This window comes from Aeromicrobium wangtongii (assembly GCF_024584515.1).
GTDB classification, from domain to species: domain Bacteria; phylum Actinomycetota; class Actinomycetes; order Propionibacteriales; family Nocardioidaceae; genus Aeromicrobium; species Aeromicrobium wangtongii.
The window spans coordinates 1628853-1685370 of record NZ_CP102173.1; the positions used below are offsets into that span (position 1 = coordinate 1628853).

At 67.4% G+C, this 56518-nt stretch carries 54 protein-coding genes (2 of these 54 only partly in view); 38 read left to right on the forward strand and 16 right to left on the reverse strand.

Translation table 11 applies throughout. The annotated features are described in order from the left end of the window. From NQV15_RS08090 to NQV15_RS08145, 12 genes are all read left to right on the forward strand, one after another. On the forward strand, positions 1–965 hold the 3' portion of the coding sequence (locus NQV15_RS08090) for a Glu/Leu/Phe/Val family dehydrogenase (protein ID WP_232399312.1). The gene continues 187 nt to the left of window position 1, outside the view; 965 of the gene's 1152 nt are visible here — the last part of the coding sequence; the start codon falls outside the window, past its left edge; it ends in the stop codon at positions 963–965. Further along, positions 962–2371: a 2-oxoadipate dioxygenase/decarboxylase gene (gene hglS / locus NQV15_RS08095; protein WP_232399313.1), complete on the forward strand. Its 1410-nt coding sequence runs from the start codon at positions 962–964 to the stop codon at positions 2369–2371. Before NQV15_RS08090 ends, hglS begins: the two co-directional genes overlap by 4 nt. An 89-nt stretch (positions 2372–2460) precedes the next feature. Continuing rightward, entirely contained in the window at positions 2461–3045 is a 585-nt protein-coding gene (locus tag NQV15_RS08100) for a helix-turn-helix domain-containing protein (protein WP_232399314.1), read from the forward strand. Positions 3046–3369: 324 nt separating this feature from the next. Continuing rightward, the gene (locus tag NQV15_RS08105) at positions 3370–4350 is read left to right on the forward strand and encodes an extracellular solute-binding protein (RefSeq protein WP_232399315.1); all 981 of its coding nucleotides are present in this window, start codon (positions 3370–3372) and stop codon (positions 4348–4350) included. A gap of 116 nt (positions 4351–4466) precedes the next feature. Further along, positions 4467–6158: an ABC transporter permease gene (locus tag NQV15_RS08110; RefSeq protein WP_232399316.1), complete on the forward strand. Its 1692-nt coding sequence runs from the start codon at positions 4467–4469 to the stop codon at positions 6156–6158. Then, positions 6145–7233: an ABC transporter ATP-binding protein gene (locus NQV15_RS08115; RefSeq protein WP_232399317.1), complete on the forward strand. Its 1089-nt coding sequence runs from the start codon at positions 6145–6147 to the stop codon at positions 7231–7233. The genes NQV15_RS08110 and NQV15_RS08115 overlap by 14 nt, the downstream gene beginning before the upstream one ends. 80 nt (positions 7234–7313) lie before the next feature. After that, positions 7314–8405, forward strand: a complete 1092-nt coding sequence (locus NQV15_RS18205; RefSeq protein ID WP_404801329.1) for a M20 family metallopeptidase — start codon at positions 7314–7316, stop codon at positions 8403–8405. 82 nt (positions 8406–8487) lie between these two features. Continuing rightward, on the forward strand, positions 8488–9384 hold the full coding sequence (pdxS, locus tag NQV15_RS08125; RefSeq protein ID WP_232399319.1) for a pyridoxal 5'-phosphate synthase lyase subunit PdxS: 897 nt from the start codon (positions 8488–8490) through the stop codon (positions 9382–9384). 122 nt (positions 9385–9506) lie between these two features. Continuing rightward, positions 9507–10814: an aspartate aminotransferase family protein gene (locus NQV15_RS08130; protein ID WP_232399320.1), complete on the forward strand. Its 1308-nt coding sequence runs from the start codon at positions 9507–9509 to the stop codon at positions 10812–10814. Continuing rightward, positions 10814–11872 carry an aminotransferase class V-fold PLP-dependent enzyme gene (locus NQV15_RS08135; protein WP_232399321.1) on the forward strand — a complete coding sequence of 353 codons (1059 nt, stop codon included), beginning with the start codon at positions 10814–10816 and terminating at the stop codon, positions 11870–11872. Before NQV15_RS08130 ends, NQV15_RS08135 begins: the two co-directional genes overlap by 1 nt. Continuing rightward, positions 11869–13491 carry an N-acyl-D-amino-acid deacylase family protein gene (locus NQV15_RS08140; protein ID WP_232399322.1) on the forward strand — a complete coding sequence of 541 codons (1623 nt, stop codon included), beginning with the start codon at positions 11869–11871 and terminating at the stop codon, positions 13489–13491. The genes NQV15_RS08135 and NQV15_RS08140 overlap by 4 nt, the downstream gene beginning before the upstream one ends. A 28-nt stretch (positions 13492–13519) precedes the next feature. Then, positions 13520–15061 carry an AMP-binding protein gene (locus tag NQV15_RS08145; protein WP_232399323.1) on the forward strand — a complete coding sequence of 514 codons (1542 nt, stop codon included), beginning with the start codon at positions 13520–13522 and terminating at the stop codon, positions 15059–15061. A 205-nt stretch (positions 15062–15266) separates the two neighbouring features. Here NQV15_RS08145 and NQV15_RS08150 read toward each other — a convergent pair whose 3' ends face one another. After that, positions 15267–15548, reverse strand: a complete 282-nt coding sequence (locus NQV15_RS08150; RefSeq protein WP_232399324.1) for a hypothetical protein — start codon at positions 15546–15548, stop codon at positions 15267–15269. A gap of 10 nt (positions 15549–15558) precedes the next feature. On the opposite strand from NQV15_RS08150, the gene NQV15_RS08155 reads away from it, so the two are divergent. Beyond that, entirely contained in the window at positions 15559–17706 is a 2148-nt protein-coding gene (locus tag NQV15_RS08155; RefSeq protein ID WP_232399325.1) for an MMPL family transporter, read from the forward strand. A gap of 159 nt (positions 17707–17865) precedes the next feature. After that, positions 17866–18189: a bactofilin family protein gene (locus NQV15_RS08160; protein WP_232399326.1), complete on the forward strand. Its 324-nt coding sequence runs from the start codon at positions 17866–17868 to the stop codon at positions 18187–18189. 81 nt (positions 18190–18270) lie between these two features. Here the strand turns inward: NQV15_RS08160 and NQV15_RS08165 are convergent, their stop codons facing one another. Both NQV15_RS08165 and NQV15_RS08170 read right to left on the reverse strand, forming a co-directional pair. Continuing rightward, positions 18271–18669 (reverse strand): VOC family protein, encoded by a 399-nt coding sequence (locus NQV15_RS08165; RefSeq protein WP_232399327.1) that lies wholly within the window; start codon positions 18667–18669, stop codon positions 18271–18273. Between the two features lie 119 nt (positions 18670–18788). Beyond that, positions 18789–19478: a hypothetical protein gene (locus NQV15_RS08170; protein ID WP_232399328.1), complete on the reverse strand. Its 690-nt coding sequence runs from the start codon at positions 19476–19478 to the stop codon at positions 18789–18791. A gap of 377 nt (positions 19479–19855) precedes the next feature. Here NQV15_RS08170 and NQV15_RS08175 point away from each other — a divergent pair, with 377 nt between their 5' ends. From NQV15_RS08175 to NQV15_RS08195, 5 genes are all read left to right on the forward strand, one after another. Then, positions 19856–20347, forward strand: a complete 492-nt coding sequence (locus tag NQV15_RS08175; RefSeq protein ID WP_232399329.1) for a hypothetical protein — start codon at positions 19856–19858, stop codon at positions 20345–20347. A 100-nt stretch (positions 20348–20447) separates the two neighbouring features. Further along, a complete protein-coding gene (locus tag NQV15_RS08180) occupies positions 20448–21362 on the forward strand; it encodes a DUF480 domain-containing protein (protein ID WP_232399330.1) in 915 nt (304 codons plus the stop codon). Positions 21363–21488: 126 nt separating this feature from the next. Beyond that, positions 21489–21890 (forward strand): VOC family protein, encoded by a 402-nt coding sequence (locus NQV15_RS08185; protein ID WP_232399331.1) that lies wholly within the window; start codon positions 21489–21491, stop codon positions 21888–21890. 134 nt (positions 21891–22024) lie between these two features. Further along, positions 22025–22408, forward strand: a complete 384-nt coding sequence (locus NQV15_RS08190) for an Imm51 family immunity protein (RefSeq protein ID WP_232399332.1) — start codon at positions 22025–22027, stop codon at positions 22406–22408. Between the two features lie 209 nt (positions 22409–22617). Next, positions 22618–22992 carry a PaaI family thioesterase gene (locus tag NQV15_RS08195; protein ID WP_232399333.1) on the forward strand — a complete coding sequence of 125 codons (375 nt, stop codon included), beginning with the start codon at positions 22618–22620 and terminating at the stop codon, positions 22990–22992. 170 nt (positions 22993–23162) lie between these two features. Here NQV15_RS08195 and NQV15_RS08200 read toward each other — a convergent pair whose 3' ends face one another. Together NQV15_RS08200 and NQV15_RS08205 are read right to left on the reverse strand one after the other, a co-directional pair. Then, complete coding sequence (locus tag NQV15_RS08200; protein WP_232399334.1) at positions 23163–23405, reverse strand: DUF2283 domain-containing protein; 243 nt, start codon at positions 23403–23405, stop codon at positions 23163–23165. A gap of 386 nt (positions 23406–23791) precedes the next feature. After that, positions 23792–24217 carry a hypothetical protein gene (locus NQV15_RS08205; RefSeq protein WP_232399335.1) on the reverse strand — a complete coding sequence of 142 codons (426 nt, stop codon included), beginning with the start codon at positions 24215–24217 and terminating at the stop codon, positions 23792–23794. 241 nt (positions 24218–24458) lie between these two features. On the opposite strand from NQV15_RS08205, the gene NQV15_RS08210 reads away from it, so the two are divergent. After that, positions 24459–25082 carry a hypothetical protein gene (locus tag NQV15_RS08210; protein ID WP_232399336.1) on the forward strand — a complete coding sequence of 208 codons (624 nt, stop codon included), beginning with the start codon at positions 24459–24461 and terminating at the stop codon, positions 25080–25082. Positions 25083–25189: 107 nt separating this feature from the next. Beyond that, positions 25190–25666 carry a hypothetical protein gene (locus NQV15_RS08215; protein WP_232399337.1) on the forward strand — a complete coding sequence of 159 codons (477 nt, stop codon included), beginning with the start codon at positions 25190–25192 and terminating at the stop codon, positions 25664–25666. Between the two features lie 173 nt (positions 25667–25839). On the opposite strand, the gene NQV15_RS08220 is transcribed toward NQV15_RS08215, so the two are convergent. Next, entirely contained in the window at positions 25840–26541 is a 702-nt protein-coding gene (locus tag NQV15_RS08220) for a toll/interleukin-1 receptor domain-containing protein (protein ID WP_232399338.1), read from the reverse strand. Between the two features lie 249 nt (positions 26542–26790). Here NQV15_RS08220 and NQV15_RS08225 point away from each other — a divergent pair, with 249 nt between their 5' ends. After that, positions 26791–28794, forward strand: coding sequence for a hypothetical protein (locus NQV15_RS08225; RefSeq protein WP_232399339.1), 2004 nt, complete (start codon positions 26791–26793; stop codon positions 28792–28794). A gap of 187 nt (positions 28795–28981) precedes the next feature. Here NQV15_RS08225 and NQV15_RS08230 read toward each other — a convergent pair whose 3' ends face one another. From NQV15_RS08230 to NQV15_RS08240, 3 genes are read right to left on the reverse strand one after another with little or no spacing between them, the layout of a single operon-like run. Further along, on the reverse strand, positions 28982–29677 hold the full coding sequence (locus NQV15_RS08230; protein ID WP_232399806.1) for a putative bifunctional diguanylate cyclase/phosphodiesterase: 696 nt from the start codon (positions 29675–29677) through the stop codon (positions 28982–28984). Then, positions 29560–30714: a GGDEF domain-containing protein gene (locus NQV15_RS08235; RefSeq protein ID WP_232399340.1), complete on the reverse strand. Its 1155-nt coding sequence runs from the start codon at positions 30712–30714 to the stop codon at positions 29560–29562. The genes NQV15_RS08230 and NQV15_RS08235 overlap by 118 nt, the downstream gene beginning before the upstream one ends. Positions 30715–30716: 2 nt before the next feature. After that, positions 30717–31559, reverse strand: a complete 843-nt coding sequence (locus NQV15_RS08240; RefSeq protein ID WP_232399341.1) for an alpha/beta fold hydrolase — start codon at positions 31557–31559, stop codon at positions 30717–30719. A gap of 233 nt (positions 31560–31792) precedes the next feature. On the opposite strand from NQV15_RS08240, the gene NQV15_RS08245 reads away from it, so the two are divergent. After that, the gene (locus NQV15_RS08245) at positions 31793–33124 is read left to right on the forward strand and encodes an Ig-like domain repeat protein (protein ID WP_232399342.1); all 1332 of its coding nucleotides are present in this window, start codon (positions 31793–31795) and stop codon (positions 33122–33124) included. Positions 33125–33146: 22 nt separating this feature from the next. Here NQV15_RS08245 and NQV15_RS08250 read toward each other — a convergent pair whose 3' ends face one another. From NQV15_RS08250 to xylB, 3 genes are read right to left on the reverse strand one after another with little or no spacing between them, the layout of a single operon-like run. Continuing rightward, positions 33147–34337, reverse strand: a complete 1191-nt coding sequence (locus NQV15_RS08250; protein WP_232399343.1) for an ROK family transcriptional regulator — start codon at positions 34335–34337, stop codon at positions 33147–33149. Positions 34338–34339: 2 nt separating this feature from the next. Beyond that, entirely contained in the window at positions 34340–35500 is a 1161-nt protein-coding gene (gene xylA, locus NQV15_RS08255) for a xylose isomerase (protein ID WP_232399344.1), read from the reverse strand. Positions 35501–35524: 24 nt separating this feature from the next. After that, positions 35525–36910, reverse strand: coding sequence for a xylulokinase (gene xylB, locus NQV15_RS08260; protein ID WP_232399345.1), 1386 nt, complete (start codon positions 36908–36910; stop codon positions 35525–35527). Positions 36911–36974: 64 nt separating this feature from the next. Between xylB and NQV15_RS08265 the strand changes: the two genes are divergently transcribed. The 5 genes from NQV15_RS08265 to NQV15_RS08285 are packed head-to-tail and all read left to right on the forward strand — an operon-like array spanning position 36975 to position 42275. Then, positions 36975–37493 carry a flavin reductase family protein gene (locus NQV15_RS08265; RefSeq protein ID WP_232399346.1) on the forward strand — a complete coding sequence of 173 codons (519 nt, stop codon included), beginning with the start codon at positions 36975–36977 and terminating at the stop codon, positions 37491–37493. Between the two features lie 9 nt (positions 37494–37502). Continuing rightward, entirely contained in the window at positions 37503–38516 is a 1014-nt protein-coding gene (locus NQV15_RS08270) for an SMP-30/gluconolactonase/LRE family protein (protein ID WP_232399347.1), read from the forward strand. Positions 38517–38526: 10 nt separating this feature from the next. Continuing rightward, the gene (gene dxs / locus NQV15_RS08275; RefSeq protein ID WP_232399348.1) at positions 38527–40431 is read left to right on the forward strand and encodes a 1-deoxy-D-xylulose-5-phosphate synthase; all 1905 of its coding nucleotides are present in this window, start codon (positions 38527–38529) and stop codon (positions 40429–40431) included. An 18-nt stretch (positions 40432–40449) separates the two neighbouring features. Continuing rightward, complete coding sequence (locus NQV15_RS08280; protein WP_232399349.1) at positions 40450–41349, forward strand: PAC2 family protein; 900 nt, start codon at positions 40450–40452, stop codon at positions 41347–41349. A gap of 59 nt (positions 41350–41408) precedes the next feature. Beyond that, a complete protein-coding gene (locus tag NQV15_RS08285) occupies positions 41409–42275 on the forward strand; it encodes an acyl-CoA thioesterase (protein WP_232399350.1) in 867 nt (288 codons plus the stop codon). On the opposite strand, the gene NQV15_RS08290 is transcribed toward NQV15_RS08285, so the two are convergent. Further along, positions 42265–43200: a MaoC family dehydratase gene (locus NQV15_RS08290; RefSeq protein ID WP_232399351.1), complete on the reverse strand. Its 936-nt coding sequence runs from the start codon at positions 43198–43200 to the stop codon at positions 42265–42267. The genes NQV15_RS08285 and NQV15_RS08290 overlap by 11 nt on opposite strands. 1 nt (position 43201) lies before the next feature. Then, entirely contained in the window at positions 43202–44551 is a 1350-nt protein-coding gene (locus tag NQV15_RS08295) for a 3-oxoacyl-ACP reductase (protein ID WP_232399352.1), read from the reverse strand. A 148-nt stretch (positions 44552–44699) separates the two neighbouring features. On the opposite strand from NQV15_RS08295, the gene NQV15_RS08300 reads away from it, so the two are divergent. Together NQV15_RS08300 and NQV15_RS08305 are read left to right on the forward strand one after the other, a co-directional pair. Next, entirely contained in the window at positions 44700–46028 is a 1329-nt protein-coding gene (locus NQV15_RS08300) for an acetyl-CoA C-acetyltransferase (protein ID WP_232399353.1), read from the forward strand. Positions 46029–46189: 161 nt separating this feature from the next. After that, positions 46190–46411 (forward strand): PLDc N-terminal domain-containing protein, encoded by a 222-nt coding sequence (locus NQV15_RS08305; protein ID WP_232399354.1) that lies wholly within the window; start codon positions 46190–46192, stop codon positions 46409–46411. Positions 46412–46426: 15 nt separating this feature from the next. On the opposite strand, the gene NQV15_RS08310 is transcribed toward NQV15_RS08305, so the two are convergent. Continuing rightward, positions 46427–47092: a TetR/AcrR family transcriptional regulator gene (locus NQV15_RS08310; protein ID WP_232399355.1), complete on the reverse strand. Its 666-nt coding sequence runs from the start codon at positions 47090–47092 to the stop codon at positions 46427–46429. Positions 47093–47141: 49 nt separating this feature from the next. On the opposite strand from NQV15_RS08310, the gene uvrB reads away from it, so the two are divergent. The 4 genes from uvrB to NQV15_RS08330 all read left to right on the forward strand — a co-directional run bounded on the left by uvrB (position 47142) and on the right by NQV15_RS08330 (position 51916). Then, a complete protein-coding gene (uvrB, locus tag NQV15_RS08315; RefSeq protein ID WP_232399356.1) occupies positions 47142–49226 on the forward strand; it encodes an excinuclease ABC subunit UvrB in 2085 nt (694 codons plus the stop codon). Then, the gene (locus NQV15_RS08320; RefSeq protein ID WP_232399357.1) at positions 49223–50017 is read left to right on the forward strand and encodes an aldose 1-epimerase; all 795 of its coding nucleotides are present in this window, start codon (positions 49223–49225) and stop codon (positions 50015–50017) included. Before uvrB ends, NQV15_RS08320 begins: the two co-directional genes overlap by 4 nt. Before the next feature lie 9 nt (positions 50018–50026). After that, positions 50027–50656: a hypothetical protein gene (locus NQV15_RS08325; RefSeq protein ID WP_232399358.1), complete on the forward strand. Its 630-nt coding sequence runs from the start codon at positions 50027–50029 to the stop codon at positions 50654–50656. A gap of 219 nt (positions 50657–50875) precedes the next feature. Then, positions 50876–51916: a TerC family protein gene (locus NQV15_RS08330; protein WP_232399359.1), complete on the forward strand. Its 1041-nt coding sequence runs from the start codon at positions 50876–50878 to the stop codon at positions 51914–51916. Positions 51917–51942: 26 nt separating this feature from the next. On the opposite strand, the gene NQV15_RS08335 is transcribed toward NQV15_RS08330, so the two are convergent. Continuing rightward, on the reverse strand, positions 51943–53379 hold the full coding sequence (locus tag NQV15_RS08335) for an APC family permease (protein WP_232399360.1): 1437 nt from the start codon (positions 53377–53379) through the stop codon (positions 51943–51945). Positions 53380–53514: 135 nt separating this feature from the next. Here NQV15_RS08335 and NQV15_RS08340 point away from each other — a divergent pair, with 135 nt between their 5' ends. From NQV15_RS08340 to NQV15_RS08355, 4 genes are all read left to right on the forward strand, one after another. Next, positions 53515–54753: a cytochrome P450 gene (locus NQV15_RS08340; protein ID WP_232399361.1), complete on the forward strand. Its 1239-nt coding sequence runs from the start codon at positions 53515–53517 to the stop codon at positions 54751–54753. A 3-nt stretch (positions 54754–54756) separates the two neighbouring features. Next, on the forward strand, positions 54757–55311 hold the full coding sequence (locus NQV15_RS08345; RefSeq protein WP_232399362.1) for a hypothetical protein: 555 nt from the start codon (positions 54757–54759) through the stop codon (positions 55309–55311). A 166-nt stretch (positions 55312–55477) separates the two neighbouring features. After that, entirely contained in the window at positions 55478–56470 is a 993-nt protein-coding gene (locus NQV15_RS08350) for a hypothetical protein (protein WP_232399363.1), read from the forward strand. A 46-nt stretch (positions 56471–56516) separates the two neighbouring features. Further along, positions 56517–56518, forward strand: partial view of a hypothetical protein gene (locus tag NQV15_RS08355; RefSeq protein WP_232399364.1) — a 2-nt sliver only. Its footprint extends 304 nt past the window's final position; just 2 of its 306 coding nucleotides fall inside the window; only part of the start codon is in view: it crosses the right edge, with 2 bases visible at positions 56517–56518; its stop codon lies beyond the right edge, outside the window.

Consider the following 56518-nt stretch of genomic DNA (forward strand, 5'->3'; position numbering starts at 1 on the left):
CGTGGAAGTGGGCCGCTTGTGATCTCTTCCACGGCGGAGCCAAGGCCGGCATCCAAGGCGATCCCAACGGCCCCGGCAAGGAGCGCATCCTGCGCGCTTTCGCACGTGCCCTGAGTAACGAGGTTCCCACCGAGTACGTGTTCGGACTCGACATGGGCCTCTCCGAACGTGACGCAGCGATCTTCGCCGACGAGCTTGGAGATCGGGGCGCTGCGGTCGGTCTGCCCCGCGAACTGGGCGGCCTGCCGTACGACGAGCTCGGGGTGACTGGCTTCGGTGTCGCTGAAGCCACCGACGCCGCGGCGCAGAACATTGGCCTGGACCTCGCGGGAGCGACGGTCTCGATTCAGGGATTCGGTGCTGTGGGACAGGCGGCTGCGGAACGTCTGATCGAGCTTGGCGCGGTCGTGATCGCGGTCTCGACGTCCGAGGGAGCCGTGGTCGACTACGACGGTCTCGACGTCGCTCGACTCGTGCGCCTGCGTGCTGCGCACGGCGATCGCAGCGTCCTGGAGTACGGCGGCGCCGTCGACGCGCGCGCGGCGTTGGAGGCGAAGTCCGACATCCTGATCCCCGCTGCCCGCGAGGATGCCGTTGGCGAGGACGTGGCCCGCTCAACCACGGCACGCCTGGTGGTCGAGGGCGCCAACATGCCGACCACCCCTGAGGCCAAGAACGTCTTGCGAGAGCGTGGTATTGCCATCGTTCCGGACTTCATCGCTAATGCCGGCGGCATCATCGCCGCCGCCCACTCGATGGATATGCGCCGTTCGCCGTTCGTCGTCGACCCCGAGGCGGTGTTCGGCATGATCACCGACAAGATGCGCTCCAACACCACCACCGTGCTGACCGAGAGTGCCCGGCGCGCACTGCCGTCGCACGACACTGCCCGTCTGATCGCCCAAGAGCGCGTCGCTGAGGCGATGCGTCTGAGGGGCGTCCATGCCTGGGAGGAGACCCAGTGACCATCGTTGACACCACCGAGCTCCGCGTGCGCTTCGCGGCGACCCTGAGCGACCTGTACGGCCGGGAGGTCCCGGCCTACCAGACCCTCGTCGAGGTCTCCGCGGAGGTCAACCAGCGGTACCTGGAGAAGAACGGCGCCGATGCGCAGCGACTCGGCTCTCTCGCCCGGGTAACGGCCGAGCGCCACGGCGCCATCCGCGTCGGCTCGCCGAATGAGCTGCGCCAGGCAGCCGTGGTGTTCGAGGCGTTCGGCATGTACCCGGTCGGCTTCTACGACCTGCGGGACGCCGCGCCCCGACCGATTCCGGTGGTCTCCACCGCGTTCCGTCCCGTGGACGCGGCCGAGCTGGCGGCGAATCCTTTCCGGGTGTTCACTTCGATGCTCGTGCCGGAGGACCGTCGCTTCTTCGACGCCAACCTCGAGGCCCGGCTCCAGGCGTTCATTGGCGCGCGGACTCTGTTCTCGGTGGAGCTGCTCGAGCTGGCCGAGATCGCAATCGCGGACGGTGGGCTCCCGGTGCCCGAGGCTGATCGCCTGTTGGAACTCGCAACGGCAGCGTTCGCGCTCTCGACGGAGCCCATCGACGAGGCCTGGTACCGCGAGCTCGACGCGATCTCGGCGGTCGCCGCTGACATCGGCGGCGTGGCCTCTACGCACATCAACCACCTCACCCCCCGCGTCCTGGACATCGATGATCTCTACGAGTCGATGCAGGCTCGGGGGATCGAGATGATTGACGACATCCAAGGTCCACCGGACTGGGACGGCCCCGACGTCTTGCTGCGCCAGACATCATTCCGCGCCCTGGCCGAGCCGCGCCTGTTCCGCCGTGCTGACGGGACAGTTGGCGAGGGTGACCTGCGCGTGCGCTTCGGCGAGGTGGAGGCGCGAGGCGTCGCGCTGACGAGCGCCGGTCGCGACCTCTACGACGAACTGCTCGCCGAGGTCGACCGTCGCCGGACCGTTGACCCGGTGCGGGCTCGTCGTGAGGTCGCGCGAGAGGTGTGGGCCGAGCGGATGCCGCATACCGAGCGGGAGCTCGAGAAACGCAACTTGGCGTTCTTCACCTACTCGGTCGCGGCCGACGCCCCAAGGGGTGGGGACCTGCCGTCCGACCTGACGGCGTTGATCGACGGCGGCTGGGTCGTCGCCGAGCCAATCGTGTACGAGGACTTCCTCCCGCGCTCGGCCGCAGGAATTTTCGCCTCGAACTTGACCGCTGCCGGCACGGTCAACGAGGAGAGTGACGGGACACCGCGGGACATGGAGTGGCTGGAGATGGCGATCGGCAAGCCGATCCTTCTCCCGGAGGAGGTCTACGAGGCCCAGCGCCAGGCTTCGCTGACCGTCGTCGCCGAAGGGCTCGGCCTTGACGGGATCGATGCCCAGCATTTGAAAGAGTGACGCGGTCCCGCTGACAACGTGTCCAGTGGGGATTTACACTAAGCGGACCCCTGGTAGCCGCCCGGGGTCCGCTTTGACCAGGAGTGAACGTGTCGCGGATTCTCGAAGAGCCGATGGACCCACTGGATGAAATCGGCACTCGGATCAGAGCTGCCCGGGTCGCGGCCAAGCTCTCGCTGCGGGAGGTCGGGCGCCGTGCCGACGTCACAGCCAGCTTCCTCAGCCAGGTCGAGCGGAACCTGGTTCAGCCGTCGATTCTCAGTCTGCGTCGGATTTGTGACGTGCTCGGCATGTCGATGCTCGATGCGCTCGGTCCGGGCGAGCTCCGAACCGATGGCGGTGTCGTCGTCACGCGCGCTGACCAGCGCGCCCAGATGATTCCGCCGACCCGTGACGTGGCAGTCGACATGTTGGTGTCGACGCCCGGTAGACCGTTCGAGCTGCTGTGGGTCAAGCTCGCTCCAGGTATGTCCACCGCGCCCGACCTGGTCGCTCACCACGCAAAGGAAGCGATGGTCGTGATCTCCGGTCACGCTCGGTTCGAGTCCGAGTCGCACTCGACTGATCTAGGTCCCGGAGACACCGTGTATCTCAACGCTGATTATGGGCACCGCATGGTCAATGTCGGAAGCGAAGAACTCGTGTTCATCGACTTCGTCGTTGGCGATGTGTGACGTCAGCGCAACAGTTCACCTGGAGTTAACAATTCTGTGTTCGGTATCCATTGACGCGGTGTTCAGTCCTCGTTAACGTATGACCCGCGCGAACGTGATCTACGTCGCGTGCGCAGGGTGCATCGGCGCCCTGCGGGTCTCCTGACCTCATGGTCACGACGCGTTAAGGAACTCGACGTGCATCACACCCCTCGAAAGGGCGTTCGCCGTGTGCGACGTCTTTCCGCCGCGGTAGCTGCGGTATCCATGCTCGTTTTGTCTGCCTGTGGTGCTGGCGACAGCGCGGATGCTGCCAAGCCGGCGGAGATCGACACCGTTCTGGAGATGCCTGATCTGAAGGGTCAGACCATCACGATCAACACCTATGGCGGTTCGATGGCCGAGGCCTTCGACGAGTATGTCGTCAAGCCCTTCGAGTCCGCGACGGGTGCCAAGGTCAAGCTGGTCACGACCTGCTGCACCAACTTCCAGTCCACGGTGGAGAAGGACCAGTACGCCGGCGACATCGTCTTGGGCAACGACTACGGTCCCATGGCCGAGTGGTCCAAGGCAGGGCTGCTGAAGTCCGACGACCGCCTGACCCAGATCGCCACGGCGCGCGGAATCGAGAAGGGCTACTTCCAGGACGACCTTCTGGCGGTGGACTTCTACGCCTACGTCCTGGCGTGGAACTCCAAGCGTGTGTCCAACCCGCCGGCCACTTGGGCCGACTTCTTCGACACCGGGAAGTTCGAGGGCAAACGCGGTGTGTTCACGCAGCCCGGTGCCATGTATGAGGCTGCGCTGCTCGCCGAGGGCGTCGCCCGTGACGAGATGTACCCTCTCGACGAGGACAAAGCCCTCGCAGCCTTCCGCAAGCTGAAGCAAGCCGGGAAGCTCGCTACGTGGACCGACGGCGCCGACCTGACGAACAAGCTGGGCACCGGCGAGTTCGACTATGCGATCGGTTTCAGCAACCGCCTCATGCAAGCCAAGGACAGCGGTGTTCCGGTCGACTTCACCTTCGACGGTGCGATCCGGGTCGCCAGTGCTGCGGCGATTCCTGTCAACGCCCGGAACGTCGATGGTGCCGTGGCGTTCCTCGACTTCTACATGCAGCCTGAAATCCAGGCCCAGTACGCCCAGCCGAGTGCATTCGCTCCGGCGTACTCCTCGGCCAACGAGCTCCTCGACCCCGAGGTGGCTGCCCAGCTGGTCACCGCCGAGGAGAACATCACGAAGTCCGTCAAGTACGACGACCCGTACTGGTCGGCGAACTTCGAGGCTCACCTGAAGAACTACACCGCGTTCCTCAACGGCAACTGAATCGCGCCGTAGGACGAGCCAGAGAGGCCCCCGTGACCACTAACACAGCAACACCAAATGTGCTCGACGAACGATCCAGGCCCAGAGCCTCGACCCTCGGACGCAGGGCGTTCGTCGTGCTCTTCACTGTGGTGGCTCTCGGGGGCCTCCTGGTCCCCATTGTCAGCGTCCTGCTGGAGAGCCGGTCGACGCCGACCTTTCAGGCGTACGCCGACGAGCTGACGTCACCGGTCTTCCTTGAGGCCCTCGCGCGCAGCCTCATCTACTCGGTGGTCGTCACTCTGGTGACGCTCGCCATCGGATTTCCCGCGGCATACATGCTCACGCTGTGCAGTCGCAGAGTTTTCATCGCGCTGCTGATCACCTTCGCGGTGCCGCAGGTCACCTCGCTGCTGGTCCGGACGTACTCCTGGATCGCGGTACTCGGAGTTGACGGCCCTGTGGTGAAGGCTCTGAACTCCGTGGGCTTCAACACTCAGAGCCTGGTCGGCACCGATGCGGGTGTCGTGATCGTGCTCGTCCATTTCTACCTCCCCTACGTGATCCTGACGAGTTACGCGTCGATGCGCACCATCCGCCCCGAGCAGGTCAAGGCTGCGCATTCGCTGGGCGCCGGACGGATCGAGGCATTCTGGTCCGTCTATGCCCCGCAGGCTCTGCCCGGCGTCATCGCCGGCGGCCTGTTCGTCTTCGTCATCACGGCAGCGATGTTCGGTATCCCGTCGCTGATCGGCGGAGTCGGTCACTCCACCGTGTCGGTGCTGGTCGTGCAGCAGACGGTCACGGGCTTCGCGACCGACCCGGCCGCCCCGGCTGCGCAGGCCGTGATCCTTGCCATGGTGGTGCTCCCGATCGTCGCGCTGGGTGTCAAGCTCGTCGGAATCCAGAAGTTCGTCGGACTCGGCGGTGGCACGGCGATCGGCGCCGACCCAAAGAGCCGTCCGCTGCGCGTTACCCCCGTCCGCGCCGTACTGGCTCGTCTGCCCAAGGCGCTGCCGAACTGGCACCTGACGGTGGTCGTGCTGACCGGTCTGGCCCTCGTGCTGACCCTGCTGCCCTTCGTGTATCTCTTCTGGATCTCGTTCCAGCCGCTGCCGCTGCTGCAGGTCCCGACCGAGGAGTTCTCGACGGTCTGGTACGAGCGCGTCCTCTCGGACAGCGGCTGGCTCGAGGTCGCGGTCTCCAGCCTGCAAATCGCCGCGCTCGGCACCCTCCTGGCTGTCCTGCTCGGCTGGTTCCTAGCCGCTCGAACGGTTAACGCGAGCCCTCGACAGGCCGGACTGTTGATGGGCTTGGCGACGCTGCCACTGGTGATACCCGCGATCACGATCGGACAGGGCTACTTCGGTGTCTTCGCCGACCTTGACCTGCTGGGGAACTGGTGGGCGATTGCGTTCGTCCATGCCGTCGTGATCCTGCCGTACGTATACATCAACGTCTTGAGCGGCATGAGTTCATACGACCGGCGTTATGACAATGCCGCCGCCAGTCTCGGCGCATCGCGCATGAGGACCTTGTGGAAGGTCCGCCTCCCGATTCTGCAGCAGTTCGTGGTCACAGGCGCCTTCCTGGCATTCCTCGTCTCGTTCGACGAGTTCACTGTGACTCGGTTCCTGACGGGCATCTCGTTCGAGACGCTCCCGGTCAAGTTCTACAGCGCGGCCGCCCAGAACCTCAGTCCGGAGCTCGCGGCCGTCGGCTCGCTGGTGGTCGGCTCGATGCTCGCCCTGATGGCTGTCTATGGCCTGTTCCTCCTGCGCACCCGCGCGAAGTCCTCCAAGCTCAAGGAGTCTCATGACCTCCACTGAAATCACCGCCAGCCCTATCGCTCTGCGCGGCCTGGCGAAGCACTACGGTGCAACGCGCGCGCTCGATGACGTCTCGCTGGATATCCCAGCCGGCTCCTTCACCGCGATCCTCGGCCCCAGTGGGTCGGGCAAGACGACCCTGCTGAACGCTCTGGGCGGGTTCACGACACTCGACGCCGGTGCGATCGAGGTCTCCGGTGTTGACATGGCTGGTGTCGAGCCCAGCAAGCGCGGCTTCGGGTACGTGTTCCAGCAGTACGCGCTGTTCCCGCACATGACGATCGCAGAGAACATTGCGTTCCCGCTCGTCAGCCGGAAAGTGGACCGTGCGCAGATCAAGGAGCGCGTCACCCGGATGCTTGAGATGGTCGAGCTGTCCCACGTGGCGGACCGCGACGCCAGTCAACTCAGCGGCGGACAGCAGCAGCGCATCGCCCTTGCGCGCGCCCTGGTCTACGAGCCGGCCGTGATCCTGCTCGACGAGCCGCTTGCGGCGCTGGACCGTCGCCTACGGGAGTCGCTGCGCGCTGAGCTGCGCCAGGTGCACGACCGTGTCGGCAGCACGTTCATCCTGGTCACGCACGACCAGGAGGAGGCCATGTCCATGGCCGATCGCATCGTCGTGATGCGCAACGGCAAGGTCGAACAGGTTGGCACCCCGGCAGAGGTCTACGACACGCCGGTCTCGGAGTTCGTCGCGACGTTCCTGGGCGACTGCAACCTGATGCGCGGCACGGTCGACTCTGCCGGTGGCCTGGTCACCGAAGACGGACTGCTGATCGCTCGCGCCACGGGCTTGCCCGGTGGAACTGACGGCGTCGCGGCGATCCGCCCGGAAGGTCTGCGACTGGTACGAGCTGAGCCCGAGGCTGCCGAGTCGGTCGTCAAGGCCACGGTCGAGTCGCAGCAGTTCATGGGTCGCGAGGTGCTCATCGCGTGCTCGAGCCCGGTTGGACGGCTGCTCGCGCGGGTTCCGCGCTCGCGCATCAACGCCCACGCCGAGGAGGAGACCCGGCCGGGATGTGTCGTGCAACTGGGCTGGACGGTCGACTCAGTCCACGTCATCGAATCCTGATCGAACTGCCAACTGTAGAGGGAATGCCACACATGAACCCTGTTATTGATACCGACGAGCTGATGGACCTTGCGAAGGGCATGATCGCCATCCCGAGCGTGTCCGGCGACGAGGAAAATCTCGCCAAATGGCTGATCGGCTGGTGCTCCGAGCGCGGCATCGCCGCCGAGCTCCAATACGCGGCCGAAGGACGACCGAACGTGATCGCCCGCGTCCCCGGCCAAACGCCTGGCGCGAAGTCGGTGCTGCTCAACGGGCACATCGACATGACCGAGCCGCTGGAGATCTACGAGGGCGACCCCTACGAGCCTGTCGTGACCGCGACCGAGTTGCGTGGCGGTGCGATTTCGAACATGAAGGCGGCCGTCGCGGGCATGTTCGCGACGCTGGCTGCGGCTCAGCGCGTCGGCGGACTCGAGGGTGACCTGATCATGACGGCCGTGGTCGGCGAGTGCGACGAGCTCGGGCTGGGCACCAAGGCGGCTCTGGCTTCCGGAATCTCCGCGGACGCGGCGATCAACGGTGAGCCGACAGGCATGACGTTGCAGCTCTTCCACTCTGGAGTGTTCCAGTTCGAGGCGACGTTCAAGGGGCACCCCGCCCACCAGATGGAGCGCGACCAGGGTGTCGACGCCATTCGGCTGGCCACTCGCGCGCTGGAGGCGCTTCACGAGGACAACCTCACGTTCGAGCCTCACCAGTACCTCGGTGGCCCGCAGTTGCTGATCGGCATGATCTCGGGAGGCTTCATGCCGCAGATCACGGCTCCGAGCTGCTCGATCCGTGGCGACATCCGTCAGGTGCCCGGCATGACCAAGGACTCGATCGTTGCCGACATCAAGCGGATGATCGAGTCGGTCGTGCCCGCGGCCGCCTACGAGCTGCAGGTCCATGTGCACTCGGACCCGTTCTCGATGAGCCCCGACGCGGGCATCTGCCAGAGCGTCCTTGCGGCCCACCGATCGATCACCGGCCAGGACGCGGTCATCCCGACCGAGCGTTGGCTCGGCGCGACGGACTGCTCGCACTTGCAGGCGGCCGGCATCCCGACGGCTCTCTACGGCCCGGCGGTCTTCCAGATGAACGACGTCTATGACCTTGTCCCCATCTCGGAGCTCAACGACGCGGCGAGGGTCTACTTGGAGGCCGCCCGTCACTTCATGTCGGCCTAGCCACGGCCACCCATCCCGGTGCGGCCCAACGCCGCAGGCCGCACCGGGGGATTACTTCGCGGCAACGACGGACTGAGGATGAATGAACGACCAGACCCCGACCACTGGAACGTCGCGCGTCAAGCGCGGGATGGCCGAGATGCTGAAGGGCGGCGTCATCATGGACGTCGTCGATGCTGAGCAGGCCAAGATCGCCGAGGACGCCGGCGCTGTGGCCGTGATGGCGCTGGAGCGTGTTCCGGCTGACATCCGCGCGCAGGGCGGCGTCGCTCGTGCCAGCGACCCGGACCTGATCGACGGCATCATTGAGGCCGTCTCGATCCCGGTCATGGCCAAGGCCCGTATCGGTCACTTCGCCGAGGCGCAGATTCTGCAGAGTCTGGGCGTGGACTTCATCGACGAGTCCGAGGTCCTGACGCCGGCCGACTACGCGAACCACATCGACAAGTGGGCGTTCAACGTGCCGTTCGTGTGTGGTGCGACAAACCTCGGTGAGGCACTGCGTCGTATCACTGAGGGTGCTGCGTTCATCCGCTCCAAGGGCGAGGCCGGCACGGGCGACGTGTCGAACGCGGTGACGCACATCCGCAAGATCACCGGTGAGATCCGCAAGCTGCAGCCGATGCGTGAGGACGAGCTGTACGTCGCGGCCAAGGAGCTGCAGGCGCCGTTCGAGCTGGTCAAGGAGATCGCGGAGACGGGCAAGTTGCCGGTGACGTTGTTCACCGCCGGTGGTATCGCGACGCCGGCCGACGCCGCGCTGGTGATGCAGCTGGGCTCGGAAGGTGTGTTCGTGGGGTCGGGCATCTTCAAGTCCGGCAACCCGGCGCAGCGTGCCGAGGCGATCGTGAAGGCCACGACGTTCTACGACGACCCCGATGTCGTTGCCAGGGCGTCGCGTGGTCTGGGTGACGCGATGGTGGGCATCAACGTCGCCGACCTGCCGGAGCACCACCGCCTGGAGGAGCGCGGCTGGTGAAGCCGGCGCCAGCCGTTAACCCCAGGTGAACGGCGTGAAGTTCCCCCGCACAAACATGTATTAATACTGTACAGACGTGTAGTCTGGATTAACACACGCACTTATCTGAAGGAGACATCGACGTGGCTACGTCAACCTCGTACCAGCTGCCGCCCAGGTCTGCGGCGCAGACCGCCCTCGTGGACAAGGCGCGGGACCTGATCCCTGGCGGGACCGTCAACGCGATCACCCCGGTCAAGGGCACCGAGTTTGTCGTGTCCCGCGGCGAGGGCCCGTACCTGTACGACGTCGACGGCCGCCGTTACCTCGACTTCCTGATCGGCGGCGGTCCGCTGATCCTCGGACACGCCCACCCCCGCATGGTCGAAGCTCTGACCGAGTCGGTCCGCAAGGGCACGCACCACATGGAGCTCACCGATCGCACGATCGCGCTCGCCGAGCGCCTGGTGAAGTACGTGCCGTCTGCCGAGGCCGTGCGCTTCAGCAGCACAGGCAGCGAGGCCACCTTCCACGCGCTGCGCCTGGCGCGCGCCGTGACGGGCCGCTCCGCCATCATCAAGTTCGACGGTGCGTACCACGGTCACCACGACCTGGCGACGTGGAGCTACGAGGACGCGCCGCTCGACGCGCCGATCCAGTACGCCGGCTCCGCGGGCATCCAGCCCGGCGTCGCGGAGGACATCATCGTGCTGCCCTACAACGACGCCACCGCAGTCGAGGAGTACCTGGGGGCCAACCCCGGCAAGGTCGCCGCGCTCATCGTGGAGCCCTACCAGCGCGCGCTGACGCCCGTCCCGGGCTTCCTGGCAGCGCTGCGCGAGTCGTGCGACCGCCACGGCGTCGTGCTGATCTTCGACGAGGTCGTCACCGGCATCCGTACCGCGCCGGGTGGCGCCCAGGAGCTCGAGGGAGTGACCCCCGACCTGACCGCGCTCGGCAAGGCCATTTCCGGTGGCCTGCCGCTGTCGGCGATCGTTGGAAAGAAGGAGCTCATGAAGCACTTCGACCACCACAGCGACCCGACGCAGTTCGCATTCCACTGCGGCACATTCAACGGCAACTTGCACGCCGTCGAGGCCGCGCACACGACGCTCGACGTTGTGATCGAGGAGAAGGGCTACCAGCGTCTTGCCGAGCTTGGCGAGTACACACGCGCCATGCTCGCTCGCGTCTACGCCGACGCGGGCATCACAGCCCAGGTCACTGGTCGTGGCCCGCTTTTCCACGCCTACTTCACCGACAAGCCCGTGCTCAACGCCAACGACGTGCGTTCGTCGAACCTGGTCTTCAACCGCGACCTGCACCTGAAGCTCCGCGAGGCGGGCATCTACAAGTCGTTCCCCAAGGGTTACCTGTCGATCGCACACGACGAGTCGCACGTCGACGCGTACGGCGAGGCGATCTCCTGGGCAGTGGGTCAGCTGGCCTGATGTTCAACTACGCGACCGGCCCGGTCGAGATGACCGAGGCCGAGGTGCACGCGCTGGGCTCCGGACCGCCGAACAGCCACATGGCCGACGGCCAGGCGCTGATCGCCGACACGCTCCGGACGCTGCGCCAGGTGCTGCGGGTCCCCGACGAGTTCGACCTGTTCATGATGCCGGGGAGCATCCGCCAGGCGCTCGACGTCGTCATGTCCGTCGCGGCCGAGCCCACGGGCGAGGTCGTGGCGCTCTCGACCGGCTACTGGGGCGAGTTCATCGCTGACCTGCTGCGCAACCACGTGGGTGCGCAGCGGGTCACGAGCGTGACGTCGCTGGAAGGCGTCGGCGCGGAGTCCGTCGCCCTCGTCACCGCGGTGCACATGGAGACCGAGACCGGACAGATGCAGCCGCTCGGCGAGCTGGCACGGTTCCGTTCCGCTGGAGCGCGCACGCTGGTGGACGCCGCCTGCACGCTGCCGACGCACGACCTGGACTACGACCTGGCCGACATCATCGTGCTGGGCAGCCACAAGTGCCTGGGCGGACCGGCCGGACTAGGCATCGTGCTGGTGCGTAAGGACATGCCGCTGATCGGTGACTGGACCGTCGAGGCCTACCGCGCCGACGGCGTAGCTCGTGCGGCCGGGCATTCGCTGCCCACCCCGCTGGTGACCTACCCGATCCAGGTCGTCGCCGCGTTGCGCTCGGCGATCGACCGACTGCTCGATCCCGAGGCGGCGCAGCGCCGCTTCGCCGCGGCGCGGCACCTGCGCGACGAGCTGAGCCGCCGCGGCTTCGCGGTGTGGGCCACCGAGGCTGCTTCCAGCACGGTCACGCGAGTCGACCTCGCTGCCGAGATAGACGTCGACGCCTTCCGCAGCTCGCTGGCTGCGCAGGGCTACTTCGTGATCGGCAACGTCGGCGCATCCAGCGGCGGATCGATCCGCATCGGCACGATGTCCGACCCACAGGTGGACAAGGGCAACCTCGACCGTCTCCTCGACGCGCTCGAGCAGGCGCGCGCAGCAACCTCACCCCTCGACACAGAAGGAGCCTCGACATGACACATGTCCATGACCTGGTATTCCGCAACGTCCGGCTCGTCGACGGCACCGGCAGCGCTCCGCGGAACGCCGACGTGGCGGTCGACGGCGACCGCATTGCCGCGATCGGCGAGCCCTCGACCCTCAAGGGGCGTTCCGAGATCGACGGGACGGGTCGCGTCTTGTCGCCCGGCTTCATCGACATCCACTCGCACGCCGACTTCGGCCTCCTGCTCGACGGCCGCGCTCACAGCGCCGTCACGCAGGGCGTCACCACGATAGTGCCCGGCAACTGCGGCCACGGCGTCGCGCCGTTCACCGGTGGCAAGGGGGTGAGCCAGACCGACATGGCGTTTGGCCTGCGTCCGAAGTGGACGCAGGATCTCGACGACTTCACGAGCTTCGGCGGCTATCTGTCCCAGATGGCGTCCCGGGGCGTCGGCCCTAACGTCCTACCGATGATCCCGCACGGCGTCCTCCGCGCCTCGGTCGCGGGCTTCGAGGAGCGCGAGCTCTCGGCGAGCGAGCTGGCCACCATGGTCTCCATGGCCGACGAGGCCATGGACGCCGGCGCCATTGGCATCTCGTCGGGGCTGGAGTACACGCCCGGCATCGCCGCCACACGTGAGGAGCTGGCTGCCGTCGCAATGCCGGTGGGCGCCCGCGGCGGCTTCTACGCCACGCACTGCCGTAACCGGTCCGAGCGGATCGTGGAGGCGGCCGAGGAGGCTGTCTACATCACCCAGGCGTCGGGCTGCCGTCTGGAGATGTCGCACTTCGTGCGCCGCCCCACCGGTCCGGGCCGCGACCTGGCCATGAAGGCGATGGACGTCATCCGCAAGTCAGACGCGGCAGGCACCCGCTCGCGCTTCGACGTGTTCCCCCTGGAGTACGGCCCGTCGCCTGTTGCGATGTTCGTGCCGCAGAAGTTCCGCCGTGAGGCCGGCACCGCGTTCGGCGAGCGCCTGTCCGACCCAACGTTCGTGAACCGCATCATCGGCGACCTCGACCCGCGGTTCGTGGCGATGCTGGAGCAGGGCATCGCGGAGGACATGTACATCAGCGACGACGCCAACACCGGCGAGTACGTCGGGTGGACCCTCGGCCAACTGGCCAAGGCGAAGAAGACGAATGTCGCCTCCGCGGCCATCCTGCTGATGGCCGAGGCCGGACCGAACTACTACGACGTCGTCATCAACGAGCGCTGGCTCGACTGGAACGACCTCGTCGCCGCGATGCAGGACCCGGACTTCATCATCATGGGTGACGGCGGCGTAGCGAACCTCGACGGCCCGCTGGCCGGCAAGGGGTTCGCACTGGCCGACTGGGGCTACGCAACCCGAGCGCTCGGACAGTTCGTCCGCGACCTCGGGGCGCTGGAGCTGTCCGACGCCATCCGCCGGATGACCTTCGAGCCCGCCGCGCAGCTCGGTCTGTCCGACCGCGGCACGGTCGCGGAGGGTTCGTACGCCGACCTGGTCCTCTTCGATCTGGAGACGGTCGGCAGCGACGTTCGCCCGGAGAAGGTCACGGTCGTGTCGACCGGCATCGAGCAGGTGCTGGTCAACGGTGTGTTCGTCGTCAGGGACGGTGATGTGACAAACACCCGGCCCGGTCGCGTCGGCCGCCACAACATCTAAAGTCCGCTCTGTTTACGGAGATTTGCACATGCTCTTCCCACTGACCGTCAACGACTTTCTCGACCGCGCGCTCGCGGTCTATCCCGATCGCATCGCGATCGTGGACGAGCCGGACCAGCCTGCGGAGTCGTGGGGCGAGATCACCTACGCCGAGCTGGGTCGCCGTGCCCGCAGCCAGGCCGCGACCCTCGACGAGCTCGGAGTGCCGGTGGGTGGGCGCGTCGCGATCGTGTCGCACAACGCCGCACGCCTGCTGACGTCGTTCTACGGCGTCTCGGGCTGGGGTCGCGTGCTCGTGCCGGTCAACTTCCGCCTGAGCGTCCCGGAGATCCAGTACATCGTGGAGCACTCCGGTGCCGAGGTGCTGATGGTGGACCCCGATCTTCGCCACCTGATCGACGAGGTCCAGTGCAAGCACCGCTTCGTGCTTGGCGAGGACGACGACCGCATCTGGGGCTCTGCGGCCCAGCCGAAGCCGTGGGATGCCGATCAGGTCGAGAAGGAGAACGCCTCGGCGACGATCAACTACACGTCGGGCACCACGGCGCGCCCCAAGGGCGTCGAGCTGACGCACCGCAACTGCTGGATCAATGCCGCAGTGTTCGGATGGCAGGCCACCGTGACCGATCGCGACGTGTACCTGCACACGCTGCCGATGTTCCATGTCAACGGCTGGGGTCAGCCACTCACCGCTACCGCGGTGGGCGCCAAGCACGTCATCATCCGCAAGATCGACGGTGGCGAGATCCTGCGTCGTATCGAGGAACACGGCGTCACGTATCTGTGCGCCGCGCCAGCCGTCGTGACCTCGGTCCTCGACGCCGCGAAGGACTGGGAAGGCGAGATCCCGGGCCGTGACCGCGTGCGAATCATCGTCGCGGGCGCACCGCCGCCCACCAGCACGATCGAGAAGGTCCGCTCCGACCTGGGCTGGGAGTTCATCCAGATCTACGGCCTGACCGAGACCGCTCCGCTGTTGACCATGAGCCGCATGCGCGAGGAGTGGGAGGACCTCCCGTCCATCGAGCAGGCGCGTCTGCTGGGTCGCGCGGGCGCTCCGGCCGTCGGCGTGCGAATCATGGTCGATGACACCGGCGAGATCTTGGCACAGACGAACACCGCACTGAAGTCGTACTGGGAAAACCCCGAGGCGACCGCCGAGGCGCAGGCCGGCAACTGGTTCCATACCGGTGACGGCGGCACGTTCGAGGATGGTTACGTCACGATCGCCGATCGCAAGAAGGACGTCATCATCACCGGCGGCGAGAACGTCACGTCGATCGAGGTCGAGGATGCACTGATGTCGCACTCGGCGGTGCGCGAGGCGGCCGTGATTGGCATCCCCGACGAGAAGTGGGGCGAGATGGTCACCGCACTGATCGTGCTCGAGCCCGGCGAGCAGGCCACGGCCGAGGAGATCATTGCGCACTGCCGGGCGAACCTAGCGGGCTACAAGTGTCCCAAGCGCATCGAGTTTCGTGAAGAGCTCGCGCGGACCGCGACCGGCAAGCTGCAGAAGTTCAAACTGCGTCAGGAGTTCTGGGCCGACCGCGGCCGCCAGATCAACTGAGTCCTCGCCAGGCCGACCCCGGAGCTTCGCCGCCTCATCGCCGGGGTGAGCGCAAGCGGTGCAGGCCCTCCTGCATCGTGGTCGCGACCAGTTGGCCCGACTGGTCGAAGAAGGAGCTGGCAGGGCGGGGCAGCGATGTTTCGTGGACTACTTGGCCCGAAGCCGTGGCTCGCCGGTGGGGCCGGGTCGATCTGTCCGTCTTCGGTCACGCGTAGGTGCAGGCCGCCCCGCGCCCTTGACGGCCCGGATCTCCACGCGCGAGGCGTTGCGGGGCCGCCGAGGCGTGGGGGACCGACCGAAAGGACGAGATCTCGCTCGTCCCGACGGCCGAGGCGGGTCCGGCCTCGACGCCGATGTGGCCGGGACGGCGGTCCGCGAGCGTGGAGTCACCGGCGAAGAGGCCGGACCCACCGAGCAAGGAGAAGACCATGTCACGGTTGCTGTACCGCTGGGGACGCTGGTCGGCCACCAGGCCGTGGACCGCCATCGGAGCGTGGGTGCTCCTCTCTGTCCTGGTCGTCGCTGCCTCAGCCGGCTTCGGGAAGCAGCTGGACGACTCGATGGCGGCGCCCGGGACCGACTCCCAGGCCGCCGCCGACCTGCTGGCGAGCGCCGACAGCGGTGCCGGCGGGCTCACGGCATACGTCGTGGCGACGCCCGGGCAGGACGGTGTCACGTTCGTGGACTCCCGCCCGGCCAGGGTCGACCTGGACCGGCTGGAGTCGGCCCTGAGTGAGCTGCCGAAGACGCTGGGCACGACCCAGGAGGTCGCGCCGGACGGCCGGGTGGCACTGCTGCGGGTGCAGTACCCCGAGATCGGCGAGCTCGCCACCTCCGACCTGGCAGCGCTCAAGGACGTCCTGGCGGAGTCGAGGGCGTCGTCGTCGCTGCAGCTCGAAGCCGGCGGTGACCTCTACTTCAGCTTCGAGCAGCCGCCCGCCAACGTGGGCGAGGTGGTCGGCCTGGTGGTCGCGGCGGTGATCCTGGTGGTGGCCTTCGGGTCGTTGCTGGCCGCCGGGCTGCCGCTGGCGGTGGCGCTGTTCGGGCTGCTGGTGGGTGCCAGCCTGATCCCGCTGCTCGGGCTGCTGCTCGACGTCCCCGTCTGGGCGCCGGTGATGGCGGCCATGGTCGGGCTGGGGGTGGGCATCGACTACGCCCTGTTCCTGCTGTCGCGCCACCGGGAGTACCTCACCGCGGGCGTCCCGGCCGCGGAGTCAGTGGGGCGCTCACTGGCGACCGCGGGGCAGGCCGTCGTCTTTGCCGGCACCACCGTCGTGGTGGCGATCCTCGGGCTGGCCTTCGCCGGGCTCCCGTTCGTCACCGCCGGTGGCGTGGCCGTCGCCGCGGTGGTGCTGGTGATGGTGCTCGCGGCGATCACGCTGCTGCCGGCGCTGCTCGGGCTGGCCGGCCAGCGTCTCCAGGCGCGCGGGCTCCTGGCCCGGCGCGGCAAGGAGCGCCGTCGGGGGACCGACGCTGCGGTGCTGCGGTGGTCCCGCTGGGGTGCGCACGTCACGCGGCACGCCGCGGCGTACGCCGTCGCCGGCACACTGCTGCTGCTCGCGCTCGCCGCGCCCGTGCTCGCGCTGCGGCTGGGACTGCCGGACCAGGGCAGCTACCCCCAGGAGCGCACCGAGCGGCGAGCGTACGACCTGGTCGCCGAGGGCTTCGGGCCCGGCGCCACCGGGCCGATGGTCGTGGCCGTGGACCTGTCCCGGGACCCGTCCGTGGTGGAGCCGTTGGTCTCGGCCCTGGCTGCCGACCCGGGCATCGCCTCCGCCGCAGCCGCCCCCGTGGAAGCGACCTCCGACGTCGCCGTGATCATCGCCCAACCGACGACGACCCCGCAGGATGCCGAGACCGTACGCACGCTGGACCGGCTGCGCAGTCAGGTGCTGCCCGCCGCGCTGGCTGGCAGCCCGGCGACCGCGCATGTCGGCGGCTACACCGCCACCATGTCCGACCTCAGCCAGCGTGTCGAGGAACGGCTGCCGATCATCCTGGTCGCGGTCGTGGCGATGTCGTACCTGCTGCTGATGGTGCTGTTCCGTTCCGTCCTGGTGCCGCTCAAGGCAGCGGCGCTGAACCTGTTGAGCGTGGCTGCGTCGTACGGCGTGCTGGTGATGGTCTTCCAATGGGGCTGGGCCGCGAGCCTGATCGGGCTGGAGTCAACGGTGCCGATCATCTCGTTCATCCCGCTGTTCATGTTCGCGATCCTGTTCGGGCTGTCGATGGACTACGAGGTCTTCCTGCTCTCACGGGTGCGCGAGGAGTATCTGCGCACGGGCGACAACGGCTACGCCGTGGTGCGGGGGATCGGGGTCACTGCGCGGACGATCTCGTGCGGCGCGGCGATCATGGTGTCGGTCTTCGTCGGCTTCGGGTTCGGCGACGACCCCGTTCTCAAGATGCTCGGCCTCGGCCTCGCGACCGCGGTGTTCCTCGACGCGACGCTGGTGCGCCTCGTGCTGGTGCCCGCGACGATGAAGCTGCTCGGCGACGCCAACTGGTGGCTTCCGGCGTGGCTGGACCGGCTGTTGCCGAAGCTGGACCTGGACGGAGCGGCTGACACCCTTCCCGCTGAGGACGAACCCGACTTGGGCCAGCAGGTTCCACAGCTCGAGGTACGGAATGGTGGGTCTGCGTAGACGGCGATCCGGGTGGCGAAAGGACGCGGGCGCGCGGTCTGCGGATCCGACGATTTGTTTCTTCACCGACCAGATCCGAGCCGAGAACCACGAGGACGAGGAAAGTGCCAGCGAGGCGGGTAACGTCGACGATCCCACCACCCGTGAGAGAGGCGACCCATGGACGTGATCACAGATGAGCACGAGGGCGACCTCATCGTGGACGACGGAAGCGACGTCGACGTCCAAGGCACGGTCGCTGGCTCGTGCGAAGTCCGCGGCGGAAAACTGGGGGTGCACGGCACAGTGACCGGAGACGTGACGGTCCTGGCAGGCTCGGTCACGGTGGCCGGCACGATCGCCGGTGACCTCGTGGTCAGCGACGGCACGGTCGACGTGCACGGCACGATCGTGGGCCGACTCATCGATCATGGCGACAGCCAAATCACGGTTCATCCCGGGTCGCACATCAACGGCACCGAGGCACCCACGATAGGGGCATGACTGCGGGTCACCCCGTCTGTGACCGTAACAGGAGCGCCAGAGGCACGACGAGGGCGGCGGTATGACGTGCTGGTCGGTCCCTCAGACGGGGTGCTCGATGCCTGGTGCGGTCGCCTCCCAGGCGTGGCCGTCTGGGTCGGTAACGACGGCTGTGTATCCCCAAGGTCTGACTGCGGGGGCTGAGATAGATGTGCCTCCAGCAGTGAGCACAGTGCGGTGCCAGGAATCGACGTCGGACGGCTCGGTTAGCTCGATGGTGAGGATGCACTCGCTGGCGGAAGGTGGGCTGATTGGTCGCCCGTTGAGTACGTAGCGGAAGCCCTCGGTCGGGACGAGGATGACAGCGAATCCGTGTACGTCGACGACTAGCGGTTCGGGCACCCCGTCTTCAGCCTCTGCGCCGGGAGTATCCATGCCGAGGGCGCGGTAGAACCGGTACGACCGCTCGCGGTCGGCGATGGGTAGGGCGATCGACTTCATGGCGTGAGTATGGCTGAGCACCCGGGCGTCCGACCAGCGGCGGAATGCACTGGCCGCTTGCGGGACGCTACGCGGGGAAATGACGCAAGCGCCCTTGGTCGATAAGGACCACGTCGCGGTCAGCTCTGCAAGAACGCGATCAGGACAATCACCATCAGGAGGAAAGCAACAGAGCCGAAGCCGACCGCCAACGCGAACGTCAAGGGACGCAGTTCGCGGAAGCTCATAGCGCCCGGTATTGCGTCGTTCACCTGCCGCGCCGTGCTGAGGTCGTGGGCGACATGACCGTTGGCGGCCTCCGCCACCACCCTGAGGTCGCCCGTTTCCCAGTCACTCCCGGCGACTCGGACCTGGTGGGTGCTGTCGGCGATGAACAGCTGCAGCGTCTTCGGCGGAAACACTCCTCCGTACGGGAGCACGGTCGGCTCGACCCACGACAGCAGCGAGGTCAGCGTGGGGTCGCTGCGGTCGAACGTGGTCGACCTGCCCCGACGGTCCACGTGCGTCACGGTCTCGGGCGTCACGGTGAAGGAGCTGTTGGCGATCAACATCCTGTTGCGGACCAACAGCACCACGACAATCGGCGCGGCGATGAGGCCGGCCACGGCGAGAAGCCCACCGTAAACCAGCAGCGCGTCGCGCCGGTTGTCGGCGGACAGCACCCCGGCGGTGGCACCGCCGATCAGCAGCAGCGAGGGCAGGACCGCGATGTACCGAAGCCGCGTGCTCTCCTGCTGCTGGCTGGCGCGCGACGGACGGAACGTCGCCACGCGTGGTGGGTGATCGTGTTGCTTGCGGCCGAAGAACATCGTGCACCTCATCAGTCGTGGAAGGACCAGGAGTCATCGTGTCACTGGCCTTCATGTCGTTCAGTGTCTGAGGGGGTGTCGAGCGGTACCACTTTGCGGGCATTTCCCCGCGCGTGACGCTGGTGGTCGAGAAGTACGAGCATGGGGCAACCGCTGAAGCTGTGCCCGGGGTGCGGCCACAACTGGGGCGAGCACGGCTTCGATAACGACAGCCCGGACGCCTGCTCCGGCGCTGGGTGACGACCCAACATCGGCAGAGGGCCCACTCCCGGGGGAGGGAGGCATTTCTCGGATCGCGACACACCCGCGCTGGCGGCCGTGCTTGGGGGATCGCGAGAGACCGGGCCCGGTGCGAGGAGTCACCTAGGATCGATTGGGTGATCGGTGACCGCTGGGGCGTGACGAACGCCGAGACGTCCCTGCGCTACCCATGCGACGACCTGGTCCTCAACCCCGCGTGGCAGGCCTGGCGCGGGATCACCATCAACGCCTCGCGCGACGTGGTGTGGCCCTGGGTTGCACAGATCAGGTTGGCGCCCTACTCGTATGACTGGATCGACAACGGCGGGCGGCACTCGCCTCGCGAGCTCCAAGGACTGGCCGAGCCCAAGGTCGGCGATCCGTTCAGCGCCACCGCGGGCCGACCGGTGGGCACCATTCTGGCGGTTGAGCCGGGAGTCCACCTGACGGCCAAGATCCTGGGTGTTCACATGTCTTACGTCCTAGAGGACGCGGGCCAAACCACCCGGCTGTTGTTGAAACTCGCCGCACACAACGGGCGCGCGCTCGGACCATTGTTCGCGGTTGGCGATCTGGTGATGGCACGAAAACAACTCCTGAATCTCAAGGAGCTTGCCGAAGCGGGATGAGTCGATCGTGTCGTTTCCTGTGTGCTGGCGCGTCACGGCACACGCGGGGAAAGGCGCTCTTCGATACGCAGTCGTGACAAGGCGGATCTAAGGTCGTGACGTGAGAGAACTCCCCGTCCTCGATGCGATTGACCAGCGTATCCTCGGCAGCCTGCTGGAGAAGCAGACGACCGTGCCCGCCACCTATCCCCTCTCCGCAAAGGCACTGGTGTCGGCGTGCAACCAGACGAGCAGCCGCGACCCCGTCACCGACCTCGACCAGCAGATCGTCGAGCGGACCGCGAAGTCGCTCAAGGATCGCGGGCTGCTGCGGATCGTGTGGTCCGACACCGGGCGCCGGACACTGAAGTACCACCAGATCCTCGACGAGCATCTCGCCCTCGAGCCCGACGAGCGCGCGCTGCTTACGGTCCTGCTGCTCCGCGGCGCGCAGGCGCCGGGTGAGTTGCGCACCCGCACCGAGCGATTGCACGGGTTCGCCGACCGGGGCCAGGTCGGGGAGTGTCTGCGCCGAATGGCCGGCCGCCCGCAACCGCTGGTGTGCGAACTCGAGCGCTCGTCCGGCCAGCAGCATCCGCGCTGGATCCACCTCCTGGGCGCCGCGCCGGAGCAGACCTCAGGCGAAACCGACCCAGCTGGGCGTGCCGACCCGTCGCGCATCCACGTCACGCAGATCATCGCCGACCTCCACGTGCCCGACCTCCCCGCCTCCAGGAGCTTCTACAGCGACTACCTCGGGTTAGCCGAAGAGGAGTTCAACCTGGGCTGGGTGGCCCGCCACACGTCGCCGGTATCCAGGGCGACGCTCCAGGTGATGACCAGCGATGCGACCGCGCCCGCGGACCCCGTCGTGTCGGTCATGGTCGACGACGTCGAAGCCGCCTACCGCCAAGCGCAGGAGCGTGGGTACGAGATCGTGCATCCCCTGACAACCGAGGCATGGGGCGTGACTCGCTTCTTCGTCCGCGCTCCCGATGGCAACGTGCTCAACGTCGTACAGCAGCACACAAGCTGAGGGGTTGGTCATCCGCGGGGGCAGGACGCAACTCAGCCACTGCGACTGCAGTCGCGGAGGCCGCAGTCAGTGCGCACGCCGGCGGGATGCAGGCACTGTCAGGCGCTGAGACGTACGCTGACAATCATGACCGTCCGGGTTAGTGGGGTGTTGCAGCACAGCGTCTGGGCGAGCCTGGTCAGCGATGACGCCCAGGCCCTTCGCGGTTGGCTGCTCCAACTCGGGTTCGCCGAAGACCTTCTGATTCCCGGTGAGCGTATGGATGCCATTCACCACTGCCAGCTCGACTGGCCCGAGGGTGGGCGGATCCTGCTCTCAAGCACCGGTGAGCGACCCACACCGTGCCGGCCGGGGACCGCCTCGCTGCACGTGGTGACCGCAGATCCAGACGCGGTGTTGGCTCGCGCAATTTCACTGGACGCGAGAGTCGTGCGCGAGATAGTCGACCAGACCGACTACCCGTCGCGCGACTTCACGGCGGCTGACCCCGACGGCAACCATTGGACTTTCGCAACGTTCGCAGGCTAGGCCAACACCAGGGGCGTCGCCGACTCATCGACTGCGCGGCTCCACGCTGATTCGGGGGGATTGACGCAGGCTCGACGTGCTGCACCAGGGCAATTGGGTGAACAGGGCAGCATTTGCGTGGGAATCTGGCCTGCATGAACAACCTGTTTCGACGGCACACTGACGACGACGGCTCATCGCTGACCTTCGATTGCGACACACCCGTCGACGGGGCGATCACCGCGGCCGGCGGGGAACCAACCGGCTACTTCTGGGACGGTGTTCTCGCGTTCGTGGCACCCGAACTGGCGGAAGGCCTTGAATTCGACTCTGAGGGGAGCATGTTCTGCGCCTATGGTGCCGTCGATGATCTCGACGAGGCACAACGGGTCTTGAAGCTGTACATGACCGATACCGACAAAGTGCTCGCCCTGATGGAACGGGCGGAGTCTGCCGGCGTGACCCTCGGCGAGCCATTTGACGACGAGGATGACGACCAACGCCCGGGTTTCCTTGCACGCCTGCTCAAGCGCGGGTAGGTACGACCGCCTCCATCCTGCTACACCCGGCAGATGCGCTGTTGGACTCGATCGATTCTTTGGACGGCTACTAGTTGCCCACCCTGACTCAGACCGCGACCTGGTCGCTGGCCTTGAATGCAGATAGGGGTGCGGGACAGACGCGTGGAAGAGAGGCGGCGCATCTGTGTCGCGTGAATCATGTGTGGAGCCGCGGGTACAGAGTTCTCGTGACTGACAACAAGCGCAACTTCATGTCGACGATCGGCGCCAATTCTCCCGACTCAGGTGACGGACGAGCGACGCTGACTTTGGATGCCGATGACCGGCACCTCAACGCGGCGGGCACTATTCATGGGGGCCTGCTTGCCACCCTGGTCGACGCGACGATGGGCGCAGCTATCCGAAGTGCCGTCGAGGGCGAGAGCCCTGTTACCAGTCAGCTCACGCTCACCTATTTGCACCCTGGCGAGCCCGGTCGGCTCATCGTCACAGCCCAGGTGCGCAAGCGCGGGGACAGTCTCGTTGTCTGCGAGGCGGACGTTGAGCAGGAAGGCAAGTCACTGGTGCATGCGCTGGCTACGTTCGCATTGTTGAAGAACTGACGACGTCCTGGCGCTGATGGCGTCGAGCGGCCCGTCTCGGAGGGCTGAGGTTCGCCTTGCGGTTCGCACGAATCCGCAACTACATGCGGCTATAGCGGGGGTATGACACACCGGCGCCCTCGAGGATCCGAATCGGTCTGGTGGACGGCAGCACCAGAGTCGACAGCGAACTATTGACCCTTCGGAAGCATCCGACCATTTAGGAGGACGGTGGCGCCAAGTATCTCAATACCGGCCAGACAACCGTCTTGCGTCAGATCCAAGATGACGTCCACGCCAAGTTCCTTCAGTCTGGCATGGTCAACCGTCACTTGCGTCGGGAAGGACTCGTTCTCGAATCCGGGAAACGCGATGTATGCGGCGTCTACCTCGGCATCGTGACTGACATTGACGGTGCAGTTGATCGAGTCCATCGGCTGAGGCTATCGAACCAGTTCCCGGTCGCCTCCGCCGTCGGGTGCGCAAGCACCCCGGGTGCCGTAACGAGGCACGCAGGTCAACAGTGAAGACTGCTAGTCAATCGCGGGGGAATGACACGCTCGGCAGGTAGTGAGAAGCGGCTCATGTGGGCGATCGTAACGAGGCTCCTCGTGCCCATCTCCCACGTCCGCTAATGAACTCACCCAGCGTTCACGTGCGCATTCCGGACGAGCCCCACGCCGGTAACTGCAACGCCAGGATGTCCTTTGGCGTACGCCTCGGAACTGACCCACACGCGGGGGAAAGACGCGGCGTCCGTTCAAGGGCGCGGCACGGGGAGGGGAAGACAGGCGAAAGGGGGGATCAGTTGCCGCGCACCCTACTGGGCGCGGTACGGCTCGAACTGGGTGACTTCTGCCCGTCTCCGCCAGCCGAACATCGGAAACAGCGACCAAGGCTGGTACTCCGTGTCCATCGTCTCGTACCCGTCGCCTGTATCGACCTGCACGGACCTACGTCCGGGACCATGGAGGTACCGCACCTTGCCGGCGACCGCGGCGTCAACGTAGAAGTCCACGTCTCGCGCCTCGTAGATCATCTCGTCGCTGATGCCGTTCTCCTCGCCTGTAAAGCACACCCCGCAGGTCCCGTCGCCATAGTCGAAGAGTGTTATGCCGATGGCGCGCGGGTTGTTGGGCACGAGATGCAATGTCTGACCTGTCGGATCCTCGGCGGTATGGAGTACCGCGCAGTCCTCCAGGTCGAACGCGCGGGCTTCAAAGCGCTTTCGCGCCGAATTCAACATGTGGCAATCTTTCCACTTTGATCCGCCGGTTCGCGCGAATACTGGATAGCACCAGCAACGCAACCCTGGGCAGCCGCTCGCGGAGCAGGTGGCAGCTCGTCATCGACTTCGATCGCGGGGGATTGACGCGCGTTGATGCGGGCCTTCTCGACTGTCAGAGTCGCGCGCATTCGGTGAACAAGAGCCAGGTGGCGACCGTAGAGTTTCAGCCTCCACCGACGCCGCCCTCGAGGACTTCGCGATGATGATCGAACAACCGCTGCTGCTGGTGCCGAACGAGATCGAACTCGGGTTGCTCGAGGGCAGCCTGAAACTATTCGGAAGCGTGGTCAGAGAGGCCGACACGGGCCGGATCTACAAGCACCTAACAGAGCTGGCGCCGAGTCCGGAGAAGGTTGAAGAAGCAGTCAGAAGCATGAAGTTGAATCCCAAGGTCGTGATCTCGGTCGTCGCCGTAGTGGCAGCCGTCGGCGGCAGCGTCACGTATCTCGTCAAAAAGCGCAAGGACTCCAAACTGGTGCCGGTGGAAGACCTCCCGGAGTGCATCACGAATTTTGACGCGGCCCTCCGCGCTTACATCGAGGCAGGTCGCGAAGGCGCATTGGACGCAGAAATAGTTGAGCAACTCCTGAGAGACCTAGATGCGATCGAGGCCTTCTCGCAGGAAGGCAACGAGGTCAAAATCTCACTTGACGACCTCTTACCCATGTTCAACATGGTGATCGCCCACACTTCGCGACTCGCGGAGGCGTACGACGTCGAACTGGAGGACATTGACGAGCAGGGTGACTCAGAGGATGGCGTCGTCGTTTCTCTCCGCCGGCACCTCGAAGCCCAAAAGGCGATCTTGCCCGAGGCGTCGTAGGCGAATAGAAGACACTCGGCAACAGCGACAAGATTGTTCAGTCGCGGGGGAAAGACGTAGGTCGATTCGACCCACCGGACTGCTCGAATCCGGCTATGGTTCTCGCCATGTCAGACAGCAAGGGCGAGGCGAATCACAGTTCAGTACCGTGGGAGATCTGGCTGTTAGCTGGACTAGGAATCGCCGGAGGGACCTGTGTCACCTGGTTTGGCGCCGATCCCGAGGCCAAGGGCGTCCCGGACTTGAACGATCTGCTGCCTTGGTGGGTGCCTGTTGGGCTACTAGCAACACTCGCCATCGTCGGCTTCCTAAGCGTGGTGGCGCCCTTCAGCCAAAGTAAGAAAGAACGCAAACGCTTCGCTCGTATGGCCGGCATTGTTCAACCGCTTGCCGCATCGTTGACTGCAGGTGCGGCCCTTGGGGTCGCAATCGGATGGTCCCTGGTCAGCTTGGTGCAGAGTGAAAGAGTCGAAGTTTTCTACGCCGTTCTCGCACCGATGTTAATTCTGTGCCTGGGACTAGGGCTATCGCTGGCTGGTTCCAAGCCATGGGTAAAGAGATGGCACCAGCGACTTAATCCGTAGTGCCGCCGCTCAAGGTGCTTGCGACCTAGCTCTCATGTACGCGTTGCAGCGTTTAGCGGGCGGAGCCGGGGGCGGAGTTTGGAATCGTGATAGATAGATCGCTCGTTATCGTTGCAGCAGCACAGGTCCATCCGACTCCTGGGGAATGACGCGGCGACGGGTGATCCGGATACCTAGACGGCAACCAGTTCGGTGATCTTCTTTGCGATGTTCTCGATCGAGTCCTCTTCAGTGCTCAGCCCGTTGCGGGAGCCGAGGAGCGGACTCACCGTGCGAATCTCGTCGTAGGTAACTCCGTGCGCGACGGGGATCAGCAAGTCACGCGAGAGCAGTTCCGAGAGCTCCTTCTCAGACACTCCGCCGCTGTCTATGCGCTTAAGGAACGCAGGCGTGATGAGGACAAGCCCAATTCGTGTCTTAGCCAGACCCTTATCAATCTCCCGCATGAACGGCTGACCAAGAAGGATGTCCTTCTCGCTGAACCAAACCGACACACCTTCGGCTTCGAGAAGGTCGTGCAGTTCAGTTGCGGTCTCACGTCGGTCGTCCCACGCGTGACAGAGAAACAAGTCGTAGGAAACAGCCCGCGGTCCCGCCCCCTCGACTGTGTCACGGTAACGGTCCAGCGCCGCAACTTCGTCGGAGGTGTAGCTGACGGATGAGTTTGCCGGCGACCACCGAGGACGGCCGGAGTTGCTATTACCGCCGCCGGAAAGACTGCCGCTACCGCGGGACGATCCGGGCAACGAGTAGTAGGACGGAGGTGAGTAGTAGGACGAGTAGGACCGGTACGACGACCGGCCGGAGCACGCGGGGCAGTTGGCGGCGCCGCTTGACGTGCGGTGACCTTCAACGGGAGCTGTGCACTGAGCCATGTGTCGAGACTAAGACTCACCACCGACAGTTCGTCGGACGACGCGTCACGTCGTCGAGCAGTTTCGGCCCGGCGTCCTTCGCGGGCTTGAGCGCCTGACGGCCGGCGCCAAGCCGTGCCGAGGTAGCCCGGGGGGGTACTAATCAACTGGCGCAACTGGCGCAACTGGCGAAGATGCGTGAACGACAATTCATGGTCACACGCTGACCTGAGCCGGTAGCGTCCGTGCCATGGCCACGAAGACCACGGTATGACAAAGAAGTCGGCGAATGGTCGCCACGAAATTAAGTTGTCGTTCTCACAGATTGAATGTCGCTGCGGCGCGGTGAGGATTAGGGCCTCGCCTTGCCCAGATTGCGGTCGAAGCGCGGAACCGTTCGAGGCCGATGTCGACAATCAACGTCGTCGTCGCATTGTTGACCGTTGCCTCCTGGCACTTGGATTAGAAAATGCGATTCCGCCGGTCAATGGTGAACTGGAAGGGCATGAACGCGTCGAACAATTTCGCGTACTTGCCGAGTTGCCTAGCCGGTTCTTCGACGCGATGCAGTCGCTCGAGAAGGCAGGAAGCGGCAGCCCGGACGACCTTGTAGACGCGTGTTCGGCGGCCCGCCTGCTGTCTGATCGGCTGTCGGCGGGCACCCGGCGCCGACCGTGGATACGAACAGATGACGTAGCGTGCGCGTCGGCCGATGCACTGGTCGTCGTGATGCGGACATTCTTGAAGGCCTTCGCCGCACCAACCCCGATACTTGCCGAGATCAAAGCCTCCACTGCTCAGTTTGATCTCGATGCGATGTACGTCAAAATCGACCAACTGAACGCGCTTCGCGAACGCTGGGAATCCATTGAGAAGGCCGAAGATGTTGGTGAGTGGATGGCGGAGGTATTTGCCGATGCCGCTCGGGCCCGGGGAACGGTCAATTATGTTGACCTCGACCTCGCGGGCCGCGAACTTTACCGGGAGATAACGGGCCGGATGCCTGGCGATGGTGCAGGTCTCGGGCTCTTGGCCAGCGAGCTGTTCACCCAGTACATCGGTGATGAGAAAGCTTTCAGGGGAGCGATAGCTTCGGCGGACCTTTTCATGGCAACGGCCTCGGACAAGCTAGCTGACCTGGTCTCACGACCCGTGGTGGCCGGCGAGATGCGAAATGGGTTCGTTCAACTCGCTGACCAACTGCAGCTGACGAACGCCGCTATCGCATCAACTCTCAATGAACGACAAACCGTCAGGTCGACGCTTGACCTTATGCATACAGTTTTTGAAGGTCCGGCTAGGCGCATGGTGGCGCTCATGCTCGATTTAGCGGGCGTTGGTCGTTTTGAGGAATACCTCCCTGCGGACGGCGCCCGCACAATTGGCGAGGCTCGAGACCTACCTGCGCTCGACCCCGTAGTTTACGGCTTTGACGCGGCGCTCCGCATTGCTCAAGCACATCAGAGTTACGAGTTCAAGGATGATCACCTCATCCTGCGCATGCGAAAGAAAGGCAATCCTCAGGGTCAGATCGTGCGGGTATCGCTGGATGATCTGCTAGATCGAGCGCTTGCTTCCGTCGAATGCGTCAACGCCTTGGCGCTGGTCATTCAGGTCCACGCGGCTGAGCAGGGACTTGATGTTATAGGAGACGAAACGCTCGCTGCCCTGAATGTGGGGCCCGCGGAACTGGGCTCAATGCTGCTTCGCGCCGCCGGGTATGGAGAACTTCAGTTCACTGGATCGCGTGTGAGCATGTCCGGGCCCAAATTGACCGGCGCGGCCGCGATCGCGATTTCTCTGGCTTTGCCCCATGACCAGATCGCGATCGTCGCGGTGAAAACATTAGATGTCCATAGGACTTACGAGATCGACATTGCATTAATGCGCGAGAACTCTTCAATTCCTGACGGTCTCGCTAAGGAATTTCATATGCAACGTGTTCTCTCGCGCGTCCTGGTCGACCGCGAGCCTGGTTGGCCAAGCGAGAGCATGCAGCGTTGGGTGGTTGGTCGCGCGCTTGAGGTGGTCAACTCGAAGAACTCACTTCGAGACGACTTTGCCCAAATCATGGGTGAAATGCGCCAACTCCTGAACTTTTCGAAAGATCAAGGTCTCCCAGTAGCCGACGAGATCCGCGGATTGATGCGGTTCCTACGATTGAGTATCGAGGGCCGCAGCGCCGACCTTGACGGTGCGGTTTTCGATCGTCTCAGCACTTTTCTCGATGACGACACCCCCGTTGTACTTCCATTCGAGTTCGATGGAGAGTAGTTGCGTGTAGCTAAGGAGATCGAATCAGCCCATTGACATTGATCGAAGGCCGACGGTGCAGGCCGAGCGACAAGTGGGCTCCGTCGGACGTCGGTGCCTGCGTCCAAGTGGGCGGAATGACCTATCTCCAGTAGGCGTTGTCCTCGTCCGCAACCTGCCTCGTCGCGCTCAGTCAGAGTCCTCGCCGTCAACGGTGGTCGGTGAGCCAGGAGTCGAGGTCCTCTGCGCGCAGAGGACGGGAGTAGAGGTACCCCTGAGCGATGTCGCAGCCAAGCTCGGTGAGGCACGAGAGCTGGGCTTGCGTCTCCACGCCCTCCGCCACAACGGCGACCGAGAGGGCGTGGGCGAGCTCGATGCAGCTCACCACGATCGCGGTGGATTCAGGTGAGGTGTCGAGCCCGTCGACGTAGGACTTGTCGATCTTGATCTCGTCGATGGGGAACTCGTTGAGGTAGGCAAAGCTGGCGTGGCCGGTGCCGAAGTCATCGATCGACAGGTGCACGCCGTGCTCGTGAAGGTCGCGGACGTTCTCGCCGACCTGGGGCGCGTCGGTGATCAGGCCGGTCTCGGTCAGCTCCAGTGTCAGCAAGCCGGGTTCCAGACCCGCCGCGCGCAGCAGCGACAGGACGGTGTCGGCGAACCGCGCCTCCCCGAGCTGCCGGGCCGAGATGTTCACCGACATCTGCACCGGGCCGGCCGAGCCGGTGTTGAGCTCGACGGCCTGCGCGATGGCCGTGGCGCACGCCCAGGTGCCGATCTGGCTGATCAACCCGCTCTTCTCCGCCACCTCGATGAATCCTGACGGCGCGATGGCTCCGCGATCCGGGTGGTCCCATCGGACGAGCGCCTCAAAGCCGTGGACCTTGCCCGTGCGGAGATCCAGCTGGGGTTGATACTCCAGGCGAAGCTGGTCGCCGGCGATGGCCGTACGGATCTCGCCGAGCAGTCGGATCTCGTCGAGCCCGGACTCGTCATCGACGACCGCCGAACGCTTCCACCTGTTTCGACCAGCCGCCTTGGCGGCGTACATGCCGGTGCCTGCGTGCTGCAGGAGGGCTTCGGCGGCTGCGGCCGGGCCGGCCCGGCCCGGCCAGGAAAGGTAACCCGTTGCCCGGTGGCCAGTCCGATGCTGGCGGACACGACGATCTCGAGGTCGTCGGCCATCATGGGTTCGGCGACGAGCGCGAGGATGCTGTCCGCGTGGTCCTCCAACGGCTCCTCGCGCAGCACGACGACGAACTTGTCGCCGCCCACCCGGCCGACCAGCGCGCCCTCCCCGAACCGGTCGCCGAGCCGTCGGGCGATCGTCTTGAGCACATCGTCGCCCGCCGGGCGGCCGAGGCTCTCGACGACGACGCGGAAGTGATCGAGTCCGATCCAGCAGGCTCCCAGCTCCTGCCCGGGCGGGAGGTCCGTGAACCGCTCAGCGAGCGCGGCAACCATCCCAGTGCGGTTCAGCAGCCCAGTCAGGGTGTCGTGGCGCGCGACGCGCTCAAGATCTTCCTCCGCACTCCTGCGACGGGCGTCGGCCTCCTCGGCCCGGTGCACGGCAGAGATCAGTTGCATCTCCTCGAACGATCGCTCGCGACGCGGCACGACGACATACAGGGTCACGTCCGGATCCGTCATCACCCGCGAGGCGCCCAGCGTCGCGGGCAGACGAACCCGATCGGCGCCGAGGACGGTGACGGCGATCTCCGGGACACGGCCCGCGAGGTCGAGCAGGGGAGCGGTGCGGGTGGAGAACACGATGCGGTCGCCGACCGGCAGCAGCCGCAGGAACGAGGTCCCGAGCAAGTCCTCGCGACCCAGGCCCGTCCAGGTCGCAAACCAGTCGTTGACGTCCACGATCGTGCCATCGGCTGCCGTGATCACGAAGCCGGTGGAGGCGCCGCGGAAGACGGCCTCGAAGTCCGTCAAGGTCAGGCGGCCGCGTACGAGAGCAGGACTCGTGCCGTCTCGGCGGGGGCGCTGACCTGGGGCACGTGGCCGGTGGCCTCCAGCACCACCAGCTCGCTTCCCGCCAGCTCGGCGTGCAGGTACTCGCCGACGGACAGGGGAGCCAGGGCGTCGTTCGAGCACTGCACGATCAGGCTCGGGACGGTCACCGCGGGCAGCAGGTCGCGGATGTCCGACGTGAAGGTGACCCGGGCGAACGTCCGCATCACCAGCGGATCGACCCGGCAGAAGCTGCCCTCCAGCTCGCCGGCGAGCTCGGGCGAGTCGGGGTTGCCCATCACGACCGGCGCCATCGCCGAGGCCCAGGCCATGTGGTTGTCGTCAAGCGATCCGAGCAGGTCCTCGACGTCGACGAGCGACATGCCCCCGACATAACCTGCGTCATCGTCGTCCAGATAGGACGGTGACGGTGCCAGCAGCACCATGCTCTTCAGAAGATCTGGACGCAGCACCGACGCCGCAATCGCCATCATCGCGCCGACGCTGTGTGCCACGACGGTGACGTCCTTGAGCGCGAGCGCCTCACAGACCTCGAGCAGATCGGTGACGTACCGGTCCAGGGCGGCGTACTCCACCGGGTCGTAGGCATCGAGCCTGGAGCCTCCCGCTCCGACGTGGTCGAACATGACGATCCGGAAGGTGTCCGTCTCGCTCAGGAACGGCAGGAGACGGCTGTACATGCTCTGATCGCACCCGAAGCCGTGCACCAGCAGCAGGACGGGACCGTCCTCCGGGCCGACGACCGTCACGTTGTTGCGGACCAGTACTTCGTGCGGGTCAAGACCGGGCTCGAGAGAAGTTGGCACGTCACAGCCTCTCACGTATCCAGGTCACCTCTGGTCGAGAGCGGTCGTCGGCTCCCCGGCCACCAGCGGAGGCGCGAGCCGCATCCAGGCGACGGACGGCTCGCCGTGTCGGCGCCTCGAGCCGGCAGCCGGTGGCCGCAGTCCTGGGTCGGGCCATCTCGTGTGACCCACGTCACCTCTAGGCTGCTCCTCGGCTCCGCCGGAGTCGTCTCGGGTGGACGAAAGGGAAGCACGTGAAGCATTCAAGAAGCCTGCTGGCGGCGTCCGTCATGGGTGTGCTGGCGACGACCCTGGCGGTTCCCGCCGGCGCCGCGTCGGACACCGTCACGATCTCGGGCAACGCCTATGCGTTCATCTTCGCCGGAAACACCGACCGGCTGCCGGGCGCGGTCATCGGTGTCGACCAGATCCCCGGTCTGACGGTGGTCGCCGGAGCGAACGGTGCGTACGAGATCGAGGTCCCTGACGACCGCGACATCACGCTGCACGCGACCGCCCCGGGCTACCACGAGGTCTACACGCAGACCTTCCACACATCAGGCGCCGACTTGAAGCAGGTCAACTTCCAGATGCCGACCACGCAGGTCTTTGGTGCGATGGCGCAGTTCGCGGGCGCGCCGCTCGACGGCGACGGAAACCCGGTTGAGTGCGCCGTGGTGTCGACGGCGTTCGAGCTGAAGGGACGCAGCTTCGCCGACTTCGACTCGTTCCACAACTTCCGTCCGCACGGAGTTGCCGGCGTGGTGGCGTCCAAGGCCGGCCCGGCCTCGCCCAGGTACTTCAACGCCAACGTCATCCCCGATGCGTCGTTGACCGAGAGCTCGCGCGACGGCGGAATCGCCTGGACGGGCGTGCCCGCCGGGCGGCATACGTTGTCGGCTTCCAGTCCGACGCACAGGTTCGCCAGCTTCGTGGCCGACTGCCGGCCCGGTCGCTTCATCAACGCGAGTCCGCCGTGGGGCCTGCACGAGCTCGCCAACAACGAGACGACCAACGAAGCGGCACTGGCAGCACCCTCGGTGTCGCTGAGCGTCCCCGCATCGACGCGATTCGGTGCCGCTGCCACGGCCACGATCGCCGTTACCGGCCCTGACGGAAGCCGTGACGGCGTCGTCACCGTCAAGGACGGCGCCCGGACGGTCGGTTCAGCCGATGTGGTGGCAGGGTCGGCGACGATCCCGCTGGCCGCCCTCTCGGTCGGTGAGCATCAGCTCACCGCCCGCTACGTCCCCCGCGGCCGGAGCCACTGGACCACGGCCGCCCCGGCCCGGATCTCGGTTCAGCGGGCCACGACCTCGACCACGTTGGCTGCGCCGTCGCGTGCGGACCGCAAGCGCATGGTGAGCCTGCGGGTCCGGGTCCGTGCGACAGGTACCGAGCCGCGTGGCACCGTCAGGATCTACGACGGCACCAAGCGGTTGCGCACCATGTCGGTGAAGGCCGGCACCTTCGTCATCAAGGTGCGTCTGAAGAAGACCGGCAAGCGCAGCCTGCGCGCCGTGTTCAGCGGCGACCAGGTCGCGGAGGGGTCGCAGAGCGCGGTCCAGCGCGTCCGGGTGCGGTAGTCGGAAGCCTTCGCGGGTGCCGTCAGAGCGAGACGGCGCCCGTGAAGACGTCGCCCAGGGCATCCTCGGCAGCGCCCAGCGCAGCAGCGTGGATGCCCAGGGTGCTCAGGCGGATCTCGGGCAGGTGGATGCCCGCAGAGGGGATCCGCTCGGCCAGCACTGCCTGCGCGGCCGGGACGACGTACTCGCCAAGGGGGACGAAGTAGCCGCCGAGGACGATCGCGGACGGGTCGAGCACCGCCGCCAGCGTGGCCAGGCCGCGGCCGAGGTCGCGGCCCAGGTCCTCGAGCGCCGCACGGACGGCCTCGTCGGTCGCGGCGCGCTCGGCGACGAGGACGGCGGTCTGCAGGGGAGTGGCGTGCTCCTGCATGCCGACCGCGGCGAGCATCGCGCGCAGGCCGACCGAGGCCTCCCAGCAGCCGAGGCGTCCGCAGCCGCAGACCGCGTCGGGGTCACCGATCGGCATGTGGCCGACCTCGCCGGCGAACCCGGCGCCCCCGCGCAGCAGCTGGCCGCGCTGGACGATGCCGGCGCCGATGCCGATCGTGCCGGTCAGGTACAGCGAGTCGCGCACGTCGGTCGCGGCCCCGTGGGAGGCCTCGGCCAGGGCCGCGCAGTTCGCGTCGTTGTCGATCGTGGTGGGGCACTCGCCGTCGAAGGCCGCCTCCAGCTCGGCGGCGAGCTCACGCCCGCCCCAGCCGAGGTTCGGCGCCCACGAGACCGTGCGGTTGTCGTGGGCGACCAGGCCGGGCACCGCGACGGTGGCCCGCACGACGGTGTGCCCGTCGGCCAGCAGGGACGAGCGGACGTCCCTGGCCAGCTCGACCAGCTCACGGGTGCTGGGTGGCTGGCCGGCCGTCGCCACGGGTCGCGTCTCGACGACCTTGACGCGTCCGGCCAGGTCGAGCGCGACCGCCGCGACGTAGTCGACGTTGACCTCCAGGCCCAGCCCGAGGATCGACTCACCGGTCAGCGTGACCGGCTTGCCGGGCCGGCCGCGGCCGGCGGCCGGCGGCACCGACTCGTCCTCGGTGACGGCGCGGACGGTCGCGAGCTCTCCCACGATCGTCCCCACCGTCGCCTTGGCCAGGCCGGTGCGCCGGGCCAGCTCGGTGCGCGTCGCCGGCCCCTCGGTGCGCAGGGAACGCAGGACCAGGCCCGTGTTCTGCCTGCGCACCTGCTCGGTGGCGGCGGGCGCACCCGTCGGGCTCACGCTCAGCGCACCCCGTACAGGAACTCCAGCGCGAGCTGGTCGAGGTGCTCGAACGCCGCACCGCGGGCCGCCAGCTCCTCGGGATCGGCCATCTCGGCCTGCTCCAGGTCGGACCAGGTCTCGCCCTCGTTGAGCGTCGGCACCGACAGCTCGGGCAGCTTGGCGGCCTCGAGCGCGGCCTGCACCTCCGAGTCGGCGCGGAACGCCTGCACCTTGTCGCGCAGGATGAGGTAGTTGGTCATGCAGGCAGCAGCCGCATCCCACACGCCCTTGTCGTCCTCGGTGCGCGGCGTCTTGAAGTCGAAGTGCACCGGACCGTCGTAGCCACCGGCGAGGATCGTGTCGACGACCCAGAACGCGCCACGCACGTTGCCGGCGCCGAAGCGGAAGTCCTGGTCGTAGCGGGGGCCGGTCTGGCCGTTGAGGTCGATGTGGAAGAGCTTGCCCTGCCACAGCGCCTGCGCGTAGCCGTGCGCCGCGTTGAGGCCGGCCATCTCCTCGTGCCCGATCTCGGGGTTGACGCCCACGTTCTCGGAGCGGTCGAGGGTGTTGATGAAGGCCAGTGCGTGACCGATCGTCGGCAGCAGGATGTCGCCGCGGGGCTCGTTGGGCTTGGGCTCGATCGCGAACTTCATGTCGTAGCCCTTGTCGTGCACGAACTCGCCGAGGATGTTGAAGGCCTCGCGGTAGCGGTCGAGCGCGGCGGCGATGTCCTTGGCGGCGCCGGACTCGGCACCCTCACGGCCGCCCCAGGCGACGTACACCTTGGCGCCGAGCTCGGCGGCCAGGTCGATGTTGCGCATGACCTTGCGGATCGCGAACCGGCGGACGTCGCGGTCGTTGGACGTGAAGCCGCCGTCCTTGAACACGGGGTGCGTGAACAGGTTGGTGGTCGCGGTCGTGACGACCAGGCCGGTGTCGTCCAGGCCCTGCTTCCAGCGCTTGATGATCTGCTCGCGACCGGCGTCGTCGGTGCCGAAGGGGATCAGGTCGTCGTCGTGGAAGTTGACGCCGTACGCACCGAGACGCGCGAGGTTCTCCAGCGCGTAGATCGGGTCCATGTCGGCGCGGGTGGGCTCACCGAACGGGTCGCGGCCCGGGTAGGCGACGGTCCACAGGCCGAAGGAGAACTTGTCGGACGGGGAGGGGGTGGGGATGGTCATCTCGTGCCAATCGGTAAGGGTCCGTCAGGACCAGTCGGACGTACGGTTGCGCAGCTGTGCGTAGGCCTCACGCACGAGAGGGGTCGGTTCTGCGGTGTGGGTCTCGGCGGAGGGCGGCTGCCACGCCGGCGGCTCGGTGGAGCCGGACAGCGCCCAGGCGGCTTGGCGGGCCGCGCCGAGCGCGACGTACTCGCCCGGTGCGGGCACCGTGACGGGGGCGCCGAGGATCGCGGGGGCGAGAGCGTGGACGGCGGGGTTGCCGGCGGCGCCGCCCACCATCAGGATGCGCCGCGCGGGCTCGCCGGTCATGCCGGTCAGCAGGTCGACGGCGTCGGCCAGCGAGCACAGCAGCGACTCGAAGGCCGCCCGTGCCAGGTCCTCGCGCGACGTCGAGGCGGTCAGCCCGGCCCACGTTCCGGTCGCGTGCGGACGGTTCGGGGTGCGCTCACCCGCGTAGTAGGGGGAGATCGTCAGCCCGTTGGCGCCGGACGGCGCGGCGAGCGCCAGCCGGCCGAGCTCGTGGTGGTCGACGCCCAGCAGCGCGCACTGGAGGTCGAGGATGCGGGCGGCGTTCATCGTCGTGGCCATCGGGAGGAAGCGTCCGGTGGCGTCGGCGAAGCCGGTGACCGATCCGGTGCCGTCCGCGATGCGGGTCGCGCTGACCGCCGATGCGACGCCGGAGGTGCCGATCGAGACCAGGACGTCACCGGGACCGAGGTCGAGCGCCAGGGCGCCGGCCATGTTGTCGCCCGTCCCGGCGCCGACGACCAGACCCGATGCCGTGGTGGCTGCGATCTCGGACGGCCCCACGATGCGGGGGAGCGCGACCGGGTGGCCCAGGGCCGACTCGGCGAGCTCGGGACGCCAGGCGTCGTCGGCGGTCGAGAAGTAGCCGGTGCCCGAGGCGTCGCCGCGGTCGGTGAAGGCATCGCCGCCGGTGACGTGGCGCGAGACGTAGTCGTGGGGGAGCAGCACCTCGTGCGTGCGCTTCGCGGCGTCCGGCTCGTGATCGCGCAGCCAGCGCAGCTTGGTCGAGGTGAACGACGCGACCAGGACGCTGCCGATCGCGTCGGCGCAGGCCTGCGGCCCGCCGAGCTCGGCGATCAGGTCGTGGGCCTCTTGGGCCGAGCGGGTGTCGTTCCACAGCAGGGCGTCATGGACGGGCTCGCCGGAGGCGTCCAGCGCCACCATGCCGTGCTGCTGTCCACCGACCGCCAGGGCGGACGCGCGGGGGAGCAGGCCGTCGGTGGCGGCGTCGAAGGCGTCCAGCCAGGCGCGCGGGTCGACGGCCGTGCCGGCGGGGTGCTTCGCGGACTGCTGCGCGACGACCTCGCCGGTCGCCGCGTCCACGAGGACCGCCTTGGTCGACTGGGTCGACGAGTCGATGCCGAGGACGAGGTCTGCTGTCATGCTTCATGTTTAATACGAGTCTTGAACTAAGTCAACAGGAGGGCCGCGGCCTACGGTTGATCTCGTGACCATCCACTCCGACCACCCGTTCGTGCCGCCCGAGGGCGAGCGTGACCCGCTGCGCCGGTTGCGCGGCCGGCTGCCGTCGCCCGTCACGGTCTGGACGACCGGCTCCGGCGCCGGCCGGGAGGGCCTGACGATCTCGTCGCTGCTGGTGGCCGACGGGGAGCCCGCGCACGTGCTGGGCCTGGTCGATGCCGACTCCGACTTCTGGGACGCCGATCCGGACACCTGGGTCGTCAACGTGCTGGGCTCCGAGCACCGTTTCCTGGCCGACGCATTCGCCGGCACGGCGCCTGCGCCGGGTGGGCGTTTTCGCCTCGGATCATGGACCGACAGCGACTGGGGGCCGGTGCTGGCGGACACGGCCGGCTGGCTCGGCGTCCGACGCGTCGACGCGCCGCCGCGCCACGTCGGCTGGGGGCTGCTGGTCGAGGGGGTCGTCGAGCACGTCGAGGTCGGCGCCGGCGAGGCGATGGTCCATGTGCGCGGACGCTATCGCGACATCGGTTCCACCCCGTAGAGTTCGGAAATGACCAAGCCACAGGTGCGCCCAGCTCGGTGGACCCCACCGCCGGCAGGCCCGGCGGGCACTCCGGTGAAGCCGTCGAACCTGCGGGTGCGCACCGCACCGGGTGATGGCACCGAGGACGTCCTGGTCCGCGACGACGGCCACGTGGTGACGGGGCTCGCCGATGGCCGCATCGTGGCGATCGACCCGGTGACCGGGGGCTCCTCCGAGATCGCCCAGACCGGCGGCCGGCCACTGGGCATCGAGCACCACCCCGCGGGTGGCTACGTGGTGTGCGACGCCCACCGCGGCCTGCTGCACGTCGGCGAAGAGGGCGGGATCGAGGTCCTGGCTGACTCCTTCGAGGGCGCTCGATTCATCTTCTGCAACAACGCCGCGGTCGCCGCGGACGGGACGATCTACTTCACCGACAGCTCGACGAAGTTCGAGATCGACCACTGGCTCGGCGACCTGATCGAGCACCGCCCCACCGGCAGGCTGTTCCGCCGCGACATCGACGGCACGCTGACGCTGCTGATGGACGGGCTGGCGTTCGCCAACGGTGTGGCGCTCGCCTCGGACGAGTCGTTCGTCGTCGTGGCCGAGACGGGCGCGTACATGCTGCACCGGGTGTGGCTGTCGGGACGGCAGACGGGCCCGATCGAGCCGTTCGGTCCGGTCCTGCCGGGATTCCCCGACAACATCTCGACAGGGGAGGACGGCAACATCTGGGTGACGATCGCCTCGCCCCGCGACAAGCTGCTGGACGTCCTGCTGCCCAAGACGCCGGTGCTGCGATCGATCGTCTGGGCGCTGCCCGCCTGGGCCCAGCCGCACGCCAAGAAGCTGATCCGCATCCACGCCTACGACGTCGACGGGCACCTCGTGCACGACGTGGCCGGCCGGCACGACCGGTTCGGCATGGCGACAGGAGTCCGGCAGGTCGGCGGACAGATCTGGATGGGCAGCCTCGAGCAGCCGACGATCGCGGTGTTCGACCTCCCGTCGGCCAGCGGTCTGGGGGCACATCGATAGACTGCTGGGTGTGGACAACGGACGGAAGACAGGCGAGAGCATCCTGGATCACCTGTCCGGACCCGCCGATCTGCGTGGCCTGGACGATGACGAGCTGACTCGGCTCGCCGCCGAGATCCGCGAGCTGCTGATCACGACGGTCGCCGCGAACGGTGGGCATCTGGGCCCCAACCTGGGAGTCGTCGAGCTCGGCATCGCGATCCATCGGGTCTTCGAGTCCCCGGCGGACCGCGTCGTGTGGGACACCGGCCACCAGTCGTACGTGCACAAGATGCTGACCGGCCGCGCCGGCCAGTTCGCGACGCTGCGCAAGGAGGGCGGCCTCTCCGGCTACCCCTGCCAAGCCGAGTCCGAGCACGACTGGGTCGAGAACTCGCACGCGTCCACGAGCCTGTCGTACGCCGATGGCATGGCCAAGGCCAACGCCCTGCTCGGCAAGGACGATCACGTCGTCGCCGTGATCGGCGACGGCGCGCTGACCGGTGGCATGGCGTGGGAGGCCCTGAACAACATCGCGGCCGACCAGGACCGCCGCCTCGTGGTGATCGTCAACGACAACGGACGCTCCTACACCCCGACCGTCGGCGGCCTCGCGAACCGGCTGACCACGATCCGCACCAACCCCAAGTACGAACCGACGCTCAGCGCGATCAAGGACCGCCTCAACCGCACGCGGTTCGGCGGCACCCAGGCGTACGAGGCGCTGCACGCGATCAAGAAGGGCGTCAAGGACGCCCTCGCGCCGCAGGGCATGTTCGAGGACCTCGGGCTGAAGTACATCGGCCCCGTCGACGGCCACGACCGCGCATCGCTGGAGCACGCGCTGACGCAGGCCAAGCGGTTCGGCGGCCCCGTCATGGTGCACGTCCTGACCACCAAGGGGCACGGCTACGACATCGCCGTGGCCAACGAGAACGACCAGATGCACCAGGCCGGCCCGTTCGACCGCGCCACCGGCGATGCCCTGAACATCGCGCCCGCCGGCTGGACCTCGGTGTTCCGCGACGAGATCGTCCGCATCGCCGACGAGCGCCCCGATGTCGTCGGCATCACCGCCGCGATGCTCTACCCCGTCGGGCTGGACGCCTTCGCGGACAAGTTCCCCGACCGCGTGTTCGACGTCGGCATCGCGGAGCAGCACGCCGTCACCAGCGCCGCAGGCCTGGCGATGGGCGGTCTGCACCCCGTCGTGGCCGTCTACGCGACCTTCATCAACCGCGCCTTCGACCAGGTGCTGCTCGACGTGGCGCTGCACAAGTGCGGCGTGACCTTCGTGCTGGACCGTGCCGGTGTGACCGGCGACGACGGCGCCAGCCACAACGGCATGTGGGACATGTCGTTGCTGCAGATCGTCCCCGGCCTGCGCCTCGCGGCTCCCCGTGACGGGTCCCGGTTGCGTGAGCTGCTGCGCGAGGCCGTCGATGTCGACGACGCCCCCACGGTCGTCCGGTTCGCCAAGGGTGCGGTGTGCGAGGACATCCCCGCCCTCGAGCGCGTCGGCGTGTGCGATGTGCTGTCCCGCGACGAGACGGCCGATGTGCTGGTCGTCGCGGTCGGCGCCTTCGCCCAGCTGGGACTCGACGTCGCCGAGCTGCTGCGGGCCCAGGGTCACGGCGTCACCGTCGTCGACCCGCGCTGGGTCAAGCCGATCGATCCCGAGCTCGTCCGCCTGGCCGCCGATCACCGCCTGGTCGTGACGTTGGAGGACAACGGCCGTCAGGGCGGTGTGGGCGCCGCGTTCACGCAGGCCGTCCGCGATGCCGAGATCGACACCCCCATCCGCGTCCACGGTGTCGAGCAGGAGTTCCTCGACCACGCCAAGCGCGATGTCATCCTGCAACGGCTGGGGCTGACGGCCCAGTCCGTCGCCGATGACGCCCTCGCCGCGCTCGGCCGGAATAGCGCCGAAGGGTGAGTGGTTGAGGTGGGCATGATGAACTGGCGATCACGACGTTCGCAGGAGCAGCCCCGCGGTGGTGACGGCTCCGGTCCGATCCTGATCCACGCGCTCGACGGGTTCTTGGGGGCTGGGTCGGCCACCCGTCTGGCCGCCAACCAGCTCAGCACCGGCCGCGGCGAGCTCGTGCACGAGTTCGACCTCGACGAGATGTTCGACTACCGCGCCCGCCGTCCGATGATGTCGTTCCGCGACAACCACTACACCGACTACGAGGCCCCGACGCTGCAGATCGTGCTGGAGCGCGACGTCAACGGTGAGCCGTACTTCCTGCTGACCGGACCGGAGCCCGACTTCCTGTGGGAGCGGTTCATCGACGAGGTGCACGACGTCATCGAGGACAACGACATCCCGCTGACCCTCGGCCTCGCCGCGGTCCCGATGGGCGTCCCGCACACGCGGCCGTCGATGATCACCGCCCACGGCAACCGCCCCGAGCTGGTCGACCGGCAGAACCTGTGGTCGGCCCAGGTGACCGTCCCCGCCTCCGCGCAGTCGCTGCTGGAGTACCGCCTCGGCCAGTGGGGCCACGACGCGGCCGGCTACGTCGTGCACGTGCCGCACTACCTGGCGCAGATCGAGTACCCGCCGGCGGCGCTGGCGCTGATCGACGCGCTGGTCGACCGCACGGGCCTGAACATCGACGTCGAGCCGCTGCGCGTCCGTCAGGACGATGCCCTCAAGGAGATCGAGGAGCAGATCGAGGAGCAGGGCGGCGCGAGCGTGCTCAGCGGGCTGGAGGAGCAGTACGACGCCTTCACCCGCGGTGCCGCCCAGTCGCTGCTGGCCAGCGACGAGGACCTGCCCAGCGGCGACGAGCTGGCCGACCAGTTCGAGCAGTTCCTTGCGCGCCAGCGCAAGGACGATCAGAGCTAGCCTGCGCGCCAGCGCAAGGACGATCAGAGCTAGCCTTCGCCTGACGGTAGGGTGCGGGTGTGCCCGCATCACTCGACGAAGTCATCGGCCTGCTGGATCTCGAGCGTCTGGAGGTGGGCCTGTTCCGGGGCTCGCAGCCCGCGGGGTCCTCGCTCAAGCGCGTCTTCGGGGGACAGGTGGCCGCGCAGGCCCTGATGGCCGCACAGCTGACCGTCCCCGAGGACCGGTTCGTGCACTCGCTGCACCTGTACTTCATCCTCGGCGGCGATCCGAGCATCCCGATCATCTACGACGTCGAGAACGTCCGCGACGGCCGCTCCTTCACGACGCGGCGCGTCGCAGCCCGCCAGCACGGCGAGATCATCTTCTACATGACCGCCTCGTTCCAGGTCGAGGAGGACGGCTGGGACCACCAGGACCGGATGCCCGACGTCCCGGCGCCCGACGAGTCGACCCCCCTGATCGACATCATCCAGCTGCGCGGCCCGGAGGCTGTGGCGCACTGGACGAAGGAGTGGTCGGCGTTCGACATGCGCTACATCGGCGACAACCGCCCGCAGGACGATCCCCAGCGTGAGCTGGTGCCGGCGGTGCAGCGCCTGTGGTTCAGGGCCAACGGCACCCTGCCCGAGTCGCGGATCATCCACAACGCCGCCTTCGCCTACATCAGCGACCTGAGCCTGCTCGGCGCGAGCCTGGTGCCGCACGGGCAGTTCATCGGCTCCGACCGCGTCCAGCCGGCATCGCTGGACCACACGATCTGGTTCCACCGTCCGGTGCAGGCCGATCAGTGGCTGCTGTACGACCAGACGTCACCGTCGGCGTCCGGCGCCCGTGGCCTCAGCACCGCCCGGGTCTTCAGCGAGGACGGCACGCTCGTGGCGTCGGTCGCGCAGGAGGGGTTGATCCGCCGGATCAAACCCTGACCTGTCCCACCAGGTGGGTCACGGGCTTCTTGGTGCCCTTGACCCCGAAGGTGAGGACGTCGCCGTCGGTGGACGAGCCGAACACGACCGTGCTGGGCAGCAGGATCGGCTTGCGGAACTCCGCGACGTTGGTGAACGACTCCGGCAGCTTGTTCTGCACCGCCGCCAGGCTGCGGGCCAGCGTCCACATGCCGTGGGCGATGTTGGTCGGGAAGCCGAACGCCTTGGCCGTCAGCGGGTAGAGATGGATCGGGTTGCGGTCGCCCGACACCGCGGCGTACCGCCGACCCAGGTCGCCGGCCAGCTTCCAGTGGACGACGCCCGCCGGTGCCTCCACCCCGGCGAGCGGAGCCGGGGTCGTCTCGGCGCTGCCGCCCTTGTGCCGGCAGAAGAGCGTCATCGTCTCCTCCCACACGACCTCGCTGCCCCCTGAGCCTGTCGAGCCGCCCCCTGAGCCTGTCGAGCCACCCCCTGAGCCTGTCGAAGGGATCGTCGCCACGGTCACGATGTCGATCAGCGAGCCCTTGGCGTGCGGGCGCAGGTCGGCGGCGTGCACCGAGACGTCGAAGGACTCGTCGACCCGGATCGGACGGTGCTGCGTGATGGTGTTGCGCAGGTGCACCAGCCCCATCGGGGCGAACGGGAACGACGTGTCGGTCATCAGCGTCATGTGCAGGGCAAAGGCCGCCATGTGCGGGTAGGTCGTCGGCAGCACGTCCCCGCGCGGGAACCCGCAGACCTCGTTGTAGGCGTCCAGGTGCCGCCGGTCGGTGGTGACGCCGTGCCGCTCCAGCACGAGGTCGGGCGTCGTGCCCGTGGCGTGCTTGATGCCGGGCAGGCCGCCCGCCACGGGGATGGCCGGCAGTGCTGCCTTGAGCATCAGCGGCAGCGTGGCCGGTGCCGAGGTGAAGACGCGGGTCGTCACGTCAGGCGCCGATCAGGGCCTGGCCGCACACGCGCACGACATTGCCCGAGATCGCGGACGACCCCGGGTTGGCGTACCAGGCGATGGCCTCGGCGACGTCGATCGGCTGGCCGCCCTGCGACAGCGAGCTGAGCCGGCGGCCGGCCTCCCGGATGCCCAGCGGCATCGTCTTGACCATGTCGGTCTCGATGAAGCCCGGCGCGATCGCGTTGACCGTGATGCCGTCCTTGGCGACCCGCTTGGACAGGTCGTCGACGAAGCCGATGACGCCGGCCTTGGCGGTGCCGTAGCTGGTCTGGCCGTTGTTGCCCGCGATGCCGGCGATCGACGAGATGCCGATGACGCGGCCACCCTTGCGCAGCAGCTTCTGGTCGAGCAGCTCGGCGGTGATGCGCTGGGGGGCACCGACGCTGATGTCGATGACCAGGTTCCAGTTCTCCGTCTTCATGTTCTTGAGCCGCTTGTCGCGCGTGATGCCGGCGTTGTGCACCACGATGTCGACGCCGCCGTGCGCGTCCTTGAGGGCCTTGGCGATGACCTGCGGGGCGTCCTCGGCGGTGATGTCCTCGGCGATCGACGTGCCGCCGAGCTCGCTCATGAGGGCGTCGAGATCGTCCTTGAGGGCCGGGACGTCCAGTCCGACGATGTCGGCGCCGTCGCGGTGCAGCGTGCGCGCCATCGCGGCACCGAGGCCGCGGGAGGCGCCGGTGATGAGTGCGACCTTGCCGGCCAGCGGCTTGCTCGGGTCGGCGACCGGATCGGCGTCGACGAGCTCGGTCAGGCCGAGGCGGATGACCTGCCCCGAGACGAAGGCGGACTTGGGGGAGAGCAGGAACTCCAGCGTCGAGGTGAGCGCGTCCTCGGTGCCCTGGCCGGCATAGACCAGGTTGGCCGTGCTGCCGTTGCCGCCGATCTCCTTGCCCGCAGAGCGGACGAAGCCCTCGAGCGCGCGCTGGGCGATCGCGGCCGTCTCGGACTCGGCCTGCTCGGGCAGGGTGCCGATGACCACGAGGCGTCCGTTGGACGCGAGGCTGCGCATCGCGGGGGTGAAGAACTGCTGCATCGCGGCGAGGCCGGCGGTGTCGGAGATGCCGGTCGCGTCGAAGACGAGGCCCTTGTACTTCTTGCTGTCGGCGCGGACGCCGACCGCCTCGATGCCGCTGGACTTGAGCGTCGCGTTGAGCTTCTTGCCCAGGGTGCTGCCCGGGGCGGCACCGATGAGGACAGTGCCCTTGACGAGCGGGGCCCCTTCGGTCCAGCGCTCCAGCACGGGGGGATTGGGCAGTCCCAGGTTCGTGACGATGAACTTGCCGATCGGGTTCTGCGCGAGCGACTGGTAACGATCAGTCATGACTTGGGTGTGTCCTATCTCTCGGATACCATTGGTATCTGGAATGCTGCTGAAACTGTAGCCTCAAGATTCAGCGCCGGTCCACCAGCTGACATGCGGCGCTCATCACGTTCTGGTTCCACTGTTCACGAAGATCGAGGAGACCGCCATGGCGGACACCACCCCAGCCAAGAAGTCATCCGGAGCCACGCCGCAGCAGGTGCGCCGCGTCGCCGTCATCGGCGGCAACCGCATCCCGTTCGCGCGCTCCAACACCGTCTACACCGACGTGTCGAACCAGGACATGCTGACCGCGGCGCTCGACGGTCTGGTCAACCGGTTCGGCCTGCAGGGGGAGCGGGTCGGCGAGTTCGCCGCCGGCGCGGTGCTCAAGCACAGCCGCGACTTCAACCTGGCCCGCGAGACCGTCCTGGGCTCCAAGCTGTCGCCCGACACGCCGGCCTTCGACGTCCAGCAGGCGTGCGACACCGGCATCCAGGCCGCCGTCCTGGTCGCCAACAAGATCGCCCTCGGCAAGATCGAGAACGGCATCGCAGGCGGCTCCGACACGACCTCGGACGCCCCGCTGGCCATCGGCGACAAGCTGCGCAAGATCCTCCTGGAGGCCAACCGCGCCAAGGACGCCAAGGCGCGCCTGGCGGCGTTCGCCAAGATCCGTCCGGGTCATCTCGCGCCCGACCAGCCCCGCAACGCCGAGCCGCGCACGGGCCTGTCGATGGGTGACAGCCAGGCCATCACCACCAAGGAGTGGGGCATCACCCGCGAGGCGCAGGACGAGCTCGCGGTCGCCTCGCACCAGAACCTGGCCGCGTCGTACGACGAGGGCTGGCAGGACGACCTGGTCACCCCGTTCCACGGCGTCGACAAGGACAACAACCTGCGTCCCGACTCGAGCCTGGAGAAGCTCGCGAAGCTCAAGCCGGTGTTCGGCAAGTCCTTCGGTGACGAGGCGACCATGACCGCGGCCAACTCGACGCCGCTGTCCGACGGTGCCTCGGTCGTCCTGCTCGCCTCCGAGGACGAGGCCGAGAAGCGCGGCTGGACCCCGCAGGCGTTCTTCGTGGACTACGAGACGGCCGCGGTCGACTACGTCTCCGGCGCCGAGGGCCTGCTGATGGCCCCGGTGTACGCCGTGCCGCGCATGCTCGAGCGCCAGGGCCTGACGCTGCAGGACTTCGACTTCTACGAGATCCACGAGGCATTCGCCGGCCAGGTGCTGACGACCCTCGCGGCGTGGGAGGACCCGCAGTTCTGCAAGGAGAAGCTGGGACTGGACGAGCCGCTCGGCGCGATCGACCGCTCAAAGCTGAACGTGAAGGGCTCGTCCCTCGCGGCGGCGCACCCGTTCGCCGCGACCGGCGGCCGGATCATCGCCAACCTGGCCAAGCTGCTGCACGAGAAGGGCCCGGGCAGCCGCGGCCTGATCTCCATCTGCGCAGCCGGCGGCCAGGGCGTCGTCGCGATCCTCGAGGCCTGAGGCGCCCGCCGGGGGACCGATCTTTCGGCCTTTCGGCAGCCGGGGCAGCACCAACGCAGAGACATCCGTTCACTCGGGGGCGGATGTCTCTGCGTTTGCGTCGCCAGGACGGCGTGAACGCCGAAAGATCGGTCGTCTTTCGGCCTCGCTAGGCTGGCGCCATGTCGAGCATGAAGAAGAAGCGTTGGTCAGATCTGACTCCCGGCCAGCGGCGTGCGGTGTACGTCGCCGGCGCGCTCGAGGCGGCTGCCACGGCCGCTGCGTGGCGCGATCTGGCGAAGCGTCCCGCCGAGGACGTGCGTGGTCCCAAGCTCGTGTGGCGCCTGGTGTCGTTCGTCCAGCCCGTCGGCCCGCTGGCCTACTTCACCCTCGGACGTCGCTGACCGTCCGCGAGCGGGTCAGTCGGCGGCGTCGCGCGGGCCGCGGGCCATCGAGACGACCGACAGCAGCGTCAGTGACTTGACCTCGTCGAAGGGGACGGCGTCGACCGTCGGGAGACCGGGGTTCTCCTCGCGCACCGACAGCTGGAGCGTCGCGAGGTTCAGCACGCCCAGGGCCTGGGTGTAGTAGATGTTGGCCAGCAGGTGCGGGTCGCGGACCTTGAACTGTCCGGTGGCGATGCCGGCCTCGAGGATCTCGACGGCGTGGTTGAGGCAGCTGGTCATCGCGACACCGAGATCGATCATGACCCGCTGGCTGACCTCGTCCATGAGCTCCTCGCCGCGGCGCCGCAGCAGCGCTTGCGCGCAGTCGACGAAGGCCGGCAGGGACGAGCCGAAGTCCAGGAACGTCGACGTGATGGTCGCCAGCCGCGCCTCGGGATCGGCCGTCGGGTCGTCCGCGTCGGCGAGCGTGTGGTCGAGCTCCTGCAGGTAGCCGACGAGGGTCTCGGCGAACAGTTCTTCCTTGCCGGAGAAGTGCCGGTAGATGATGGCCCGGTTGATGCCGACCGCGCGGGCGATGTCCTCGATCTGTGCATCCCGGACGCCGCGTTCGTCGAACAGCGCGCGCGTTGCCTGGAGGATCTCCCTCTTCCGCTCTGCGCGGCGTTCCGAGACGGCCATGCAGTCACTCTAGAACGTCTTTGTCGGGACCGGGTCGTAGGCTCGTTCCATGAGGTCTGTCTCGGAGCTGAAGCGTCAGGTCGCTCCCATCGAGGTCGTGTCGGAGTACACGCCTGCCGGCGACCAGCCTGCCGCGATCGACGAGCTGGAGAAACGCATCAAGGCCGGCGCCAAGGACAACGTCCTGCTGGGCGCCACCGGCACCGGCAAGACCGCGACGACGGCGTGGCTGGCCGAGCGCCTGCAGCGGCCGATGCTGGTCATGATGCCCAACAAGCTGCTCGCGGCCCAGTTCGCCAACGAGCTGCGTGAGCTGCTGCCCAACAACGCCGTCGAGTACTTCGTGTCGTACTACGACTACTACCAGCCCGAGGCGTACATCGCGCAGAGCGACACCTACATCGAGAAGGACTCCTCGATCAACGAGGAGGTCGAGCGGCTGCGGCACTCGGCCACCTGGTCGCTGCTGACGCGCCGTGACGTCATCGTCGTCGCGACGGTCTCGTGCATCTACGGCCTCGGCTCGGCGCAGGAGTACCTCGAGCGCATGATCGGCTTCAAGGTCGGCGAGGAGATGCCGCGCGAGAAGCTGCTCCGGACGCTCGTCGAGGCGCAGTACGTCCGCAACGACGTGGCCACGACGCGAGGCACGTTCCGGGTCAAGGGCGACACCGTCGAGATCTTCCCGGTGTACCAGGAGCACGCCGTGCGGGTGGAGTTCTTCGGCGACGAGATCGAGCGCCTCATGACCCTGCACCCGCTGACCGGCGAGGTCCTCAGCGACGACAAGGAGCTGTACGTCGGCTCGGCGACGCACTACGCGGCCGGTCCCGCGACGATGCGCCGCGCGATCGAGACCATCAAGATCGAGCTGGAGGAGCGTCTCGCCGAGCTCGAGGGCGAGGGCAAGCTGCTCGAGGCCCAGCGATTGCGCATGCGCACGACCTACGACATCGAGATGATGGAGCAGGTCGGCACCTGCGCCGGCATCGAGAACTACTCGCGCCACATGGACCAGCGCGGGCCCGGCACCCCGGGTCACTGCCTGCTCGACTACTTCCCGGACGACTTCGTGCTGGTCGTCGACGAGTCACACGTGACGATCCCGCAGATCGGCGCCATGTACGAGGGCGACATGTCGCGCAAGCGGTCGCTGGTCGAGCACGGCTTCCGCCTCCCCAGCGCGATGGACAACCGGCCGCTGAAGTGGCCCGAGTTCCTCGACCGCATCGGCCAGACCGTCTACCTGTCGGCCACGCCCGGCAACTACGAGATGGAGAAGGTGCAGGGCGATGTGGTCGAGCAGATCATCCGCCCCACCGGTCTGGTCGACCCCGAGGTCATCGTCAAGCCCACCAAGGGCCAGATCGACGACCTGATCACCCAGATCCGCACCCGCACCGACAAGGACGAGCGGGTCCTGGTCACGACGCTGACCAAGAAGATGTCCGAGGACCTGACCGACTACCTCCTCGAGGCCGGCATCCGCACCCGCTACCTGCACAGCGAGGTCGACACCCTGCGACGCGTCGAGCTGCTGCGCGAGCTGCGCATGGGTGAGTACGACGTGCTGGTGGGCATCAACCTGCTGCGCGAGGGCCTCGACCTGCCGGAGGTGAGCCTGGTGGCGATCCTGGACGCCGACAAGGAGGGCTTCCTGCGCTCGGGACGCTCGCTCATCCAGACGATCGGCCGTGCCGCGCGAAATGTTTCCGGCCAGGTCATCATGTACGCCGACCGGATCACCGACTCGATGGCCATGGCGATCGACGAGACGAACCGGCGCCGCGAGAAGCAGGTCGCGTACAACACCGCGAACGGCATCGACCCGACCCCGTTGCGTCGCCGGATCGGCGACATCACCGACATGCTGGCCCGCGAGGACGCCGACACGACCACCCTGCTGGCCGCGACGGGCGACAAGCGGCGCAAGGGCGCTGCGGTGCCGTTGGGCCAGCACACCGCCGATCTGGCCAACCTGCCGTCCGGTGAGCTGGCCGATCTCATCGAGCAGCTCAGCGAGCAGATGCGGGCCGCGGCCGCCGAGCTGCAGTTCGAGGTGGCAGCCCGTCTGCGTGACGAGATCAGCGATCTCAAGAAGGAGCTGCGCAGCATGCTCGAGGCGGGCGTGTGACCGACATCCTGCAGAACGACCGCGTACGCGCCACGATCGACCCGTCGCGCGGCGCCCGCCTCACGAGCCTGGTCATCGACGGGCTGGAGGTGCTGGCCCACGCCGAGGACCCCACCGTCGACCCGGCCATCGCCGACGGGTGCTTCCCGATGGTGCCATGGGCCGGACGCGTGCGCGGCGGCCGGCTTGCGACGCCCGCCGGCGTCCGGCAGCTGCCGCTGGCCGACGACGGCAACGCGCTGCACGGGCTCGGCCACGTCGAGGCATGGGAGTCCGCCGGCGACGGCGTCTACCGCCTGAGGATCGGTGAGCCGTGGCCGACGTCCGGCACCGCGCAGCTGAGCTACCGGCTCCTCGACGACGGCCTGCGCGTGGAGCTGTCGTGGGACGACGGCACGACGTCGCCGTGCTCGATCGGCCTGCACCCGTGGTTCGCCCGGACGCTGACCACCGGCGGTCCGGTCGTGCTGTCCTTCGATCCCGAGCAGATGGTCGAGCGGGGCACCGACGGCCTGCCGACTGGACGACTCGTCCGTCCGGAGCCGGAGCCCTGGGATGACTGCTTCCGGGTTGCCGGGTCGCCGGTGCTGACCTGGCCCGGCGCTATCCAGCTGACGCTGACCTCGGACTCGCCGTGGTGGGTCGTCTACTCCGAGCCGGAGTCGACCATCTGCGTCGAGCCGCAGACGGTGCCGCCGGACGCCTTCGACCACAACGGCCTGCAGCCGGCCGGCGAGTGGCCGCACGACATCTGGTTCGAGCTGCGGGCAGCCGGCGCGACCGCCTCGTAGGGTGGCGGCATGCCGAACCAGCCCGTGACTGAGCTGCGCCCAGATGCCTCGGAATACCTCCGTGGGCTGCGGTCCCGCGGCAAGTGGCTGCTGCCCGTCCTCGCGATCTTCGGCGTCCGAGCGGCGTTTGCCGTCAAGGAGGGCGGGTTCGAGGCGTTCCTCGCCGGGATGATCGTCCTGGCCGTGGTCGGTGGGGTCGCCGCAGCCGTCGTGCACATCCGCACGAGTGTCATGCGACTGACGCCGGGCGGGATCGAGCACGACGGGTTCTTCGTCAGGCGCCGCAGCATCGCCACCGACCGCGCCACGGGGCTGCTCGCCCCGATGGGCGAACAGCTGTCAGCGCCGACGGTGGACGTCCTCGTCGTCCGGGCGGCAGACGGCGCGACGATCCGCATCGCCGGGGGACTGTGGACGCGCGAGGACCTCGAGCACATCGCGCACCACGCCGGGGTGCCGATCGAGCGCGACGAGATCGGCGGCAAGGAGTTCGAGCGCCGGGTTCCGGGGTCGATCCCGCTGCGGTTCCGCCGACCTGCCGTCTTCGGCCTCACCTTCGGCGTGCTGCTGTGCGCGGCGGTCGTGGTGGGCGTCTGGCTGTGGTTCGACCTCAACGACGTCCCGATGGGCGCCAGCTAGCCGGTCGGCTCGCTCGTCACACCGGGCTTGACGGCGGCCGAAACGGCGCGGACGGGACCGGCCTGCAAGAATGGTCCGCGGAGGGGAGTATTCCCCGAATCGCAATGCCGTCATCACGGTGACTCCCTGCAGTCACCCGGTCTTGCGGGCCGTGGAGTGCTCCTGGGGCACTCGCGGCGGGAAGAGACCTCCGGCGTGCTGACGACCGGAGGAAGTCTTTTGAACGTATCCACCACCGAATGGGCGATCACGATCGGCGTGACGATCGCGGTGCTGCTGTTCGACGTGATCATCGTGGCGCGCAAGCCGCACGAACCGTCGATGAAGGAGTGCGCGGTCTATCTGACCGGCTACGTCACCCTGGCGATCGCCTTCGGGATCTGGGTCTGGTCGTACCACAACGAGCCGGGCAAGGACGGTGACTACGGGCTCCAGTTCTTCGCCGGCTGGCTCACCGAGTACAGCTTGTCGATCGACAACCTGTTCATCTTCATCATCATCATGGCCAGCTTCAAGGTGCCGCGGAAGCTGCAGCAGGAGGCCCTGCTGGTCGGCATCATCATTGCGCTGTTCTTCCGTGCGATCTTCATCGCGCTCGGCGCCGTGGCGATCGAGCAGGTCTCGTGGATCTTCTACATCTTCGGGGCATTCCTGCTCTACACGGCCTTCAGCCTGGTCAAGGACACCGACCACGACGACGACGGCGAGAACGCGATCGTCCGCCTCGCGCGCAAGCGGTTCACGGTGTCGGACAACTGGGACGGGCTCAAGCTGTTCGTCAAGCAGAACGGCAAGCGGGCCATCACGCCGATGTTCCTGGTGATCCTCTCCCTGGGCACCACCGACCTGCTGTTCGCCCTCGACTCCATCCCCGCGATCTACGGCCTGACCCAGGAGCCGTACCTCGTCTTCACGGCCAACGTCTTCGCCCTGATGGGACTGCGCCAGCTGTACTTCCTGCTGGGCGGGCTGCTCACCAAGCTCATCTACCTGTCGCAGGGCCTCGCGGTCCTGCTGGCCTTCATCGGCGTCAAGCTGGTGCTGCACGCGCTGCACGAGAACGAGCTGCCGTTCATCAACGGCGGCGAGCACGTCCCGGTCTACGACATCCCGACGCTGCTCAGCCTCGGCGTGATCGTCGGCATCCTGGGCATCACGGCGGTCGTCAGCCTCGTCGTCTCGGGACGCCGGGAGCGGGCGGGACTGCAGCCCGACGGCAGCCCGAAGGCTCCGGTCAGCCCGGCGGACGACGCCGAGTAGGCCTCAGCCAACCAGTGCCGGGGGCCTCACTCCTTGAGGTTGCCGAGGTCCCCGGCATCGGTGTGGGTCGCCTTGTTGAGGATCAGCGTCACGCCCCACAGGACGACGCCGATCAGCATCATGGCGCCGGCGATGCGGTAGATCTCGCCGTCCCGGTCGACCCACGGGCCGGCCAGGAACAGGCACAGGAACGCCGCGACGGCCGGCAGCTGCCCCGGTGACTTGAAGAACGTCTCAGCATTGGGATCGCGGCGGCGCAGCACGACACAGCAGATGTTGACGACCGCGAAGACGCACAGCAGGAGCAGCGCGGTCACGTTCGACAGATTGGCCACGACATTGCTGTCAGGATCGCGCGTGACGTAGAAGATCAGGCCCATGGCCAGGGCGGTCGAGAACACGATGCTGACCCACGGGGTGCGACGGCCCGGCAGGACCGCACCGAGCGGCTTGGGCAGCACCCGCTGGCGGGACATGCCGTACAGCAGCCGGCTGGCCATCAGCATGTTGATCAAGGCGGTGTTGGCCACGGCGAACACCGCCAGGAACGGAAAGACCTTGTCGATGGGGAAGTCCGGTGCACCCTTGGACACGACATCCAGCAGCGCGCGGCCCTCGGAGTCCGCGATGTTCTTGAGCTCGGGGGCGGTCAGCACGCTGACCACCGAGACGGCGACCAGCATGTAGAGGATCACCGCGATGCCCAGACCGGTCAGCATCGTCCGGGGGAAGATCTTCTGCGGGTTCTCGACCTCCTCGACCATGTTGACGGCGTCCTCGAACCCGACCATCGCGAAGAAGGCGATCGAGGTCGCGGCCGTGACGGCCAGGAACATCCCCTTGTCCTGGTAGTCGCTGAAGTCGGCCAGCTCGCTCATGTCGGCATCACCCTGGAGGATGACGAAGAAGCCGACCCCGATCACGATGCACAGCGCCGTGACCTCGACCAGCGTGAGGACGACGTTGAACTTGACGCTCTCGCCGACGCCGCGCAGGTTGATCACGGCCAGCAGCAGCATGAAACCCATCGCGATGGCCGTGATGGTGCCCTCGCTGAGCGGGGTGTCGATCCAACCGTTGAGCTCCAGGCCGCCGGAGAAGTTGTCGGCCAGCGTCTTCGCGGAGGTCGAGGCGCTGGTGATGCCCGAGCACACGACCGCGAAGGCCACGATGAACGTGATGAAGTGCACGCCGAAGGCCTTGTGGGCGTACAGCGCGGCGCCGGCGGCCTGCGGGTACTTCGTGACCAGCTCGAGGTACGACAAGGCCGTCATGGTGGCCACGATGAACGCCAGCAGGAACGGCAGCCAGACGATGCCGCCGACCTGGCCGGCCATCTGACCGGTGACGGCGTAGATGCCGGCGCCCAGGATGTCGCCCACGATGAACAGCAGCAGGAGCTTGGGCCCCATGACCCTCTTGAGCTCGGTCGGGGGGCCGGTCTCGGCGCTTTCGGTGCTCATACGGCTCCTCGGTGGGCGTGCGATGGGCGGTGTTTGGTCTCACCTTCCACCGGCTGGGTCCATGCCGCAAGCGAGGCGTGTAGTTTCGTGTGCGTGCTAGACGTCAAGGGGAGAGTCCGTCGGTCGGTCGGACGGATGCTCGTCAAACGCATCCAGAAGAACGGCATCGACCTCAGCGCGCTCTCTTTCATCCCCGATCAGACCAAGATCCCGCTGCAGCGCGAGGGCATGGACGCGTTGCCGGAGATCGCCCAGTGGCGGGCGACCGAGCCGATGCACAAGCTCGAGCTGCCGTTCACGTTCACGGCCTACCTGGTGACCGGGCACGAGGAAGCGCGCACGGTCCTCACCGACCGCGACAGCTACAGCAATGACATCCGGCACCTGTTCCACGGTGACGGTCCCGCGACGGCCGATGACATCGGCGGCCTGGGGTTCACCGATCCGCCGCTGCACACGCGGCTGCGCAAGATCGTCACTCCCGAGTTCACGATGCGCCGCATGGCCCGGCTCGAGCCGATGATCACCGAGTTCGTCGAGAACCAGCTCGACGCCCTCGAGGCGGCCGGACCGGGCGCAGACCTGTGCAAGACGGTCGCGTTCCCCATCCCGTTCCAGACGATCTGTGCGCTGCTCGGCCTCGACTACGCCGACCGGGACGCCTTCGCCAAGCTCGGCAGCGACCGGTTCGACGCGACCAACGGCGGTGCGGCGGCGTTCGGCGCCGTCTCGGACCAGCGCAAGTTCTTGTTCGACGCCGTCGCCCGCCAGCGGCTCGAGCCGGGACCGGGGCTGTTGGGCCAGATCATCCGCGACGAGGGCGACGCGATCAGCGACTTCGACCTCGCCGGCCTGGCCGACGGCATCTTCACGGGCGGGTACGAGACCACCGCCGGCATGATCGCGTTGGGCACGATCGTGCTGCTGCGCGATCCGGCCTACGCCGACCTGATGCGCAACGGGACGCCCGAGGACGTCGACCGGGTGGTCGAGGAGCTGCTGCGCTACCTGTCGGTCGTTCAGGTGGCGTTCCCGCGGTTCGCCAAGCAGGACATGCTGCTGTTCGGCCAGCAGGTCAAGGCCGGTGACGTCATCCTGGCCTCGCTCAACGGTGCGAATCGCGACCCGATGGTGGCGGGGGACCGTCCCGACGAGTTCGACCCGGCACGCGTGCCCACCAGCGGCCACCTCGCGTTCGGCCACGGCATCCACCGCTGCATCGGCGCCGAGCTGGCCCGCATGGAGCTGCGTATCGCGCTGCCGCGGCTGTTCAAGCGCTTCCCCGACCTCGCCCTTGCGGTGCCGGCCGAGGAGCTGTCCTTCCGCCAGCTCTCATTCGTCTTCGGTGTGGACGAGCTCCCGATCACCTTCTGACCCATGGCCGCTCAGTCGTTGAGCGTCTCGGTGGCTTGGTTCCTCGGCGCGTCCGGGCTGTGGCTGCGTACCAGCGACCACACCACCGGGGCGGAGACCGAGGACCTACCGGCCCCCGCGCAGGCGTTATGGACGCAGCTGTACGACTGGGCGGACCTCGTGCACGACAACTACGTGTGGGTCTCAGGCCTCGATGTCACCCGCGGGTGGCGTGATGAGGAGGCCCGGCGTCAGTTCGTGCGCGAGGCAGATGACCTGGGCCACCGGCTCCGACGTGTCCTTGGCAAGGGCTGGGACGTGGACGTGTCGCCGGAGCCGGGGGTGACGGTCGTGAGGATGGCCGGCGAGTACGGCTGCCGCTGGCCGCTGTGGGTCGCCGGCGGGCAGAGCGATCCGGGGAGCTTCTCGATGCTGTCCGACCGGACGCTCGAACGGCTCGAACGGTGGGCCGAGCTCGCCGATCCCGACCACCACCCCGGTCCGCCTCCCGAGCTCACGGCCGAGCTCCGGGCCGATCTGGCCCGGGAGCTCGGCTCGAGGTTCCGCGTCGTCGTCTGATGCGTCGAGGTCCCGGTGTCCGACGGACCGGAGGACTGGGAGCTCCATCTCGCGGTGCGCCGGACACCGCCACCGGCGCTGCGGCGCAGGCGCTCCTCGCGGCGCTGCGCGGGCACGTTGCCGCAACCTTCCGCGCGCCGCCGCAGCCGCCCCGTACGGTGGCGCCATGACATCGCACGTCGCACCGCACGCCGGGACGTCCCGCGAGATCGAGGCGTGGTTCGACGATCACGGGCTGCCGTACTTCACCGGCGACCACGCCGACACCGTCGAGGGATGGCTGTCCAGCAAGCGCATCGTGGCGGTCATCGCGCTGATCGTGGCGGTCTCGGTGGCGTCCGGCATCGTCGTCGGCGCCGTGCTGGCCGACCGCGGCTCGCTCGGGACGGCGGTCGGCGTGCTGGTGTTCCTGGTGCTGCTGGGCGTGTTCGCCGGCCGGTTGCTGCGCATGGGCACGATGCTGCGCTGGGCTGTGCGCCGGACGTTCGGCTCGCTGGGACTGATGTTTCCGCTGCTGACCCGCGCCCTGCCGCTGCTGCTGCTGGCGGTGACGTTCTTGTTCATCAACGCCGAGGTGTGGCAGGTGGCTGCGCTGATGTCGCGGCACGTGCTGTGGATCGCGGTCGCGTTCTTCGCTGCCATCGCCGCGGTGTTTCTGCTCGTCCGGCTGCCGGAGGAGGTGCGCCAGGTCGAGCGTGACGTCGTCGGCGAACGGGTGGTGGAGTGCTGCGCCGGCACGCCCGCCGCCGAGGCGGCCCGGCTCGTCACAGCCGTCCCGCCGGACCTGCCGCGGTTCGCACGGGCCAACCTGGTGCTGGTCCTGTTGTTCAACCAGGCCATCCAGGTGCTGCTGCTGTCGCTGGGCCTGTTCGTGTTCTTCGTCGTCTTCGGCTCGTTGACGATCCCGGACAGCACGGTCGCGGCGTGGACGGGGGAGCCCGTCACCGATCTGCCCTCGTGGATCGGCCGCCACATCCCCGTGACGAACGAGCTGTGGCAGGTGTCGTTGTTCCTGTCGGCGTTCGCGGGGCTCTACTTCACGGTCTACGCGGTGACCGACGAGACCTACCGTTCGCAGTTCTTCGCCGGCGTCTCGACCGAGCTGGAGCAGGCCGTGGCCGTCAACGCGGTGTACGTGTCGTTGTCACGCGCTCCCTGACGGCGTAGCCGGGACAAGTGCCCACGTCTGGTGGCACGATGCCCTGAT

What these genes read in the sequence shown, in the direction of transcription:
- NQV15_RS08185 (WP_232399331.1), top strand. Translation starts at nt 21,489, where the DNA reads ATGACCGTCCGGGTTAGTGGGGTGTTGCAGCACAGCGTCTGGGCGAGC.
- NQV15_RS08190 (WP_232399332.1), top strand. Translation starts at nt 22,025, where the DNA reads ATGAACAACCTGTTTCGACGGCACACTGACGACGACGGCTCATCGCTG.
- uvrB (WP_232399356.1), top strand. Translation starts at nt 47,142, where the DNA reads ATGAGGTCTGTCTCGGAGCTGAAGCGTCAGGTCGCTCCCATCGAGGTC.
- NQV15_RS08165 (WP_232399327.1), bottom strand. Translation starts at nt 18,669, where the DNA reads ATGAAGTCGATCGCCCTACCCATCGCCGACCGCGAGCGGTCGTACCGG.
- NQV15_RS08200 (WP_232399334.1), bottom strand. Translation starts at nt 23,405, where the DNA reads ATGGACTCGATCAACTGCACCGTCAATGTCAGTCACGATGCCGAGGTA.
- xylA (WP_232399344.1), bottom strand. Translation starts at nt 35,500, where the DNA reads ATGACCATCCCCACCCCCTCCCCGTCCGACAAGTTCTCCTTCGGCCTG.
- NQV15_RS18205 (WP_404801329.1), top strand. Translation starts at nt 7,314, where the DNA reads ATGATCGCCATCCCGAGCGTGTCCGGCGACGAGGAAAATCTCGCCAAA.
- NQV15_RS08225 (WP_232399339.1), top strand. Translation starts at nt 26,791, where the DNA reads ATGACAAAGAAGTCGGCGAATGGTCGCCACGAAATTAAGTTGTCGTTC.
- NQV15_RS08305 (WP_232399354.1), top strand. Translation starts at nt 46,190, where the DNA reads ATGTCGAGCATGAAGAAGAAGCGTTGGTCAGATCTGACTCCCGGCCAG.
- NQV15_RS08300 (WP_232399353.1), top strand. Translation starts at nt 44,700, where the DNA reads ATGGCGGACACCACCCCAGCCAAGAAGTCATCCGGAGCCACGCCGCAG.
- NQV15_RS08215 (WP_232399337.1), top strand. Translation starts at nt 25,190, where the DNA reads ATGTCAGACAGCAAGGGCGAGGCGAATCACAGTTCAGTACCGTGGGAG.
- NQV15_RS08280 (WP_232399349.1), top strand. Translation starts at nt 40,450, where the DNA reads ATGAACTGGCGATCACGACGTTCGCAGGAGCAGCCCCGCGGTGGTGAC.
- NQV15_RS08210 (WP_232399336.1), top strand. Translation starts at nt 24,459, where the DNA reads ATGATGATCGAACAACCGCTGCTGCTGGTGCCGAACGAGATCGAACTC.
- xylB (WP_232399345.1), bottom strand. Translation starts at nt 36,910, where the DNA reads ATGACAGCAGACCTCGTCCTCGGCATCGACTCGTCGACCCAGTCGACC.
- NQV15_RS08295 (WP_232399352.1), bottom strand. Translation starts at nt 44,551, where the DNA reads ATGACTGATCGTTACCAGTCGCTCGCGCAGAACCCGATCGGCAAGTTC.
- NQV15_RS08335 (WP_232399360.1), bottom strand. Translation starts at nt 53,379, where the DNA reads ATGAGCACCGAAAGCGCCGAGACCGGCCCCCCGACCGAGCTCAAGAGG.
- NQV15_RS08350 (WP_232399363.1), top strand. Translation starts at nt 55,478, where the DNA reads ATGACATCGCACGTCGCACCGCACGCCGGGACGTCCCGCGAGATCGAG.
- NQV15_RS08220 (WP_232399338.1), bottom strand. Translation starts at nt 26,541, where the DNA reads ATGGCTCAGTGCACAGCTCCCGTTGAAGGTCACCGCACGTCAAGCGGC.
- NQV15_RS08150 (WP_232399324.1), bottom strand. Translation starts at nt 15,548, where the DNA reads ATGGCGGTCCACGGCCTGGTGGCCGACCAGCGTCCCCAGCGGTACAGC.
- NQV15_RS08340 (WP_232399361.1), top strand. Translation starts at nt 53,515, where the DNA reads ATGCTCGTCAAACGCATCCAGAAGAACGGCATCGACCTCAGCGCGCTC.
- NQV15_RS08325 (WP_232399358.1), top strand. Translation starts at nt 50,027, where the DNA reads ATGCCGAACCAGCCCGTGACTGAGCTGCGCCCAGATGCCTCGGAATAC.
- NQV15_RS08170 (WP_232399328.1), bottom strand. Translation starts at nt 19,478, where the DNA reads ATGTTCTTCGGCCGCAAGCAACACGATCACCCACCACGCGTGGCGACG.
- NQV15_RS08135 (WP_232399321.1), top strand. Translation starts at nt 10,814, where the DNA reads ATGTTCAACTACGCGACCGGCCCGGTCGAGATGACCGAGGCCGAGGTG.
- NQV15_RS08145 (WP_232399323.1), top strand. Translation starts at nt 13,520, where the DNA reads ATGCTCTTCCCACTGACCGTCAACGACTTTCTCGACCGCGCGCTCGCG.
- pdxS (WP_232399319.1), top strand. Translation starts at nt 8,488, where the DNA reads ATGAACGACCAGACCCCGACCACTGGAACGTCGCGCGTCAAGCGCGGG.
- NQV15_RS08205 (WP_232399335.1), bottom strand. Translation starts at nt 24,217, where the DNA reads ATGTTGAATTCGGCGCGAAAGCGCTTTGAAGCCCGCGCGTTCGACCTG.
- NQV15_RS08140 (WP_232399322.1), top strand. Translation starts at nt 11,869, where the DNA reads ATGACACATGTCCATGACCTGGTATTCCGCAACGTCCGGCTCGTCGAC.
- NQV15_RS08310 (WP_232399355.1), bottom strand. Translation starts at nt 47,092, where the DNA reads ATGGCCGTCTCGGAACGCCGCGCAGAGCGGAAGAGGGAGATCCTCCAG.
- NQV15_RS08115 (WP_232399317.1), top strand. Translation starts at nt 6,145, where the DNA reads ATGACCTCCACTGAAATCACCGCCAGCCCTATCGCTCTGCGCGGCCTG.
- NQV15_RS08270 (WP_232399347.1), top strand. Translation starts at nt 37,503, where the DNA reads ATGACCAAGCCACAGGTGCGCCCAGCTCGGTGGACCCCACCGCCGGCA.
- NQV15_RS08105 (WP_232399315.1), top strand. Translation starts at nt 3,370, where the DNA reads ATGCCTGATCTGAAGGGTCAGACCATCACGATCAACACCTATGGCGGT.
- NQV15_RS08160 (WP_232399326.1), top strand. Translation starts at nt 17,866, where the DNA reads ATGGACGTGATCACAGATGAGCACGAGGGCGACCTCATCGTGGACGAC.
- NQV15_RS08345 (WP_232399362.1), top strand. Translation starts at nt 54,757, where the DNA reads ATGGCCGCTCAGTCGTTGAGCGTCTCGGTGGCTTGGTTCCTCGGCGCG.